This is a genomic window from Streptomyces novaecaesareae, assembly GCF_000716875.1.
Taxonomy (GTDB): Bacteria; Actinomycetota; Actinomycetes; order Streptomycetales; family Streptomycetaceae; genus Kitasatospora; species Kitasatospora novaecaesareae.
Window position 1 is genome coordinate 55,764 of sequence record NZ_JNWQ01000012.1, and the last position, 50,849, is coordinate 106,612.

The following is a 50,849-nucleotide window of genomic DNA, read 5'->3' on the forward strand; positions in this document are numbered from 1 at the left end:
GCACCGCGAGCCGGGCGGAGGTGCCGGAGCCGCAGGGCGAGCGGTCGATCTGCCCGTCCGCGAACACGGTGACGTTCCGCTGGTTCACCACCCCGTCCACCGGGGGCAGTTCGTCGTGGAGGATCACCCCGTACACCCCCGACAGCCGGGCGTCCGTCGGGTGCGCCACCGCCTCCGCGCCGACCAGTGCCGCCCTGATCTCCCGCCCCACCGCGGTGAGTTCGGGCAGCTGGGCCGGTTCCACGGCCAGCCCCAGCGCGGCGGCCGGCACGGAGGCGTAGCAGGCGCCGGAGTGCGCGACCGCGACCTCGACCGTCCCGCGCGAGGTCCGCACCGGCAGCTTCAGCGCGCTGACCCGGGTGGGCACGTTGCGGAAGGTCACCCCGGTGGTGCGTCCGCCGGCCCGGTGCACCAGCGCGGTGACCCGGCCGGAGGGCACGTCGATCCGTACCCGCGCCACGCCGTCCTCGGGGGCCGCCACCAGGCCGGACTCCACCGCCCAGGCGCCGAGCGCGATGGTGCCGTGCCCGCAGGCCGTCGAGTAGCCGTCCTTGTGCCAGAACAGCACGCCGAGGTGCGCCTCGTCGTCGTCCGGCGGCACCAGGAACCCGCCGTACATCCCGGCGTGTCCGCGCGGTTCCCGGGTGAGCAGCTGCCGGATCCGGTCGAGCGCGCTCGGCCGGGGCGCGGTGGCGCTGCCCCCGGCGCCGAGCGCGATGGCCCGCCGCTCGGCGACGGTGTCGCCGGGGATCGGGGGCGCGCCGTCGAGGACGATCCGGAACGGCTCGCCGGCCGTGTGGTAGTCGACCGTCCGCACGTACATCAGAGTGCGCCTCCGCCCGGCAGCACGCTGACGGTCCGGCTGACGGTGTAGAAGTCCAGTGCCGCCTGGCCCTGTTCGCGGTCGCCGTGGCTCGCGCCCTTGGCTCCGCCGAAGGGCAGGTGGAAGTCGACGCCGCTGGACGGGGCGTTGACCCGGATCATGCCCGCGTCCAGCCGGTCGGCGGCGGCCAGTGCCACGTCCAGGCTGCGGGTGTGCACCGAGGTGGCGAGGCTGTGCGGGGTGTCGTTGGCGAGCGCGATCGCCTCGTCCAGGTCGGCCGCGGCGTGCAGGACGGCGATCGGGCCGAAGAACTCCTCGCGTGCCAGCGGGTGTTCGGCCGGTACGTCGGCGAGCAGGGTCGGCTCGACGTACCAGCCGGCCCGCTCGGGCACGCCGCCGCCGGTGAGCACCGTCGCGCCGGCTTCCACGGCCGAGCCGACGGCGAGCGTCAGCCGGTCCCGGGCACCGGAGTTGACCACCGGGCCGCACACCGAGTCGTCCACCGCCGCGAGCGCCTCGACCAGGGCCTCGCGCAGCGGATCGTACGCGGCGCCGACCGCGATCACCCGGCTGGTGGCGGTGCACTTCTGCCCGGCGTACCCGGCGATGGCGGCGGCGATGTGTGCGGCGGCCAACCCCAGGTCGGCGTCCGGGAGCACCAACGCGGCGTTCAGGCCGCCGAGTTCGGCCTGCACCGGCACCCCGCGCCCGGTCGCCGCGCGCACCACGGCCCGGCCGACGCCGGTCGAGCCGGTGAAGGAGACCACGTCCGCCGTCTCGACCAGCGCGGCGCCCTCCTCCGCGCCGCCCGGCAGCACGGTGAACACGTCCTCCGGCAGCCCGGCCGCACGGGCCAGCTCCGCCAGCCGCAGCGCGCACGCCGTCGCCTCGGGCGCCGGCTTGAGGACGGCCGTGTTGCCCACCGCCAGGGCCGGCGCGGCCTTCCAACTGGGGATCGCCAGCGGGAAGTTCCAGGGCGCGATCAGCCCGGCCACCCCGTACGGGCGGCGCCGGGTGAGCAGCAGTCCGGGCCCGGCGGCGGTCTCGTGCACCGCCCCGGACGGCGTGTACGGCGCCTGCGCGTAGTAGCGCCAGATCGCCGCCGTCCGGGCGACCTCGCCCCGCGCCTCGGCGAGCGGCTTGCCGACCTCGCGCACGATCAGCGCGGCCAGCTCGTCCGCGTGCGCCTCGACGGCGTCCGCGATCCGGCCGAGCGCCGCCGACCGGGCGCCGGCCCCGGCGGCGAGCCAGCCGGTCTGCGCCGCCCGGGCCCGCCCGACGGCGGCCCGCACGGCCTCGGCGCCGGGCTCCTCGACGGCGAGCACGAGGTCGGTGGGGTCGGCGGGGTTGTACGAGGTGATGGTCACAACTACCAGCCCTTCAAAGGTGGTTCAGAAGGCAGGGGCGGAACGGTCGCCGCTTGCAGCAGAAACCCGGGCGGGGTGCTGCCCGCAGCAGGGCTCACAGCAGGAAGCCCGCCGGGAACGGGTCGCTCGGGTCGAGGAAGTACTGGGCGGTGCCGGTGACCCAGGCCCGCCCGGTGACGGTGGGCACCACGGCCGGCCGCCCGGCGACCTCGGTCTCCTCGACCAGCCGTCCGACGAAGGTCGTGCCGATGAAGGAGTCGTTGCGGAAGTCCCGTCCGAGCGGCAGCTCGCCGCGCGCGTGCAGCTGGGCCATCCGCGCGGAGGTGCCGGTGCCGCAGGGCGAGCGGTCGAACCAGCCGGGGTGGATGGCCATGGCGTGCCGGGAGTGCTCGGCGGTGGAGCCGGGCGCCAGCAGCTGGACGTGGTGGCAGCTGTGGATGGACGGGTTCTCCGGGTGCACCGGCCGGTCGGGGCCCGCGTTGATCGCGTCCATCAGGGCCAGGCCCGCGTCCAGGATCTCCTGCTTGCGCTCGCGCTCGAAGGGCAGCCCGAACTGGGCGAGCGGCAGGATGGCGTAGAAGTTGCCGCCGTACGCGAGGTCGTAGCTCACGGTGCCGTGGCCGGGCACCTCGATCTTGCGGTCCAGCGCGACCGAGTAGGACGGCACGTTGTGGATGGTCACCGCCTTGGCGGCGCCGTCCTCGACCTGCACCTCGGCGACCACCAGCCCGGCCGGGGTGTCCAGCCGTACGGTGGTGACCGGCTCGACCACCGGCACCATCCCGGTCTCGACCAGCACGGTGGCGACGCCGATGGTGCCGTGCCCGCACATCGGCAGCAGCCCGGAGACCTCGATGTAGAGCACCCCGAAGTCGGCGTCCGGCCGGGTCGGCGGCTGCAGGATGGCGCCGCTCATCGCCGCGTGGCCGCGCGGCTCGTACATCAGCAGGGTGCGGAAGTGGTCCAGGTGCTGCTGGAAGTGCACCCGGCGCTCGGCCATGGTGGCCCCGGGGATGATGCCGAAGCCGCCGGTGATCACCCGGGTCGGCATGCCCTCGGTGTGCGAGTCGACGGCGTGGAACACGTGACGGCTTCGCATGGGTCACAACTCCCGTACAGGTTCTGGTGGTTGATGGTGCCTGGCCGGCTGCCCCCGCAGCCGGCCGGGAAGTCCGGGGTGCCGGACGGAGGGGCAGCCTCAGGCGAGGCCCTCGGCCAGCGCCTTCTCGGTGGCGGCACGCACGGCCGCCTCGACCTCCGGGGTGAGCGGCTGGCGCGGCGCCCGGACCGGCCCGCCGGGGCGCCCGGCGATGTCCATGGAGAGCTTGATGGCCTGGACGAACTCGGTCTTGGAGTCCCAGCGCAGCAGCGAGTGCAGCGACTTGTACAGCGGCAGCGCGGTCTCCAGGTCGTGCTTGACCGCGGCGTCGTAGAGCGCCACCGAGGCCTCGGGCAGCGCGTTCGGGTAGCCGGCGATCCAGCCGACCGCGCCCGCCAGCGCCAGCTCCAGCAGCACGTCGTCGGCGCCGATCAGCAGGTCCAGCCCGGGGGCCAGCTCGGCGATCTCGTACGCTCGGCGGACGTCGCCGCTGAACTCCTTGACCGCGACGATCGAGCCCTCGGCGTGCAGCTGGGCGAGCAGCGCCGGGACGAGGTCCACCTTGGTGTCGATCGGGTTGTTGTACGCGACGATCGGCAGGCCCGCCTTGGCGACCTCGGCGTAGTGCGCCAGCACCGAGGCGTGGTCGGCCCGGTAGGCGTTCGGCGGCAGCAGCAGGACGGAGCCGGCGCCGGCCTCGGCCGCCTGCTCGGCCCAGCGGCGGGATTCGGCGCTGCCGTACGCGGCGACGCCGGGCATGACCCGGGAGCCGTCGCCGGCCGCCTCGATCGCCACCTCGACGACCCGGGTGCGCTCCTCGGCGGTGAGGGTCTGGTACTCGCCCAGCGAGCCGTTGGGGACGACGCCCTCGCAGCCGGAGTCGATCAGCCACCGGACGTGCTCGGCGTAGGCGTCGTAGTCGACGGAGTGGTCCGGGCGCAGCGGGATCGTGGTGGCGACCATGATCCCGCGCCAGGGACGGGAGGTGTCGTGCTGGGTGATGGACACGTGAAACTCCTTGGTGAGGTGTGACATTTTATAAGAGTGGACAGGCCGGAGACAAGGTCCCCGGCCGATCCTTCGACGACAGGCCGGCTAGGGCCGGTCGTCGAACTCCGCGGACGGCCCCGCCGCCAGCTGCGAGAGCGGCACCGGGCAGCCCAGCGGCCGCCGGTCCGGCCCCGACGCCACAACCGAGCCGGCCAGACAGGCCACGGCCGGACCGCACATCCGCCCCTGGCACCAGCCCATCCCGGCCCGGGTGAGCAGCTTGACGGTACGCGGATCGCCCGCGCCCAGCTCGTCCACGGCCTCGCGGACCGCCGAGACCGGCACCTCCTCGCACCGGCAGACGTCGGTGTCCGGGCGCAGCCACCCGGTCCAGCCGGGCCCGGGCCGGTGCGCGGCGGCCATCAGCTCGGCGAAGGCCCGCAGCCGGGCCCGGCGGCGCAGCAGCGGGGCCGTCGGCAGCGCCCCGGCCACCGCGTGCGCGGCCAGCTCGCCCTCGGCGAGCGCGAGGTCCGCGCCGCCGACGCCGTTGGTCTCCCCCGCCGACCAGAGGCCGGGGACGCTGGTGCGCAGCCGGGCGTCGACCTCCAGCGCGACCGCGCCGTCGGGCCCGGTGCGGGTCCGCGCCCCCAGCTCGGTGGCCAGGTCGATCTGCGGCAGCAGGCCGTGGCCGACGGCGAGCGCGTCGCAGTCGATCCGCCGCTCGGTGCCGGGCACCGGCCGCCAGTCGGCGTCCAGCCGGGCCACCGTGACGCCGGTGACCCGGTCCGTCCCGTGCGCCTCGACCACGGCGCTGCGCGGGCGCAGCCGTACGCCGTGCCGCAGCAGCGCGCCGCCGTGCCCGGCGCCCTCGACGAGCTTGCCGGGGACGCTCGCCAGCACGCCCGGGCGCCGCGCGTACCCGAGGTAGGCGGTGGCCTCGACCACCGCGGGCACCTCGGCCCCGGCGGTGACCAGCGAGGACGCCGCCGCGAGCAGCAGCGGCCCGCTCCCGGCGACCACGATCCGCCGCCCCGGCAGCACCAGCCCGGCCTTGAGCATCGCCTGCGCGCCGCCCGCGGTGACCACCCCGGGCAGGGTCCAGCCGGGGAACGGCAGCTGCCGCTCGTACGCGCCGGTGGCGAGCAGCACCGACCGGGCCCGGACGGTGGCCCGGTCGGTGCTCTCCGGCCCGCGCGTGACGTGCACCGCGAAGCCGTCTCCGGTGCGCTCCAGCGCCCAGACCTGGTGCCCGCCGCGGAAGGCGGCCCGCCCGGCCCCTTCGTGGGCGGCGAGCCGCTCGGCCAGGCCGGTATAGGCGGACCAGTGGTGGTGCAGCCGGTCCGGGCGGGCCGCGCCGAGGCCGGGCGCCGGGTGGCGGTAGTACTGACCGCCGGTGCTCGGCCCGCCGTCCAGCAGGACGCAGCGCAGCCCCAGGTCGGCGGCGGTGACGGCGGCGGCGAGCCCGGCCGGGCCGGCCCCGACCACCGCGAGGTCGAACGCCGAGGAGTCGTGGGCTTCAGACGGCGAGGTCGGCACGGCCGTGGCCCTCCTGGGTGGTGACGGTGGTCCCGGGCTCGGCGGGCAGCAGGCAGGTGCGCTGGTTGGGGCGGCCGTCCACGACGGCCAGGCAGTCGAAGCAGGCGCCGATCCCGCAGAACGCCCCGCGCGGCTTCCCGCCGACCCGGGTGGTGCGCCAGGCGAGCACGCCGTCGGCCCAGAGCGCGGCGGCGATGGACTGCCCGGGCAGCGCGGGGACGGCCCGCCCGTCGAACTCGATGTGGTGGGCGGGCCCGGGCTCGGCCTCGACCAGCCCGGCGGGGGTGCGGCGGCGCATCGGCGGCTTCTCCAATCCAGGACGGAATCTCATGCGGAACGGCGTCTCGTACGGAACGGCAGGCGGCGGCTCACCCGGCCGGGAACCGGTCCGCGCGGAACGGCGTGAGGTCCTGCTCCGGCTGCTTGCCGGTGAGCTGCTCGCTGATCAGCAGTCCGGTCGCCGGGGCCAGCCCGATGCCGGCCCCCTCGTGCCCGCAGGCGTGGTAGAGGCCGGCCACCCGGGGGTCCGCGCCGATCGCCGGCAGGTGGTCCGGCAGGTACGGGCGGAAGCCCCGGTAGACGCGCATCACGGCGACCTCGGCGAGCACCGGGAAGAGCTCCGCGGCCTGGACGGCGAGCCGGCGCAGCACCTCCTGGGAGAGCGTGCGGTCGAAGCCGACCCGCTCCCGGCTGGCGCCGATCAGCACCGGCCCGCCCGGGGTGCCCTCGATCACGGCGGAGGTCTCCAGCCCGGCCGAGCCGCTGGCCACGTTGGCCACGTAGTCGGCGGCGTAGACCTTGTGCCGGACGACCCGCGGCAGCGGTTCGGTGACCAGCACGAAGCCGCGCCGGGGCATCACCGGCAGGTGCACCCCGGCCAGCGCGGCCAGCTCGCCGCCCCAGGTGCCGGCCGCGTTCACCACGGCGGGTGCGGCCAGCCTGCGGCGGTCGGTCCGCACACCGCGGACGGCGCCGTCCGGCCCGCGGTCCACCGCGGTCACGGTCTCCCCGGTGATCAGCTCGGCGCCCATCCGGCGGGCCGCGCGCAGCAGGTGGGCGGCGGCGAGGGCAGGCTGGACCTGGGCGTCCTGGGGGTAGTGGAAGCCGCCGGCCAGGCCGGGGGCGAGGTGCGGCTCCAGTTCGCGCAGCCGCTCGCCGGGGACCTCCTCGGCGACCACCCCGACGGCGCGCTGGCCGGCGGCGAAGGCCCGCAGCGCCTCCTGCCCGGCGGCGGTGGAGGCGACCACCACGCCGCCCTTGGGCTCGTACTCGACGGCCGCGCCGAGGTCCCCGCCGAGGTCCTCGGCGAGCTCGCGCCAGAGCCGGGTGCTGAGCAGTGCGAGGTCGAGTTCGGGGCCGGGCTCCTTGTCGGAGACCAGCAGGTTGCCCTCGCCGGCGCCGGTGGTGCCGCCGGCCACCGGCCCGCGGTCCACCACGGCGACGGCGAGCCCGGCGCGGGCGGCGTAGTAGGCGCAGGCGGCGCCGACCACACCGGCGCCGACCACGACGAGGTCCAGGGGAGGTCTCTCGGTCTTCAGCACGCCAGTAATATGTCACATGCCATCCACCCTGCCAAGACCACCCGCCGAAACCCGGCAGAGCCCCCGACCAGCGAAAAGCCCCGGCCCGCCGCTCGGAGGCGACGGGCCGGGGCCCACGACGGTTCACCGGCTCACCGGCTCAGGTGATGTCGTCCATCTGCTCGTGGCGGGCGGCCGGCACCGGGGCGCTGCTCGCCGTCGGGGCCGCCGACGCCTGGACGCTCTCCGCACCGGCCACCGGCTGCACGGACAGGTCCAGGTGCGAGGCCTCCTCGTCGTCCAGCCCGGCGTCCGGGTTGCGGCGCGCCTTCCGCTTGTCGTTGAAGATCGCGATCGCCACCGCGATGAAGTACAGCGCCCAGATCGGCGCCGACAGCAGCAGCATGCTGACCGGGTCGGCGCCCGGGGTGGCGAACGCGGCGAACACGGTGATGGCCATGACCATCCCGCGCCACCAGCTGAGCAGCCGCTTGCCGGTCACGATGCCGACCAGGTTGAGCATCACCAGCAGCAGCGGGAACTCGAAGGCCAGACCGAACACCAGCACCATCCGGGTGGCGATGTCGAAGTAGTCCTCGGGCGGCAGGATCGGCACCGTGTCGGTCGGGGTGAACGAGATCAGCATCTCGACCATGGTCGGCATCACCATGATCGCGCAGCCCACACCCGCCAGGAACAGCGGGGCGCCGCAGACCATGAAGAGGACCGCGTACTTCTTCTCGTGCCGGTGCAGACCGGGCGCCACGAAGGCCCACACCTGGTACAGCCAGACCGGGACGGCCGCGACCACACCCGCCGTCAGCGCGACCTTCAGCATCCAGTTGAAGCCCGCGGTGAGACCGATGTTGGACACCTGGGCGCAGCGCCCGTGGTACTGGTCCGCGTCCACCTTGGTGTTGCACTGGGGCAACGGCTGGAGCAGGAAGTGCTCGATCTGCTTGTGGTAGATCGCCGCGATGACCGCGAACAACACGATCGCCAGGACCGACTTCACCACGCGGTTGCGCAGTTCCCGCAGGTGGTCGGCGAGGGCCATCCGCCCCTCAGGGTCCTTTGACGCCTTCGACGCCTTGGAGAGCTTGCTCAACCCCGGTCCTCAACTCGTGCGTCGAGGCCCGCCGGTCGACGGGCCTCCGTGGTCGCGTGCGCCGCGTGCGCCGCGCGCGGTACGTGCATCGCGTGCAGTGCGCGCGGTACGTACGTCACTGCGCCGCGCTCAGTGCGGGCGTTCGCCGTCGGCCGCGGACGGTCCCGCGGCGGGCTCGGTCACCGGACGGGCCGTGCCCGAGGCCCCCGGAGCGTTCTGGATGGTCCTGCCCGCGGGTGGCGCCGCTTCCTCCGGCTCCCCGTCCGAACGCATCGCCTTGGCCTCGCTCTTCAGGATCCGCAGCGACTGTCCCAGCGAACGCGCCACGTCCGGCAGCCGCTTGGCTCCGAACAGCACGATGGCGAGTACCACGATCACGACGATCGCGGTCATCGAGATGCGCATGGGCGACCACCTTCAGTCATGGCGGCCCGTCGGGCCGTCCGCTGCGGATGGTAACCGCTGCGGATGACGCCACGACGACGGCCGCCCGAACAGGACGGCGGCTCCCGGTCCACGGTTCACGGTTCACGGTTCGGGAGCCGACTGAGAGCGTAACCCGCCCTCACCCGCGCGCAGCAGCCCCGGTACCACCGACCGGCCGACCGTGCTGTCGCAGCGGAAAGCCGACGAGGCTCCCTAGGCCCGGCTCGGCACCGCGTCCGCCAGCTCCTCGGCCGCCGCGGCCAGCGCCCGCGAGGCCGTGTCCACGCCCTTGGCGAGCGCCCGCACGTCCTGCCAGAGCCGGATCGCGAGGACCCCCAGGACCAGCAGGCCCGCGGTGGCGAGCAGGACGGCGGCGACGAGCATCCAGGACATGCGCCCCAGCCTATACGGGCCCTACCCCTCGGCCGGGACGAGCCGCATGGTGCGGACCCCGGCCCCGGTGAGCGCCTCGACGATCTTCTCCCCGGCCGGCTTGCGCACCGCCGCCCCGCACCGCGGGCAGCCGAAGCTGTAGTGCGCCTGGGCCGGGGTGCGCCCCAGGGTCAGCCGGAACTCCTCGGCCGGGAGCTCCACCTTCTCCCGGCACTCCGAGCAGTACACCTTGAATCTGGTCCCGGGTTCCACCGCTCAGACCTGCCCCTCCCCGTAGGCCGCCAGCGCCTCGCGCGCGGCCGAGCGTGCCTGCTCGGCCGGCTCGGGCGGCGAGACGATCCGGCCGTCCCGGCCCAGTCGCAGCGCCAGCGGGCGCAGCTGGGAGGGGTCGGCGCTGCGCAGGGTGATCCGCAGCCCGCCGTCGGGCAGTTCCTCGGCCCGGTCGTGGGTGTAGTACTCGGCCACCCAGCGTCCGGCGGAGGTGACCTCGATGACCACCTCGGGGTCGTCGGCGGCCGGGTTGACCAGCCCGCCGCTGAGGTCGCGCGGCTCGCGCCGCGGCGGGTCGGCGGGGACGTCCAGGACGCGGATCTCGGCGACCCGGTCGAGCCGGAACATCCGGTGGTCCTCGGAGGTGCGGCACCAGGCTTCGAGGTAGGTGTGGCCCTCGGTGAGCAGCCGGATCGGGTCGACCTCGCGCTCGGTCATCCCGCCGCGCCCGTGCGAGTAGTAGCGCAGCCAGAGCCGGCGGCCCTCGCTGAGCGCGCGGTCGATGTCGGCGAAGACGTGGCTCTCCGCCTCGAAGGTCACGCCGACCCGGGCGCTGCCCTCGGCGCTCTCCCCCGCCGCATTCTCGATCTTGGCGACGGCCCGGGTGAGCGCCTCGCGGTCCCCGGCCCGCAGCCCGGGCAGCCCGGCCACCGCGCGGGCGGCCACCAGCAGCGCGGTCGCCTCGTCCGCGGCCAGCCGCAGCGGCTGGGCGACGTCGTCGACGTTGTGCCACCAGATCCGCTCGCCGTCGGTGTCGATGTCGAGCAGGTCGCCGCCGCGGAAGCTGGTGCCGCACATCGGCAGCACGTTGAGGTCCCCGATCAGCTCGCGCTCGCTGATCCCGAAGGCCCGGGCCACCTCGGCGACCTCGGCCCCGGGCCGCTCGCGCAGGTAGGTGACCAGCGACAGCATCCGTCGCGTCTGGTCGATTGCGTTACTCATGCCCGAACGTCCTCCGAGTCCAGCCCCGCGACCGCCCGCAGCCGGTCGACCACATCCGCCCGCAGCTCCTCCGGCCCGAGCACCAGCACGTCCGGCCCGAACTCCGCGAGGTCGGCGCCCAGTCCGTTGCCGTACGGGATCTCCAGCTCGTCCCAGACCTCGTCGACCCGGGTGCTGGCCAGCGCCTTCGTCCGCAGCGGGAAGCCCGCGCCCCGCCGGACCCGCACGGTGGCGGTGGCGGTGGCGCCCTCGCCGGCGAACTTCGCCACGGTGGCCCGGACGTCCACGTGCTCGGGCACGGTGCCGAGGAAGGCCCCGTTCTTCGCCCGCACCTTGCCGGTGATCCGGCTGAGCCGGAACACCCGGGCGTCGCCGCGGTCGCGGTCGTACCCGGCCAGGTACCAGTGCCCGCGCCAGCACTCCAGTGCCCACGGCTCGACGCTGCGCTGCTCGACGGCGGCGGCGCCGGCCTTGCGGTACTCGAAGGTGACCGGGCGGCGGTCCCGGGCGGCGGTGAGCAGCGGCTCGAACGCGGCCTCCCGGGCGGGGATGCGCGGCTCCAGGGCGGTGCGGCCCTCGGCCTCGGCGAACGGCACCCCGGCCGCGCGCAGCTTCTGCAGCGCGCCGCTGGCCGCGCCGGACATCTTGGCCTGCTGCCAGACCCGGGCCGCCAGGGTCAGCGCGGCCGCCTCCTCGGCGTCCAGCGCGATCTCGGGCAGCCGGTTGCGGTCGGCGCGGGCCAGGTAGCCCAGCTCGCCGTCCAGGGTGCTCTCGTCGACGTCGATCACCAGTCCGAGTTCGCGCAGGTCGTCCTTGTCCCGCTCGAACATCCGGTTGAAGGCGTCCTCGCTGCTGCTCTGCCAGGCCTCGCGGTACGCCTCGATGGATTCCCGCAGCTCCTTCTTGGAGAGCGGACGTCTGGTGTTCATCAGGCACAGGGCGAGATTCATCAGCCGCTCTGCCTTGGCGATCGCCATCGCTGACCCTTCCGGTGTGCCGCGCCGTGCGCGGGGTGCGCCAACCGGGCGATCTCGACCCGGCGGGACCGACCGTACCGGTAGCGGTACGCACTGCAAAAGCCGCGTCCCACGCCCGGTCCTCCGGTCGTGCCCTCCGGGCCCGGACACGCCCGTGGGCCGGGCCCCCGGAGGGGTCCGGCCCACGGCGCGAGCAGGCTCAGACAGCCAGCAGGTCGACCACGAAGATCAGGGTCGAGCCCTTCGGGATGGCCGGGGTCGGCGACTGGTCGCCGTACGCCAGGCGCGCCGGGATGGTCAGCTCGCGACGGCCGCCGACCTTCATGCCGACGACGCCCTGGTCCCAACCCTTGATGACGCGGCCGCCACCCAGCGGGAAGCGGAACTCGTTGGGGCTCCGGTTCCAGCTCGCGTCGAACTCCTCGCCGGTCTCGAAGGTCACACCGACGTAGCGGACGCTGACGTTCTGGCCCTTCTTGGCCTCCGCGCCGTCGCCCACGACGATGTCGCGGATCTGCAGCTCCGTCGGGGCGTCGCCGATCGGGAAGTCGATCTCGGGCTTCTCGTTGAGGTTGACGCTCACAGTCCCTCTTCTCACATTTCGCGTTGCTTACACGACCAAGCGGCGGACGCCCCGCACCCGGTCCACCCAGTGTGGGAAGACCACCGTACGGGCGCCCGCCGCCCGTCCGGGTCCGGCCACGCGGCCGGACCCGAAGGTCACACGCACACCATTGTCACCCGAAAGTGGATCAGCCCTGACCGGCGTCCAGGATGTCCACCACGAAGACCAGCGTCGCGCCGGGCGGGATGTCGCCCTGGCCCTTGTCGCCGTATCCCAGCGCGGCCGGGATCACCAGCTCGACCCGGCTGCCGACCGTCTGGCCCTCCAGGCCCTGGTCCCAACCCTGGATGACCTGGCCGCCGCCGACCGGGAAGGAGAACGCCTGGCCCTTGCTGAGCGAGGAGTCGAAGACCTTGCCGTCCTTGAACAGCGCGCCGGTGTACTGGACGACGACCTTCTCGCCCTTCTCCACCTTCGGCCCGGTGCCCTTGATCAGGACGTGCGACTTCAGCTCGGTCGGGTCCTTGGCGCCGGCCACCGGGGTGATCTCGGCCGGCTTCTTGCCGTTGTCCTTGACCTGCGGGAAGTCCGCCGGCGGCGGGGTGACCGTGCCGCTGACGACCGAGTCCGGCGCGTTGGCGTTGCGGATGTCGATCACGAAGATCAGGTCGTCCTTGGGCCCGATCGACATGTCGGCCTTGCCCTGGGCGCCGAACGCGGCGGCCGGCGGGGCCACCACCAGCACCCGGCTGCCGGCCTTCTTCCCGAGCACGGCCTGGTCCAGCGCCGGGATCAGCGAGTCCGTGCCGGCCTGGAAGATCTGCGGCTTGCCGTTGGCGTCGTACGAGCTCGGGATGTCCTTGCCGGTGTTCCAGTCCTTGGCGGTGTAGTCCACCGAGGTCCAGGAGTTCTTGTCCACCTTGGGGCCGGTGCCCTCGGAGAGCACCTTCACCACGAAGGAGCCGTCGGACTTGTCGCCCGGCACCTGGATGTCGGCCTTCTTGCCGAAGTCACCGGCGACGGTCGGCAGCACCTTGGCGCTGTCCTTGATCGGCGGCACCGGGTCGGCGGTCGGCGTGGGCGGCGCGGTCTTGGCCGCGTCCGGCTTGGCCGCCGCCGCGTCGTCCTTGGAACCGTCCTTGTTCACCATGTAGAGCGTCACGGCACTGCCCGCCAGCAGCACGGCCAGCACCGTGCCGAGGATCACACCGAGCCTGCCGACGCCCGGCGGGTTCTCGTCGTACCCGGCCTCGGAGGTGTCGCTCTTGCGCACGTTGGAGGCGAAGATCTGCGGAGCGTCGTCGGTCTTCGTCCCGCCCGCGGCACGCGGCGCGTCACCGGGCTGGGCCCAGCCGGCCTGCTGCTTCAGGATCGACGGAGGAACGACGATCGACTCGCCGTCCCCCGGAAGCGGGCCGCCGGGACGGGAGGCGGCCGGGTCACCCGCAGGGCTGTCGTTCGCCGCGGTGCCGGCCCCGCCCGGGCTCGGCGTCTTCTCAGTCATGACTCCCCATCCATCTCGCCACAGGTCTTCCAGGTCTGCGCCCGGCGTGCTGAGCGCCGGCCTGCCGTCGCACCGCCCGCCCGTACCTTGACGCCGGACGGCGCCTGCCACAGCGCGTGGGCAGTATGACAGCTCAGGATGAGGGCGGACGCTTCGTTGTACGAGCGTCCGCCCAAGCGTACGGAATCCCCCGGGTGACTTCCTAGACCGCTTCCAGAATGTCGATCACGAAGACCAGCGTGGAATTCGCCGGAACGGCGCCCTGGGCCTTGTCCTGGTACCCGAGCGCGGGCGGCACCACCAGCAGGACCCGGCTGCCGACGTTCTGCCCGACCAGGCCCTTGTCCCAGCCCTCGATCACGCTGCCGGTGCCGATCTGCACCGCCTGCGCGCCGCCGTGCGCCCAGGAGGCGTCGAACTGCTGGCCGTTGCTCCACAGCACCCCGGTGTACTGCACCACCAGCGTCTGCCCGCTCTTGACCTGCTTGCCCTCGCCCTTGATCAGCACCGCCTGCTGGAGGTCGGTGGGCGCGGCCTGCCCGGCCGGGATGGTGATCGTCACCGGCGCCTTGCCGTTGTCCTTGACCTGCGGCAGCGTCGCGGCCGGCTCGGTCATGGTCCCGGTGAGCGTGGAGTCCTGCGGCAGGCTCTCCACGATGTCGAGCACGAACACCACGGTGTCGCCCTTGTTGACGCCCAGCTGGCCGGAGCCCTGCTCGCCGAAGGCCGCCGACGGCGGGGCCACCACCAGCAGCCGGGTGCCGACCTTCTTCCCGATCACGCTCTGGTCCAGCGCGGGCACCAGCTGCCCGCTGCCGGCCTGGTAGAGCTGCGGCTTGCCGCTCGGGTCGTACGAACTGGGCAGGTCCTTGCCGGTGGTCCAGTCCTTCGCGGTGTAGTTGACCGTCACCCAGTCGCCCTTGTTGACGGTCGAGCGCTCGCCCTCGCTCACCGTGTTCACCACGAACTGACCGCTGGGCTGCTGGCCCTCGGGGATGGTGATGGTGGCCTTGCTGCCGAACCCGCCGCCCGAGAGGGTGGGCATCGGCGACGCCTCCCCGACCGGCGCGGGCACCGTCGGTGCGGCGCTCGCGGTGGACGGCGTCGCCGGACCGGCCGCCTTGGGCGAACTGCCGCAGGCGACCGCCAACAGCAGCGGCAGGGTGAGAAGCAAACCGGCGGTGCGGCGCACGGTGGTCCTAACTGTCGGTCGAAGTCGGCTCTCCTGACTCGACGGACAGCGTATGCCCGGCACGCGTCCGGCCCCGGTAGACACCACCGGGGCCGGTCACGACCTTGATCACATCGCCGCGGTCACGGCGGGCACGGGGGCTACATCCCCGCGATGAGCTTCTCCACCCGCTCGTCGACGGACCGGAACGGGTCCTTGCACAGCACCGTGCGCTGCGCCTGGTCGTTCAGCTTCAGGTGCACCCAGTCCACCGTGAAGTCCCGGCGCTGCTCCTGCGCCCGGCGGATGAAGTCCCCGCGCAGCCGGGCCCGGGTGGTCTGCGGCGGGATCGACTTGGCCTCGAAGGTCTTGAGGTCGGTGGTCACCCGCTGCGCCTGGTTCTTGGCCTGGAGCAGGTAGAACAGGCCGCGCCGACGGTGGATGTCGTGGTACGCGAGGTCGATCTGCGCGACCCGAGGGTTGGACATGCTCATCTGGTGCTTCTCGCGGTAGCGCTCGATGAGCTTGTACTTCATGATCCAGTCGATCTCGGTGGCCACCCCGTCCAGCCGCTCGGTGCGGACGGCCTCCAGGGTGCGGCCCCACAGGTCGAGGATCCGGCCGACGGTGCCGGTGTTGATGCCCTTGCGGTCGGCGAACTCCAGGGCCTTGGTGTAGTACTCCTCCTGGATGTCCAGCGCGCTGGCCTCGCGGCCGTTGGCGAGCCGCACCTGGTGGGTGCCGGTGAGGTCGTGGCTGACCTCGCGGATCGCCCGGATCGGGTTCTCCAGGGTGAGGTCGCGCATCACCACGCCGGCCTCGATCAGCCGCAGCACCAGGTCGGTGGCGCCGACCTTGAGCAGGGTGGTGGTCTCGGACATGTTGGAGTCGCCGACGATCACGTGCAGCCGGCGGTAGCGCTCGGCGTCCGCGTGCGGCTCGTCCCTGGTGTTGATGATCGGCCGCGAGCGGGTGGTGGCGGAGCTGACGCCCTCCCAGATGTGCTCGGCCCGCTGGCTCACGCAGAACACCGCGCCGCGCGGGGTCTGCAGCACCTTGCCCGCCCCGCAGATCAGCTGCCGGGTGACGAGGAACGGGATCAGCACGTCGGCCAGCCGGGAGAACTCGCCGTGCCGGGCCACGCAGTAGTTCTCGTGGCAGCCGTAGGAGTTGCCGGCCGAGTCGGTGTTGTTCTTGAAGAGGTAGACGTCCCCGGCGATGCCCTCCTCGTGCAGCCGCCGCTCGGCGTCCACCAGGAGGCCTTCGAGGATGCGCTCGCCCGCCTTGTCGTGCGTGACCAGCTCGACCACGTCGTCGCACTCGGGGGTGGCGTACTCGGGGTGGGAGCCGACGTCGAGGTAGAGCCGGGCGCCGTTGCGCAGGAAGACGTTGCTGCTGCGCCCCCAGGAGACGACCCGGCGGAACAGGTACCGCGCGACCTCGTCCGGCGACAGCCGCCGCTGCCCGCGGAACGTGCAGGTCACGCCGTACTCGTTCTCCAGCCCGAAAATCCGGCGGTCCATGAGCACTCCATTCTGGTCGGAGCTGTCCGAAACCGCCTCCACGACGGCCGGGCCGCCGCAGGGGCACCGGAGCCCCGCACGGCGATCACGTCGCCGCACGGGACCCCGAAGGCACTACTCGTCCGACGGCGGGGTGGCCGCCGGCTTCTCCTCGTCGTCCGACTCGGCGGACTGGTCCCCGTCGAGCAGGCGGCCGAGCTGGTTGCCCAGGATCCGCTTGAACTTGCGCTGCTGGAACCGCTGGCGGTCCAGGACCGCGACCTCCAGCTGTTCCGGGGTGAGGCTGCGCGGGCTGCCGCCGTTGGGGTCGCGGGCGAGCGAGTCCACCGCGACCTTCACCGCCTCGGTGAGGCTCAGGCCGGCGCGGTGGCGCTGGCCCAGGTAGTTGCCGATCGAGTCGGCGTTGCCGCCGACCACCACGTAGTTCTTCTCGTCGACGACCGAGCCGTCCGGCGTGAGCCGGTAGATCTGGTCGTTGTCGGCGGCGCGGCCGACCTCGGCCACGATCAGCTCGACCTCGTACGGCTTCTCGCCGACCGAGGAGAAGATGGTGCCCAGCGTCTGGGCGTAGACGTTGGCCAGGCCCCGGGCGGTGACGTCGGCCCGGTCGTAGGAGTAGCCGCGCAGGTCGGCGTAGCGGACGCCGCCGATGCGCAGGTTCTCGAACTCGTTGTAGCGCCCGACCGCCGCGAAGGCGATCTTGTCGTAGATCTCGGAGACCTTGTGGAGCGCCCTGGAGGTGTTCTCGGCGACGAAGACGATGCCGTCGGCGTAGGTGAGCACGACCACGCTGCGGCCGCGCGCGATGCCCTTGCGGGCGTACTCCGCGCGGTCCGCCATGGCCTGCTGGGGCGAGACGTAGAACGGTGTCGACACCGGCGGTCGTCCCTTTCCTGTGAGGTGGTGGCTAGAGCAGCGGGGCCTGCGGGCCGTTGGGGTGGACGAGCCGCTCGTCGGTGATCGAGACGGCGATCTCGGCGACCTCCGCGTCGGTGAGGCGGCGGAAGCCGTCCTCGGTGATCAGCGAGACGAGCGGGAAGATCTTGCGGGTGAGGTCGGGGCCGCCGGTGGCGGAGTCGTCGTCCGCCGCGTCGTAGAGCGCCTGGACGACCAGGGTCGAGGCCTGCTCGGCCGTCAGGCCCTCGCGGTAGAGCTTCTTCATCGAGCCGCGGGCGTAGACCGAGCCCGAGCCGGTGGCGGCGAAGCCGCGCTCCTCGGAACGCCCGCCGGTGACGTCGTAGTTGAAGATCCGGCCGCGGCCGAGGTCCAGGTCGTAGCCGGCGAACATCGGCACCACCGCGAGGCCCTGCATCGCCATGCCCAGGTTGCCCCGGATCATGGTGGTGAGGCGGTTCGCCTTGCCCTCCAGGGAGAGCACGGTGCCCTCGATCTTCTCGTAGTGCTCCAGCTCCAGTTGGAACAGCCGGACCATCTCGACCGCGAGGCCGGCGGTGCCGGCGATGCCGACCGCGCTGTACTCGTCGGCCGGGAACACCTTCTCCATGTCGCGCTGGGCGATCACGTTGCCCATCGTCGCCCGGCGGTCACCCGCGATCACCACGCCGCCGTCGAAGACCGCGGCCACGATGGTGGTCCCGTGCGGGGCCTCGACCACGACCCCCTCGGGAAGCCCTCTGAGGCCGGGGATCAGCTCCGGCTTGTGCTCGGCGAGGAAGTCGAGGAACGAGGACGACCCCGGGGTCAGGAAGGCAGCCGGTAGACGCCCGGTGCCACGAGTGTTGGCTTCCACACGATTCCTTCCAGGTAGCTTGAAGCGCGCATTGCCCGCACCCTACCCGCCCGACGATCACTGTCCACGCGTGGAGCGGAGGTGCCGAGCGGCCGGGCGGCAGACGCCGCCCGACCGCCCTCGACGGTCTCGATCGCGAAATTCCCGATGACCGGGGAGGGGCTATTGCCCGCCCTTCTGCACGAATCCCCGGACGAAATCCTCGGCGTTCGACTCGAGGACTTCGTCGATTTCGTCCAGTACCGCGTCGACGTCGTCGCTCAGCTTTTCCTGACGCTCCTTGAGGTCGTCGGAATTCTGGGATTCCGCAACCTGCTCCTCGACCTCCTCGGAGGAGCGGTTCGCCCGCTGCTGGCCGCCGCCGGTGTCCTTGCTCGCCATTTCCCTCACCCCGCTCGATTCGTCTGGCACGGTTGGGTCACTGCTTGCTGCACCGACCCTATACACAAGGTGCGACTACCGCTCCCGGTTTGCCGGTGGCGCTTCCTGTCCAACACCCGCTGCCACCCCGGATGATTCCCATTCGGCGGACGTTCACCCGTGGTGATCGAAAAGTTACCCGCCGGACAGGACCCGCAGCAGGTCCTCCGCCGTACGGCAGCGGTCCAGCAGTTCCTTGACGTGGTTGCGGGTGCCGCGCAGCGGCTCCAGCGTGGGCACCCGCTGCAACGAGTCCCGGCCCGGCAGGTCGAAGATCACCGAGTCCCAGGAGGCCGCCGCGACGTGCTCCGCGTACTGCTCCAGGCAGCGCCCGCGGAAGTACGCCCTGGTGTCCTCCGGGGGCTTGGAGACGGCCCGCTCGACCTCGTCCTCGGTCAGCAGCCGCTCGAACCGCCCGCGGGCCACCAGACGGTTGTAGAGGCCCTTCTCGGGCCGCACGTCGCTGTACTGGAGGTCGACCAGGTGCAGCCGCGGGTTGGACCACTCCAGGGCGTCCCGGCTGCGGTAGCCCTCCAGGATCTCCCGCTTGGCGATCCAGTCCAGCTGCCTGGACAGCGACATCGGGTCGCGCTCCAGCCGGCCCAGCACGTCCTCCCAGCGGACCAGCACGTCGACGGTCTGCTCGTCCGCGTCGTTGCCGAAGCGGTCCTCGACGTACTTGCGGGCCAGCTCGAAGTACTCGAGCTGGAGCTGGACGGCGGTGAGCTTGCGCCCGTTGCGCAGGGTGATCAGGTGCTTGAGCGTCGGGTCGTGGGAGACCCGGTGCAGGGTGCGCACCGGCTGGTCGACGGCGAGGTCGGAGGCGATGAAGGAGTCCTCGATCATCGACAGGACCAGCGCGGTGGTGCCCAGCTTGAGGTAGGTGGAGATCTCGGAGAGGTTGGCGTCCCCGATGATCACGTGCAGCCGGCGGTACTTCTCGGCGTCGGCGTGCGGCTCGTCCCTGGTGTTGATGATCGGCCGCTTGAGCGTCGTCTCCAGGCCGACCTCGACCTCGAAGTAGTCCGCCCGCTGGCTGATCTGGAAGCCGTGCGCGGAGCCGTCCTGGCCGATCCCGACCCGGCCGGCGCCGGTGACCACCTGGCGGGAGACGAAGAACGGGGTGAGGTGGCGGACGATGTCGGCGAACGGTGTCGCCCGCTTCATCAGGTAGTTCTCGTGGGTGCCGTAGGAGGCGCCCTTGTTGTCGGTGTTGTTCTTGTACAGGTGGATGTTCTGCCCGTTGGGCAGTTCCAGCGCGCGCTGGGCGGCTGCCGCCATGATCCGCTCGCCGGCCTTGTCCCACAGCACGGCGTCGCGCGGGTTGGTCACCTCGGGCGAGCTGTACTCGGGGTGCGCGTGGTCCACGTAGAACCGGGCCCCGTTGGTGAGGATGACGTTGGCGAGGCCGATGTCCTCGTCGGTCAGCTGGCTGGCGTCCGCCACCTCCCGCGCGAGGTCGAAGCCCCGGGCGTCGCGCAGCGGGTTCTCCTCCTCGAAGTCCCAGCGGGCCCGCCGTGCCCGGTGCATCGCCGCCGCGTACGCGTTGACGATCTGGGACGAGGTGAGCATGGCGTTGGCGTTGGGGTGCCCGGGCACGGAGATCCCGTACTCGGTCTCGATGCCCATCACGCGCCGTACGGTCATGCGGCCCTCCTTGCCCGGTGCCCCGCCCCCGACGGGCGGGACACGCTGACGTACCGCTGAACAACACCGGCGCCGGCGATCTGCCCGCGAACGGTGGGTCGAGCCTAGAACCCGGTGCCGGATGGCGGGCCCCGAGACGCGCCGTCCGGCTGCGGGGCCGCGAGGCGCCACAGCCGGACGGTGTGCGTACAGCTCCGGGGACCGCTGCCGGCCCGGGTAACCGTGTGCTTACAGGTACTGCCCCGTGTTGGCGACGGTGTCGATCGAGCGGCCGGACTCGGCGCCCTGCTTGCCGGTGACCAGCGTGCGGATGAAGACGATCCGCTCGCCCTTCTTGCCGGAGATGCGGGCCCAGTCGTCCGGGTTGGTGGTGTTCGGGAGGTCCTCGTTCTCCTTGAACTCGTCCACGCAGGCGGCGAGCAGGTGGGAGACGCGCAGACCGCGCTGACCGTGGTCGAGGAAGTCCTTGATGGCCATCTTCTTCGCGCGGTCGACGATGTTCTGGATCATCGCGCCGGAGTTGAAGTCCTTGAAGTACAGGACCTCCTTGTCACCGTTGGCGTAGGTGACCTCCAGGAAGCGGTTCTCCTCGGTCTCGGAGTACATCCGCTCCACGACCGACTGGATCATCGCGGCCACGGTGGCCTCGACGGAGCTGTCGTGCTCCTTGAGGTCGTCCGGGTGGAAGGGCAGCGACTCCTTGAGGTACTTGGAGAAGATGTCCTTCGCGGCCTCGGCGTCCGGGCGCTCGATCTTGATCTTGACGTCCAGGCGGCCGGGCCGCAGGATCGCCGGGTCGATCATGTCCTCGCGGTTCGAGGCGCCGATGACGATGACGTTCTCCAGGCCCTCCACGCCGTCGATCTCGGCGAGCAGCTGGGGGACGATGGTGTTCTCCACGTCCGAGCTGACGCCGGAACCGCGGGTGCGGAACAGCGACTCCATCTCGTCGAAGAAGACGATGACGGGCGTGCCCTCGCCCGCCTTCTCCCGGGCCCGCTGGAAGACCAGGCGGATCTGCCGCTCGGTCTCGCCGACGTACTTGTTGAGCAGCTCGGGGCCCTTGATGTTGAGGAAGTAGCTCTTCCCCTGGGGGCGGCCGGTGACCTCGGCGACCTTCTTGGCCAGCGAGTTGGCCACCGCCTTGGCGATCAGCGTCTTCCCGCAGCCGGGCGGGCCGTAGAGCAGGACGCCCTTGGGCGGGCGCAGCTCGTACTCCTTGAAGAGGTCGGCGTGCAGGTACGGCAGCTCGACCGCGTCGCGGATCTGCTCAATCTGGTTGCTCAGGCCGCCGATCTGGCGGTAGTCGATGTCCGGGACCTCTTCGAGGACCAGCTCCTCGACCTCGGCCTTCGGCACGACCTCGTACACGTAGCCGGAGCGGGGCTCCAGCAGCAGGGCGTCCCCCGCCCGGATGGTGAGCTCGCGCAGCGGTTCGGCGAGGCGCACCACCCGCTCCTCGTCGGTGTGGCCGAGAACCAGGGCGCGCTCGCCGTCCTCCAGGACTTCCTTGAGGGTGACGATCTCGCCGATGCGCTCGAAGGCCATCGCGTCCACGATGTTGAGGGCCTCGTTGAGCATCACTTCCTGGCCGCGCCGCAGTTCGTCGAGGGCGACGTTGGGGCTGACGTTCACGCGGAGCTTGCGCCCCCCGGTGAAGATGTCCGCGGTACCGTCCTCGTTCGCTTCGAGGAAGGTGCCGAAGCCGGCCGGGGGCTGTGCCAGCCGGTCCACTTCCTCCTTGAGGGCCACGATCTGGTCGCGGGCCTCGCGCAGGGTGGAGGCGAGCCGTTCGTTCTGGGCGGTCACGCCCGCCAGGTTGGTCTGGAGCTCGACGATCCGCTCTTCGAGGATCCTCGAATTGCGCGGCGAGTCGGCGAGCTTGCGGCGCAACACGGCGATTTCCTGCTCAAGGTACGAGACCTGAGCGGCCTCGTCGGAACCACGAGCGGGCCTGCCGGTGCTGCGGTTGTAGTCGTCATCGTGGGCTGCCACGGTCCTCACCTCCTCCGGGGAGCTGGACGCTTCCAGACCCTACCTGGGACCAGGGGTCCGTAAACCCCTAGATCAAGAAAGATGGAACGGGCGTGTCCGATCTTCGCCCCAGCGTGCTTCCCCTCTGCATAGGAGATACCCAGCGCGCACCACCCAAAGCGGACCAGATGTATCGTCGAGCGAAGTGATATCCGATCGCGACCACCACTTCAGGTCCGATCGTTGTACGAATGGCGGGATTGCTCCAGGAATAGGGCGACCCGGGACAGAAACGGCAGGGGACCATGTCGGTGACCGAGCAGACGGCTGCGGCGACCGAGGCGCTGGAGGTGTGGATCGACCAGGATCTGTGCACCGGCGACGGAATCTGCGTCCAGTACGCACCGGAGGTCTTCGAGCTGGACATCGACGGCCTCGCCTACGTGAAGGGGCCGGACGACGAGCTGCGCCAGCAGCCCGGGGAGAGCGCCCCGGTGCCGCTGACGCTCCTTCAGGACGTGGTGGACTCGGCGAAGGACTGCCCCGGCGACTGCATCCACGTGCGCCGGGCGTCCGACCGGGTCGAGGTGTACGGGCCGGACGCCGAGTAGCCGTCAGGTCCGGCTGACCGGGGCGGCGGTCTGGGAGCGTTCCCAGCCGCCGCCCCTGTGCGTCCAGGTGAGGTCGAGTGAGATGTCGGGCTGGAAGCGCGGCACGTCCTCGCTCGAATACCCCTGCGCGTGGCCGGTGATGGCGCCGTCGGAGCGCACCGCGAGCCGGTTCACGGTGAGGTTCTCGCGCTCGGTGAGCAGGGTGGCCACCACCGCCGGGCGGCCGTCGGGGCCGAAGCCGAGCAGGAGGACGGCGTCCGGCGGGGTGCCGGTCTCGGCGCCGCAGTGTGCGGCGACCACCGTGCCGGGGCGGCCGTCGCCGAGCTCGGCGGGCACGCTGAGCACCGTCTTCACCGGGAACGGGCCGCAGTCCAGCGGTAGTTGGACCTTGGCCGGGTCGGGGGCGGCGCTCGCGGCGAGGGCCTTGGGGGTGCCGCGGGCGGGCACCGGGGTGCCGGTCGCCGGAGATGCGGCGAGGGCGACGGCCACCACCGCGCCGCAGCCGGCCAGGCCGAGGGCCCAGTGCCAGGGCGCGGTGCGCGCGTGCCCGGGCCGGGTGCGGCCCTGCGGTGTCTGCTGTCCAGCCGTCACTGTCGTCCCGACCGCGGTCTCCACCAGGCGTCCCCTCCAGAGCTCCAGGAGCTGTCCGTGTGAGCGAGCATCGTCCCACACCCGGTCGACGGAAATGCCAAGGGGTGGCACGAGCTTGCTCGTGCCACCCCCGTGTGGTGTGCGGACTCAGCCCAGGTCGGGCTGGTCGGTCTCGCCGGTGCGGGCGGCCTTGCGGGCCGCGGCGCGCTCCTGCAGGGACGGCTCGGGCGCCCCGCTGTCGTAGTCCTCGCCGTACGCGCCCTTGGCCGGGCGGCGGCGGCGCAGCGGCGGCTCGACGCCGTCCGCCAGGCGGCGGGCGGTGAGCAGGAAGCCGGTGTGGCCGATCATCCGGTGGTCGGGGCGGACGGCCAGACCCTCCAGGTGCCAGGTGCGGACCATGGTCTCCCAGGCCTGCGGCTCGGTGAAGGTGCCGTGGTCGCGCAGCGCCTCGACGGTCTTGGACATCTGCGTGGTGGTGGCCACGTAGCAGCAGATGAGGCCGCCGGGGACGAGCGCCTTGGAGGCGACGTCCAGGCACTCCCAGGGGGCCAGCATGTCCAGGATGACGCGGTCGACGTCGGACTCGACCAGGTTGTCCTGGAGGTCGCCGACGGTGAGCTTCCACGCCGGGTGCGGCCCGCCGAAGTAGCGCTCGACGTTGCTCTGGGCGATGTCGGCGAAGTCCTGCCGGCGCTCGTAGGAGGCCAGCATGCCGTGCTCGCCGACGGCGCGCAGCAGGTACGTGCTGAGCGCGCCCGAGCCGACTCCGGCCTCGACCACGCGGGCGCCGGCGAAGATGTCGGCCATGGCCAGGATCTGCCCCGCGTCCTTGGGGTAGATCACGGCGGCGCCGCGAGGCATGGACAGGACGTAGTCGGGGAGCAGGGGGCGCAGCGCGAGGTACGGGACGTTCCCCGTGGTGCGCACGACCGTGCCTTCGGGGGCGCCGATCAGCTCGTCGTGCGGGAACGCACCCTTGTGGGTGTGGAACTGGTTCCCGGCCTGGAGCGTGAACGTGTAGTGGCGACCCTTGGGGTCGGTCAGCTGGACCTGGTCCCCGACCTGGAAGGGCCCGCGTCGGCGGGCGGCACCGGTCGGTTCGGACATGCGGCCAATCCTAAGGGAAGCGTGCGCTCCGGCCGACCACGGTGATCACCGCCCGGCGCTCACCGCCCGGCGACGGCGGCGGTCAGGCGCTGCTCGATGTCGGTGAGCGCGGCGACGCCGTACACCCGGCCGTCCGCCTCGACCACCAGGTACTCGCCCGCGGGGGTGGCCTGGACGGCCCGCAGCAGGTCCTCGCCGCGCAGGTCGGCGTCCAGCCTCAGCCCGGGTTCGAGGTCGCGGGCGAGCGGGCCGACGGCCACCCAGGGGCGGCGGTGCTCCGGTACGGCCCGGACCGCGGACTCGCGGACGATGGCGATCGGCTCGCCCCGGCCGTCCACCACGACCACCGCGCCGGCCTCGGCCTCGCGGGCGCGGCGCATCGCCTCGCCGAGCGGGGTGTCGGCGGTGACCTCGACGGCCCGGCGGGCGAGGTCGCGCAGCCGCAGGCCGGGCAGCGCCTCCTTGAGCCGGGCGTTGCGCACGCTGCCGGTGGCGCCGTTCCAGATGATCGCGGCGAGCACGGCGGCCAGCACCGCGTCCACCAGGGTGTCGGTGGTGGTGCGCTCCGTCCCGCGGGCGGCGCTGACCAGGGGCAGGCCGAACAGCACGGCGACCGCGAGCGCCCGGCCGACCCAGGCGGCGACGACCGTGCCGGTCATCGGCCTGCCGGTGACCGCCCAGACGACGGCGCGCAGCATCCGCCCGCCGTCCAGCGGCAGGCCGGGCAGCAGGTTGAAGGCGGCGACCACCACGTTGGAGACCATCAGGCCGGTCAGCAGCACCCCGGGCACGGTGGAGAGTTCCACGGCCCGCACGGCGAGGTAGAACAGACCGCCGAGCACCAGCGACAGCAGTGGGCCGACGAAGGCCAGCCAGAACTCGCGCCAGGGGGTGGTGGCCTCGTTCTCGATCTCGGAGACGCCGCCGAAGAACTGCAGCTGGATCCGCCGCACCCCGAGCTTGTAACGCAGCGCGACCAGGGTGTGGGCGAGCTCGTGCACCAGGACGGAGGCGTAGAAGGCGACCGCGAAGGAGAACGCGACCAGGTAGCGGGCGGCGCCGAGGTCGGGCAGCACGTCGCCCAGCTGCCCGCCGAACACCCAGGTGATCAGCGCGGCGATGACGAACCAGGACGGGGTCACGTAGACGGGCACGCCGAAGGGCCGGCCCATCAGGAGGCCACCGCCGCGCTCCGGCGGCTTCCCGCCCGGGCGGCCGCCGTCGTCCTGCGGTGGCTGGTCGAAGGACTGCTGCCCCCTGCTGTCGCTCACCGTGATCCCTTCGGTCGTCTCCCCCGTCGTACCCCGGTGCGCCCACGCTACGTGATCACGGCACTCCGGCGCCGCGCGCCCCTCTTTCTGCCTTCATACCCATTGCGCGGGCCGCGGTGGCAGCCCGGTGGCAGTCAGATGACAGCGAAGGGCAATAGGGTCGTAGCCATGCAGCAGACCGACACCACCAGTGCCGCCGGGGCCCCGGTGCGCCCGGCGGCGCCTCCGACCGGCCTGTCCCCGTCCCGGGCGGGGGACTTCCTCACCTGTCCCCTGCTGTACCGGCTGCGGGTGATCGACCGGCTGCCCGAGCCGCCGAGCGCGGCGGCGACCAGGGGCACGCTGGTGCACGCGGTGCTGGAGCGGCTGTTCGACAGCCCGGCGGCCGAGCGGACGCCGGAGCAGGCGCTGGGCCTGCTGCGCCCCCAGTGGGAGCGGCTGCTGGGGGAACGGCCGGAGCTGGGGTCGTTGTTCCCGGACGACCCGGACGGCGCGGCGCTCACCCGCTGGCTGTCGGACGCCGAGAAGCTGGTCGGCCAGTGGTTCCGGCTGGAGGACCCGACCCGGCTGCACCCGGTGGAGCGGGAGCTGTACGTGGAGACGGCCCTGGACTCGGGGCTGCTGCTGCGCGGCTACATCGACCGGGTGGACGTCGCCCCGACCGGCGAGGTCCGGCTGGTGGACTACAAGACCGGCCGGGCGCCCTCGCGGGACTTCGAGGGCAAGGCGATGTTCCAGATGAAGTTCTACGCACTGGTGGTGTGGCGGTGGAAGGGCGTGATCCCCAAGCGCCTCCAGCTGGTCTACCTGGGCGGCGGCGGGGACGTGGTCAGCTACGACCCGGACGAGGCCGACCTGCTCGCGGTGGAGCGCAAGCTGAAGGCGCTGTGGGAGCGGATCGGCCACGCGGTGGCCACCGGGGACTTCCCGGCCACCCGCAACCGCCTCTGCGACTGGTGCGACCACCGGGCCAGCTGCCCGGAGTTCGGCGGCACCCCGCCGCCGTATCCCCTTCCGCTGGCCCGTACGTCTGATGAAGACGATCCCAACGGGGGATCCAATGATCAAGGAGTGTCCTAGGTGACGATCCGAGTGCTGCTGGTCGACGACCAGCCGCTGCTGCGCACCGGTTTCCGGATGATCCTGGAGGCCGAGTCCGACCTGGTGGTGGTCGGTGAGGCCGGCGACGGTCAGCAGGCGCTGGACCAGGTGCGGGCGCTGCAGCCCGACGTGGTGCTGATGGACATCCGGATGCCCAGGATGGACGGCGTCGAGGCGACCCGCCGGATCGCCGGCCCGGGGCGGGACGGCCCGGCCAAGGTGCTGGTGCTGACCACCTTCGACCTGGACGAGTACGTGGTGGAGGCGCTGCGCGCGGGTGCCAGCGGCTTCCTGTTGAAGGACGTCCCGGCCGAGGAGCTGGTGCAGGCGATCCGGGTGGTCGCGGACGGCGCGGCGATGCTGGCGCCGAGCATCACCCGCCGACTGCTGGACATGTACGCCACCAAGCTGCCCTCGGGCGACGAGGCGCCGCCGCAGGCGCTGGGCGCGCTGACCGAGCGCGAGCTGGAGGTGCTGAAGCTGGTGGCGCGCGGGCTGTCGAACGCGGAGATCGCGGCCGAGCTGTTCGTCAGCGAGACCACGGTGAAGACCCACGTCGGCCATGTGCTGACCAAGCTCCAGCTGCGTGACCGGGTGCAGGCGGCGGTGTACGCCTACGAGAGCGGGCTGGTGCGCCCGGGCACCCTGTAGCGGGCCCCTGCGGCCCCGTCTACGGCCCGCAGTGGCCCGCAGAAACGTGACGGCGGCCCGTCCGCTCCCCCGTGGCGACGAGGGGAGCGGACGGGCCGCCGTCGTGGTGGCGCTACTTGTTGGTCCGGCTGATCTCCCAGAAGCGGAAGAAGCCGGTGGTGTCGACGGTGGTCTCGACGCCGGTGACGTACGAACGGGCCGCGTAGAAGGCCTTGTTCTGGTACAGCGGGATCAGCGGCGCGTTCTCGGCCTCGATCTGCTGGATCTGCGCGTAGCCGGCCGAGGCGGCGCTGCGGTCGGCCTGCTTGAGGCCGTCCGGCACGAGCTTCCCGCTGATCCGGGGGTCGTCCCAACCGTGGTGGTAGGCACCGCCGTTGACCAGCAGCGGGGCGATGTAGTTGTCCGGGTCCGGGTAGTCGGCGAACCAACCGATGACGTACGCCTGGTACTTGCCCTCGGCCCAGCCCTTCTTGAAGCCCTCCCAGTCCGGCTCCTGCTGGACGGTGACCTGGAAGAGGCCGCCGGCCTCCAGCTGCTTCTTCAGCGTGTCGGCCTCGTTGCTGCCGGCCCGCGAGCGGGACCACGTGAGGGTGAGCTTGACCGGGGTCTGGACCTTGGCGTCGGTGAGGATCTTCTTGGCCTTGGCCGCGTCCTGGTCGCCGTAGCGGTCGAAGAACGGGGTGGTGTGGCCGGTGACGCCGGCCGGGACCATCGCGTACAGCGGCTGGACGGTCCGGGCGAAGACGTCGCGGGCGAGCGCCTTGCGGTCCACCAGCTGCGCGGCGGCCTGGCGGACGGCGACGTTGCCGCCGACCGCGTCCTTGGTGTTGAAGACCAGCGAGCGGGTGTCGTTGCTGTCGCCCTCGGTCACCTGCAGGTCGGTCTTGCCGCCCTGCTGGTCGGAGCGGATCTGGGCCGCGGTGTTCGGCTCCAGGCTGTTGTCGGTGAGGTCGACGTCGCCCTTGTCGAGCGCGGCCTTCAGGTCCTCGGCCTTGTCGAAGTACCGCACGGTGAACTTGGTGTTGCGCAGCTTGGCGTCGCCGCCGTACTTGTCGTTGGGCGACAGCGTGACCTTGCCCAGCTGCTTGCCCGCCATCTCGACCGAGTCGACGCGGTACGGGCCGGAGCCGACCTGCTTGTCGTTGGGCAGCGCCTTGTCGGCCGGGTAGACCTGGTGGTCCACGATGGCGCCGGCCGGGGTGGCCAGCTTGGCCGGCAGGGTGGCGTCGGGCGCGGTGAGGTGGAAGAGCACCTCGGTGTCGCCCTTGGCCTCGACGGACTTGATCGAGGAGAGCAGCGAGACCGGGCCGTTGTCGTCGTTGATCTTCCGGGTGCGCTCGATCGAGAAGACCACGTCCGCGGCGGTCAGCGGGTGGCCGTTCGAGAACTTCAGCCCGGGCCGCAGGGTGCAGTGGTACTCGGTGGCCTCACTGCTGGTGAACTCGCAGGACTGCGCGGCGTCCGGGCTGGGCGCGCTGGCGGCCGCCGGGAAGGTGAGCAGCGACTGGAAGGTGTTGCGGATGATCAGCCAGGAGCCGGAGTCGTAGGACATCGCCGGGTCCAGCGTGCCGCTCAGCTGGGCGGTGCCCATGGTGATCGACTTGCCGCTGTCCCCCTTGACGGCGTCGGTCACCGATCCGCAGCCGGCCACCGTCACGGCGACCAGACCGGCACAGCCGAGTACTGCGAGGCGTTCAGCTGAAGTCTTCACGGGGCGCGTCCTTATCGGTGGCACGAAACCCGAGTAGCGTGCCATATCGAACACGCACGACCGATACCCCCGCAGATGACGTTTGGGACACGGTGGTTCGGGGCAGCGCGGCAGCGACCGACGAGATGTCAGCCAATGCCCTTTTTCTCCCCCGATCTCCCCTGATCGGAGCCCCTCGGCATCCCGTACCGGCCAGTAGGGCCGGGCCGCAATGAGAGGACAATCACACTCGCGAGGCGACCAGCGAGCGCAGCAGATCGAGATCGACCTGCTCCAGCGAGGGCAGCACCAGCCGCCCGGGGGCCGGCTCGATCGCCGCCACCGAGGGCACCGCGATGACCGGGCAGCCGGCCGCCTCGCCCGCGCTCACCCCGGTCGGGGTGTCCTCGACCACCACGCAGCGGGCCGGCTCCGCGCCCAGCCGGCGGGCCGCCTCCAGGTACGGGTCCGGGAAGGGCTTGGTGTGCGGCACCTCGTCCCCGCCGATGGTGAAGGCGAAGTGGTGGGCGCCCAGCGAGCGCAGCACGATGTCGATCACGTGCCGGTGCGAGGCGGACACCATGGCCGCCGGGATCCCGTGCGCAGCAAGGGTGTTGAGGAGGCGTTCGGCGCCCGGCATGAGCGGCACGCCGCCGGCCAGCAGGTCCACGAAGCGCTGGTTGACCAGCACGCCCAGGTCGGTCGGCGCGATGTCCACGCCGGTCCGGGCGACCAGGTAGTCCATCACCCGGGTCATCGGGCCGCCGACCACGTGCGCGCGGTCCGCCTCGTCCAGCTCGTGGCCCAGCTCGGCGAAGAGCGAGACCTCGGCCTGCCACCAGAAGTCCTCGGTGTCCACCAGCGTGCCGTCCATGTCCAGCAGAACCGCCTGCAGACCGCGGTCGTCCCCGTGGTCGAGGACGCGGGTGGCGGTGGGGCTGGTGGTCATGGCGGACGTCCTTCCGACAGACCCCGGGCGGCCCCGGGGATGGCACAGGCCGGCCCGCTGGTGAGCGGACCGGCCCGTTCAGGATCATCCAGGATACGCCCGCTTCGTCCGGAAAGAGCGAACGGAGCAGAACGGGAGGATTACCGGGCGTTGAAGTACTTCGCCTCCGGGTGGTGGATCACGATCGCGTCGGTGGACTGCTCCGGGTGCAGCTGGAACTCCTCGGAAAGCACCACGCCGATCCGCTCGGGCTTCAGCAGCTCGGCGATCTTGGCGCGGTCCTCCAGCTCGGGGCAGGCCCCGTAGCCGAGCGAGAAGCGGGCGCCCCGGTACTTGAGCGCGAACATGTCCTTGACGTCCTGCGGGTCCTCGCCGGAGAAGCCCAGCTCGTAGCGGACCCGAGCGTGCCAGAACTCGGCCAGCGCCTCGGCCAGTTGGACCGAGAGGCCGTGCAGCTCCAGGTAGTCGCGGTAGGAGTTCCCGGCGAACAGCTCGTTGGCCGCCTCCGAGATCCGGTTGCCCATGGTGACCACCTGCAGGCCGACGACGTCCCGCACGCCGGACTCCTCCGGGCGGAAGAAGTCGGCCAGGCAGAGCCGGCGCCCGCGGCGCTGGCGCGGGAAGGTGAAGCGGGTGCGCTCGGTGCCGTCCTCGCGGAAGACGATCAGGTCGTCGCCCTTGGAGTTGGCCGGGTAGTAGCCGTAGACCACGGCCGCCTCCAGCCAGCCCTCGGTCTGCAGCCGGTCCAGCCAGGCCCGCAGCCGCGGCCGGCCCTCGGTCTCCACCAGCTCCTCGTACGACGGCCCCTCGCCGGTGCGCGCCGCCTTCAGGCCCCACTGCCCCTTGAACAGCGCGTCCTCGTCCAGCCAGGAGGCGTAGTCGGCGAACGGGATGCCCTTGACGATCCGGTCGCCCCAGAACGGCGGAGTGGGCACGGTGTTGTCGACGGTGACGTCGGAGCGGATCTGGCCGAGGTTCACCTCCGGCTCCGGCTCCTCCACCTCGACCCGGGCGTGCCGGCGCTGCTTGAGCTCCGGCAGGGTCGCGCCGGGCACGCCGCGCTTGACCGCGATCAGCGCGTCCATCAGCCGCAGGCCCTCGAAGGCGTCCCGGGCGTAGCGGACCTCGCCCTCGTAGATCTCGTGCAGGTCCTGCTCGACGTAGGCGCGGGTGAGCGCGGCGCCGCCGAGGATCACCGGGAAGCTGGCGGCCAGCTTGCGCTGGTTGAGCTCCTCCAGGTTCTCCTTCATGATCACGGTCGACTTGACCAGCAGGCCGGACATCCCGATCACGTCCGCGTTGTGCTCCTGCGCGGCGTCCAGGATCGCCGAGACCGGCTGCTTGATGCCCAGGTTGACCACGTTGTAGCCGTTGTTGGACAGGATGATGTCGACCAGGTTCTTGCCGATGTCGTGGACGTCGCCCTTGACGGTGGCCAGCACGATGGTGCCCTTGCCCTCGTCGTCGGACTTCTCCATGTGCGGCTCCAGGTGGGCCACCGCGGTCTTCATCACCTCGGCGGACTGGAGCACGAACGGCAGCTGCATCTGGCCGGAGCCGAACAGCTCGCCGACCACCTTCATGCCGGCCAGCAGCGTGCTGTTGACGATCTCCAGCGCCGGGCGCCCGGTCAGCGCCTCGTCCAGGTCGGCCTCCAGGCCGTTGCGCTCGCCGTCGATGATCCGGCGCTGCAGCCGCTCCTCCAGCGGGAGCGCGGCCAGTTCCTCCGCCTTTGAGGCCTTGACCGAGGCCGAGGAGACGCCCTCGAACAGCTGGAGCAGCTTCTGCAGCGGGTCGTAGCCCTCGCTGCGGCGGTCGTAGACCAGGTCCAGGGCGACCTCGCGCTGGTCCTCGGGGATCCGGGCCATCGGGAGGATCTTGGAGGCGTGCACGATCGCCGAGTCCAGGCCGGCCTCGACGCACTCGTTCAGGAAGACCGAGTTGATCACCATGCGGGCGGCCGGGCTGAGGCCGAAGGAGATGTTGGACAGGCCGAGCGTGGTCTGCACCTTCGGGTGGCGGCGCTTGAGCTCGCGGATCGCCTCGATGGTCTCGATGCCGTCCCGGCGGGACTCCTCCTGGCCGGTGCCCAGGGTGAAGGCGAGGCAGTCGACCAGGATCGAGCCCTCGTCGATGCCGTACTCGGTGGTGAGCTGCGCGATCAGCCGCTCGGCGATGGCCACCTTGGTCTCGGCGGTGCGGGCCTGGCCCTGCTCGTCGATGGTCAGCGCGATCAGGCCGGCGCCGTGCTCGCGGGCCAGCGAGGCGATCCGGCCGAACCGGGTGTCCGGGCCGTCGCCGTCCTCGTAGTTGACCGAGTTGAGCACCGCGCGGCCGCCCAAGGCCTCCAGGCCGGCCCGCAGCACGTCCGGCTCGGTGGAGTCCAGCACGATCGGCAGGGTGGAGGCGGTGGCCAGGCGGCCGGCGATCTCCTTCATGTCGGCGACGCCGTCGCGGCCGACGTAGTCCACGCAGAGGTCCAGCAGGTGGGAGCCGTCCCGGATCTGGTCGCGGGCGATCTCCACGCAGGCCTGCCAGTCGCCGGCCAGCATCGACTCGCGGAACTTCTTGGAGCCGTTGGCGTTGGTGCGCTCGCCGATCGCCAGGTACGAGGTGTCCTGGCGGAACGGCACCGCCTGGTACAGCGAGGCCGCCGAGGGCTCGGGCTGCGGGGTGCGCGGGGCGATCTCGCGGCCCTGGACGCGCTCGACCACCTGGCGCAGGTGCTCGGGCGTGGTGCCGCAGCAGCCGCCGACCAGCGAGAGGCCGTACTCGCGGGTGAACACGTCGTGCGCGTCGGCCAGTTCGGCCGGGCTGAGCGGGTAGTGGGCGCCGTCCTTGCCGAGCACCGGCAGGCCCGCGTTCGGCATGCAGGACAGGCCGATCCGGGCGTTCTTGGCCAGGTAGCGCAGGTGCTCGCTCATCTCGGCCGGGCCGGTGGCGCAGTTCAGGCCGATGTAGTCCACGCCGAGCGGCTCCAGCGCGGTGAGCGCGGCGCCGATCTCGGAGCCGAGCAGCATGGTGCCGGTGGTCTCCACCGTCACCTGGACCAGGACCGGCAGGTCCAGCCCGGCCTCGGCCAGGGCGCGCTTGGAGCCCAGGATCGCGGCCTTGGTCTGCAGCAGGTCCTGGCTGGTCTCGACCAGCAGCGCGTCGGCGCCGCCGGCGATCAGGCCGGCCGCGTTCCGCTGGAAGCCGTCGCGCAGCGTCTCGTACGGGGCGTGCCCGAGGGTGGGCAGCTTGGTGCCGGGGCCGATCGAGCCGAGCACCCAGCGGGTGCGGCCGTCCCCGGCGGTGTGGGCGTCGGCCACCTCGCGGGCGATCCGGGCACCGGCCTCGGACAGCTCGAAGATGCGCTCGGGGATCTCGTACTCGCCGAGTGCGGAGAAGTTGGCGCCGAAGGTGTTGGTCTCCACGCAGTCCACGCCCACGCCGAAGTAGGCCTCGTGGACGGAGCGGACGATGTCGGGCCGGGTGATGTTGAGGACCTCGTTGCAGCCTTCGAGGTTCTGGAAGTCCTCCAGCGTCGGGTCCTGCGCCTGGAGCATGGTGCCCATCGCACCATCGGCGACCACCACCCGGGTGGCGAGCGCTTCACGCAGCGCGTTCGCGCGGCTCTGCGGAGTGACGGACGGACTGGCTGCAGTGGCCATGGGGCTTCTCCCTGGTGCGACGGCTGTCGGCTTTGCACACCCGCTTGGTCGGGCACGCACGTGGTCAGGGTATCCGGCCGACGGGTCGGCCTGCGGGCCCATTCCGTATCCTGAGCGTTCGACCAAACGGGGGGAGCGACCGCGTGGCCCGATTCCGGACCCGCGCGCGGCGGATCGGCGGGGCCCTGGCGGCCCCGTTCCGGGCGCTGCGCGACCGCTGGCGAGGCTGGTCCTGGTGGCGCAGGACACTGCTGGTCCTGGTGCTGGCGGCGGCCGTGCCCGCCACCGCGCTCGGCTCGGTGTTCGTCACGATCCGACTGCACTACACGGGTGAGCCCTCGGCCGAGGCGCGCACCAGGGGCCGCGACGCGCTCTGGCTCGGCCACGCCTGGGTGGACGGCCGCAAGACCGAGAACGACGTGACCGGGCTGGTCCGGCAGCTGGCCGGCACCGGCATCCGGGACCTGTACGTGCACACCGGCCCACTGGAGCACGACGGCACCCTGCCGCCCGCCGTCCACCCCCGGGCCCGCTGGTTCACCGACACCGTGCACCGGGAGCTGCCGGGCGTGCGGGTGCAGGGCTGGCTGGGCGACGAGGTCAAGCCGGAGAAGGACGCCATGGACCTGGAGGACGCCCCGACCAGGGACCGGGTCACCGACTCCGCCCGCCAGGTGCTGGACCTCGGCTTCGACGGCGTGCACTTCGACATGGAGCCGATCCGCCCCGGTTCGGCCGGCTGGCTGGCACTGCTCGACCAGGTCCGCCCGCTCACCGCGGCCCGCGGCGCCAAGCTCTCGGTGGCCGCCCCGCAGATCGACCCCGTCCCGGGCCTGCACACGGCCGGCATCCTGCTCACCGACCACGGCAAGTGGTGGGACCAGGCGTACTTCGCCGCGACCGCCCGCCGGGTCGACCAGGTCGCCGTGATGACCTACGACACCTCGATGCCGACCGCGCCGCTGTACGGCGGCTACGTCGCCCAGCAGACCGAGCTCGCCCTGCAGGCCACCCCGGCCGACGTGGACCTGCTGATCGGCCTGCCGTTCTACTGGGACGACAAGTGGGGCCACTGGGGCGACGCCGAGACCGTCCAGGCGGCCGTCCGCGGCGTCCGGCTGGGCCTGGGCCGGGAGGACCTGCGGCGGGCGAACTTCGGCGTCGCGCTGTACGTGGACTTCGCCGCGACGCCCGAGAACTGGGCGGACTACCGGAACGGCTGGGTCGACGTCCGGTAGGGCGGGATGCTCTTAGGCGGCCATCCGGTGGGCCAGGGCGCCCAGGTAGCGGTGGATGGTGCTGTCCTCGCCGACCACGTAGTGCGAGACGGCCCGGTAGAGCGGCCGGCGGACCTCGCCGCGCTCGGTGACGGTCAGCGAGCAGCCGGGACCGGCCGGGGTGAGCACGTACGTCCAGGTGCCGCCGTAGGGCAGGTCCGGGTCGGCGATTCCGGTGACCAGGCGGTGCGGGGCCTCGCTCGCCACCACCTCGTACGTGGTGTGCCCGTGCCGGTCGTACTCGCGCCAGCGCTCCCGGCCGCCGGCCGCGGCGGGCAGCCGCTCGACGTGGGTCAGGCCCGGGCGCCAGGCCGGATAGAGGTCGATGTCGGTCAGCACGTCCCAGACGGCGCCGGGCGACTGGGCGAGCTCCAGGCCGCCCTCGGTGACGTGCTCCACCGGCAGCCGGCGCCCGGCGCGGTCCGCCGCCACCAGTGCGGCACCGGCCAGCGCGACGGCTCCCGTGCCCGCGCCGATCCACAGCCATCGGTTCATCGGTCCGGCCCCTTCCGCCCGGCCCCCGCCCGTTCATCATCGCGCCGTCCCGCCGTGGCGGCACGCCGTCGGGCCGGGCCGGGGGCCGGAGGCGGTCCGCATCCGGCCGGCGGACTGACGCCCCGTCGGGCCGGGCCGCCCCGATATCCGCTGGATCGGGGCGCCCGGCTCCCCCAGACTGTCCCGGTGCCCGGCCGCGGTGCGCATCAAAGCCCGTAGGCTGGGCAGGTAGGGACCATGGGGCGAGGCGTTCCATGGGTGACGAGAGGTTCGACAGTCGGCAGCCGGCCCGTCGGCGCCCCGGCAAGCCGGCCGAGGCGGTGCCGGCCCGACCGCCGACCGGAGGGAGACGCTGGGTGATCGAGCTGGAAGATGTTCCCGAGTTGATCGACCCGGTCATGGTCTGCGCCTTCGAGGGCTGGAACGACGCGGGCGACGCCGCCTCCGCGGCTCTGGCGCATCTGGACGAGACCTGGGGCGGCAAGGTGTTCGCGGCCCTCGACGCGGAGGACTACTACGACTTCCAGGTCAACCGGCCCACGGTCTGGCTGGACGGCGGCATCCGCCGGATCACCTGGCCGACCACCCGGCTCTCGGTGATCCGGGTCACCGAGCCGACCACCAGGGACGTCGTGCTGGTCCGCGGCATCGAGCCCAGCATGCGCTGGCGCTCGTTCTGCAACGAGCTGCTGGGCTTCGCGCACGAGCTGGGCATCGAGCTGGTGGTGATCCTGGGCGCGTTGCTCGGCGACACCCCGCACAGCCGCCCGGTGCCGGTCAGCGGCGTGACCTCCGACCCCGAGCTGGCCCGCCGGCTCGATCTGGAGGAGAGCCGCTACGAGGGCCCGACCGGCATCGTCGGCGTGCTCCAGGAGGCCTGCACGCACGCCGGGGTGCCGGCCGTGACGCTCTGGGCGGCGGTGCCGCACTACGTCTCGCAGCCGCCGAACCCCAAGGCCACGCTGGCGCTGATCAACAAGTTGGAGGACCTGCTGGACCTGCGCATCCCGCCGGGCGAGCTCGGCGAGGACGCCCGGGCCTGGCAGCTGGGCGTGGACCAGCTGGCCGCCGAGGACAGCGAGGTCTCCGAGTACGTCCAGCAGCTGGAGGAGGCGCAGGACACCGCGGAGCTGCCGGAGGCCTCCGGGGACGCCATCGCCCGCGAGTTCGAGCGCTACCTGCGCCGCCGGGAGAACGTCGGGCCGACCGGCGAGAAGCCGGTGTCCGGGCACGCCACCGCGGAGCGGCCGGCCGAGCCGGAGCCCCCGGGCCCGGCCCGGGAGAGCCCGGACAACGCCGAGGAGGAGTAGCCCCCCTCGGCGCCGGAACGCCGAAGGGGCGTCAGGACACTGGTCCTGACGCCCCTTTCGGCGTTCCGGTACGGGAGCGGGACTACAGCGCGACGCCCAGCAGGGCGTCCACGGTGCGGGTCACCAGGCCGGGGGCGCCGATGTCGGTGCCGCCCTCGGTCTCCTGAAGCTCCGCCCAGCGGTCGACGGCGGCCAGTGCGGCCGGCGCGTCCAGGTCGTTCGCGAGCGCCGTACGGACCTCGGCGAGCAGCTGCTCGGCCGCGGGGCCGTCCGGGCGGGAGACCGCGGCGCGCCAGCGGGCGAGGCGCTCGACGGCCTCGTCCAGGACGCTCTTGGTCCACTCCCAGTCGGCGCGGTAGTGGTGCGAGAGCAACGCCAGGCGGATCGCCGCCGGATCAACGCCCTCGCGGCGCAGCGCCGAGACGAAGACCAGGTTGCCGCGGGACTTGGACATCTTCTGGCCGTCCAGGGCGACCATGCCGGCGTGCACGTACGCCTTGGCGTACGGGTGGGTGCCGGTGGCGACCTGGGCGTGCGCGGCGCCCATCTCGTGGTGCGGGAAGGAGAGGTCGCTGCCGCCGCCCTGGATGTCGAAGGACATGCCGAGGTACTGCAGTGCGATGGCGACGCACTCGATGTGCCAGCCGGGACGGCCGTGGCCGAGCTCGGTGTCCCAGGCGGGTTCGCCCGGGCGGGCGGCCAGCCAGAGCAGGGCGTCCAGCGGGTTGCGCTTGCCGGGGCGGTCCGGGTCTCCGCCGCGCTCGGCGAAGACGGGGCGCATGGCCTCGCGGGTGAGGCCGGAGACCTCGCCGAAGTGCGGGTCCGCGTCGACCGAGAAGTAGATGTCGCCGTCCACCCGGTAGGCCGCGCCGGAGGCCAGCAGCTTCTGGACGATCGGGACGATCCACGGGATCGACTCGACGGCGCCGATGTAGTGGGCCGGGGGGAGCAGGCGCAGCGCGGTCATGTCCTCGCGGAACAGGGCCGTCTCGCGCTCGGCCAGGGCGGTCCAGTCCTGGCCGGTCTCGACGGCGCGCTGCAGCAGCGGGTCGTCGACGTCGGTGACGTTCTGGATGTACAGGACGTCGTGGCCGGCGTCCTTCCAGACGCGCTGGACCAGGTCGAACGCGTTGTAGGTGGCGGCGTGGCCCATGTGGGTCGCGTCGTAGGGGGTGATGCCGCAGACGTAGATCCGGGCGGTGCCGTCCTGCGGCACGACCTCCCGGACCGTGCCCGCTGCGGTGTCGTGGATACGGAGGGGGAGCCCCTGACCAGGCAGGGCGGGAACCTCGGAGGCGGGCCAGGCATGCATGGCAACAACTTTAACCTTGCGAACATTTGAAAGCCTAACCAGTAAGCAAGATCGACTGGATTCGCTTCCTGTCGTTGCCTGACCGCTTCCCGACTGGTAATGCACCGAGATCGACCAGGAAGTCCTCGTTGCGTGCGACCTGCTCCGAGGACCGGTCCAGACCACCAACTCCCTTACGGGAAAGCGGTTTCGGGGGTCTACACCGGCGGCCAGGGGATCGCCGGCCAGTCCTCGGAGGGCAGCGGGTGGCGGCCTGAGCCGCGCAGCCCGGCCACCCGGGCCCGGGTGGCCTCCAGCTCGGCCGGCGTCAGGTGCGGGGCGAGGCGCTCGGCCAGCTCGCCGTCCAACTGCTCGGCCAGCCGGGCCAGTACCTCCAGCGCCTCGGTGGGCAGCGGATCGCCGGCCCAGCCCCAGAGCAGGGTGCGCAGCTTGCCCTCGGTGTTGAAGGTGACGCCGTGGTCGATGCCGTACACCCGCCCGTCGGCGGCCGGGATCAGGTGGCCGCCCTTGCGGTCGGCGTTGTTGAGCACCGCGTCCAGCACCGCGAGCCGGCGCAGCCGCCGGTCGTCGTGGTGCACCAGCAGCGCGGTACGCCCGCCCTCGACCTCGGCCTGGATGATCGGCAGCCAGCCGTCCTCCGGGCCGCGCGGGTCCTGGAGCGCGAGCAGCGGCTCGGCCTGCGGGTCCGGTTCGACCCACAGCTGCACCATGCCGGGCCCGTGCGGCCCCTCGCGCAGCACGGTCGGCGGGATCAGCGCCCAGCCCGTCGCCGCGGACAGCTCGTACGCGGCGACCTCGCGGCCGGCCAGCGTGCCGTCCGGGAAGTCCCAGAGCGGGCGCTCGCCGGCCACCGGCTTGTAGACGGCCTGCGCGCTCAGCGAGCCGTGCGCGACCGTGCAGTACAGCGCGGCGTTGGAGGCGTCGGTCAGGCGGCCGTGCACGGTGAGCTCGCCCTGGCGCAGCAGCGCGAGGGCGGTGGGCACGTCGGCGGCCAGCGCGGCCGCCGTCGCCGGGTCGGCCTGCGGCGGGGTCTCGGTGTTCAGCGCCGGTAGCCGTTCGCGCGCGGGCACAGGTGGCCCTCCGGGTCGAGCGGCAGGTTGCAGAACGGGCAGGGCTTGCGGCCGGCCGCGACCAGGTCCAGCGCACGCTTGGCGAACACCCGGGCCATCGCGCCGGACAGCCGCACCCGCAGCATGTCCGGGCCGGTGTCGTCGTCGGTGAAGACCGGCTCGGCCCCCTCCTCTTCTTCCTCCTCCTCGACCAGCGCCTGCGCCTCGACCACCAGGCAGCCGTCGACGCTGTCCCAGGCCAGGGCCATCGTGCCGACCCGGAACTCCTGCTCCAGCGGCAGATCGAGCGGCGCGGTGTCGAGCAGGTCCTTCGGGGCGGTGGCCGGGATGGAGGTGTCGCCGCCGCTGCGCCGCAGCGCCTCGTCCAGGACCTCCTCGATGCGCTCGGCGAGCGCCGCGACCTGGGTCTTCTCCAGCAGCACACTGGTGATCCGGCCCCGGGCGCTGGCCTGCAGGTAGAACGCCCTGGCGCCGGGCTGGCCGACGGTACCGGCCACGAACCGTTCGGGCTGGTCGTAGAAGAAGACCTGACGGGGCACGCTCTCGCTCCGGATCGTGTCGGTCGGCGCGGATCCGCCGTGGGGGATCGCGGGTATCGGGACTCGTTAGTCACCCTACGACCTCCGGGCTCCGGCCGGGGAGCCGAGCCGACGGCCGGGGCGGGATGGCACCCGGGGTCTCGGGTGGTGGTGCTCGGGCGGGAGGCCGCAGGGGCGCTACCGGTTCAGGCAGGGCCTGTTCAAGTGCTGCCCGTTCAGGCAGTGCCTGTTCCAGCGGTGCCCGTTCAAGCGGCGCCTGTTCAGGCGGTGCCGCCGACCACCGCGTCGCCGGCCGGGGCGGCCGGGGCCGCCCCGGTCCTCGGCGCCAGCGAGGAGAGGTCGCCGGTGTCGCCCATTCTCAGCACGAAGGGCCGCTGCGGGGTGTACCGGATCGCGGTGACCGAACAGGGCTCGACGCTGATCCGCTGGAAGTGGTCCAGGTGCAGGCCGAGCGCGTCGGCCACCACCGCCTTGATCACGTCACCGTGCGAACAGGCGACCCAGACCGCGTCCTCGCCGTGCTCGGCGGCGATCTTCCCGTTCCACTCGCGCACCGCGCTCACCGTGCGGTGGCTCAGCTCGCGCAGCGACTCCCCGCCGGGGAAGGCCGCGGCGGCGGCGTGGTCCTGCACCGTGCGCCACAGCGGCTCCTTGGCCAGCTCGGCCAACGAACGGCCGGTCCACTCGCCGTAGTGGCACTCCCCCAGCCGCTCGTCCTCGGCCGGCCCGCCCAGCTCGGGCCGGGCGGCCAGCAACGGCTCCAGCGTCTGGCGGCAGCGCTCCAGGGGGCTGCTGACGACCTGCACCAGCGGGATGCCGTCCAGCCGGTCGGCCAGCGCGGCGGCCTGCCCGCGCCCGGTGTCGTCGAGGTCGATGCCGGGGGTCCAACCGGCCAGGATTCCGGCGGTGTTCGCGGTGGAGCGGCCGTGACGGACGAGCAGCAGGGTGGGCATGGGGCTTAGCCTACGACCTCCGGGCCCGGCGGTGGGGGCGGGTTACCGTCCGGTTATCTGACCGGACGCCCGGCCCGGTCACGGCCTCCGGTCCCGCCCGACGGGCCCGTACCGCACCGGGTTCCGCACCCGTTCCGTGCCGGTACCGCGCTCGTACGCCACCGGTTCCGCGCCCGTTTCGTGCCTTTGGGCCGCGTTCGGGTGACAATGGCGCATGATCGTGCACTGCGCCGCCTACTCCGACGGCCGCCGGATCGAGGCCCCCGAGGACTTGGCCGGCGCGCTCACCGCCGCCCGCGCGGCCGGTCCGGACGGCTTCGTCTGGATAGGCCTCTTCGAGCCCACCGCCGAGGAACTCGACCAGGTCGGCAAGGAGTTCGCGCTGCACCCGCTGGCCGTCGAGGACGCCGTCAGCGCCCACCAGCGCCCCAAGGTCGAGGCCTACCAGGGCTCGCTGTTCGTCACCCTGAAGACCCTCGGCTACGCCCCCGGCGCTCACGTCGTCACCGTCGGCGAGGTGATGGTCTTCCTCGGGCCCGACTTCGTGATGACCGTCCGGCACGGCGAGGACTCCCCGCTCGGCGGCCTGCGGGCCCGCCTGGAGCAGGAGCCCGAGCTGCTCCGCTTCGGGCCCAGCTCGGTGCTGCACTCGGTCGCCGACACCATCGTTGACGGCTACGTCGAGGTGGCCGCTGCGCTGCAGAGCGACCTGGACGACCTGGAGGCGGACATCTTCACCCCCACCCGGGTAGGCCGCGACACCGCCGGGCGGATCTACGGCTACAAGCGCCAGGTGATGTCCGTACGCCGCGCCACCGGCCCGCTGCTGGAGCCGATGCTGACGCTGGAGCGCGGCGCCCGTTTCGTCCGCCCCGAGACGGCGCCCTACCTGCGGGACGTCGCCGACCACCTGGCCCGGGTGAACGACCAGGTGGACGGCATGGACCGGCTGCTGTCCGACATCCTCAACGCCAACCTGGCGCAGGTCAGCGTGCAGCAGAACAACGACATGCGGAAGATCTCGGCCTGGGCGGCGCTGGCCGCCGTGCCGACGATGATCGCCGGCATCTACGGGATGAACTTCGACGACATGCCCGAACTGCACCAGCCCTGGGGGTACCCGGCGGTGCTGGCGCTGATGGCCGGGGTCTGCGTGGTGCTGCACCGGGTGTTCAAGCGGCACGACTGGCTGTAGTACCGCTCGCCGACCCGTCCGTTCGCCGACGCCGCCGCGCGAGCTACGCGAGCCCGGCGCGCTCCAGGGCCTCGACTCCCGTGCGCAGCGCCTGGATCCGCTCGTCCAGGGTGAACCCGGCCGGGGCCAGGGTGAGCGTGGTGACGCCCGCGTCGGCGTAGGCCTGCATCCGGTCGGCGATCCGGGCGGTGTCGCCGATCAGCGAGGTGGCGTCGACCAGGTCGTGCGGGACGGCGGCCGCGGCGCCCGCGTAGTCCCTGGCCAGGTACTTCTCCTGGATCTCGTCGGCGGCCTGCTCGTATCCCATCCGCCGGGTGAGCTGGTTGTAGAAGTTCTTCTCCTTGCTGCCCATGCCGCCGATGTACAGCGCGGCGTACGAGCGCAGGGCGTCGACCCCGGCCTTGATGTCCTCGCCGACGGCGAGGTTCACGGTCGGGCAGAGGTCGAAGCCGTCCAGCGTCCGGCCGGCCTTGGCGCGGCCGGCGGTCAGCGGGTCGAGGGAGAGCGCGGAGTGCTCGGGCGAGAAGAAGATGCCGAGCCAGCCGTCGGCGATCTCGCCGGTGAGCTCCAGGTTCTTCGGGCCGATCGCGGCGATGTACAGCGGGATGTGCTCGCGCACCGGGTGCACGGTGAGCTTGATCGGCTTGCCCGGGCCGCCGGGCAGCGGCAGCGTCCAGTGCGCGCCCTCGTGGACCAGCCGCTCGCGGGACATCGCCTTGCGGATGATCTCCACGTACTCGCGGGTGCGGGCGAGCGGCTTGTCGAACTTCACGCCGTACCAGCCCTCGGAGACCTGCGGGCCGGAGACGCCGAGGCCGAGGCGGAACCGGCCGCCGGAGAGGGTGTCCAGGGTCGCCGCGGTCATCGCGGTCATCGCCGGGGTACGGGCCGGGATCTGGAAGATGGCCGAGCCGACGTCGATCCGCTCGGTCTTCGCGGCCACGTAGCTGAGCACGGTCGCGGCGTCCGAGCCGTACGCCTCCGCCGCCCAGCAGACCGCGTAGCCGAGCCGGTCCGCCTCCTGGGCCACGGCGATGTTGTCGGCGTCCATGCCGAGTCCCCAGTAGCCGAGGTTGATACCGAGTCGCATCTGCCGCACCTTCCAGTGGGTTGGGGTTGGTGGCGAGGGTAACCGCGCCCGCGCCGGACATGCTACTGACGGGTAGTGGTGGGTTGGGTCACACCCGCACCACCGCCTCCGGCGGTGAGCGTTCTGCGGGTCTGCACACCTGCCCGTACCCCGGCCGCTACGCTCAGCCGACGTGGAGAGCACTCTCCCCACCTGCGCTTTCACAGGGCCACCGGGGCGCCCGGGGCCACCGGCCAGTGGAGGGCCCGTCCGATGGAGAAACGTCACCTGGGCCGTACCGGTCTGCAGGTCTCCCGCCTCGGCCTCGGCACCATGACCTGGGGCCGCGACACCGACGAGCACGAGGCCGCCGAGCAGCTCAAGGAGTTCGTCGACGCCGGCGGCAACCTGATCGACACCGCCGACGTGTACGCCGACGGCGGCGCGGAGTACCTGATCTCCCGGCTCACCGACAGCCTGATCCCCCGCTCCGACCTCGTCATCGCCACCAAGGCCGGCAGCGTCCCCGAGTCCGCCCGCCGCTTCGACGCCTCGCGCGGCCACCTGCTCGCCGCCCTGGACGCCTCGCTGCGCCGCCTCGGCACCGACTACGTCGACCTCTGGCAGGTGCACTCCTTCGACCCGACGACCCCGGTCGAGGAGACGCTCAGCGCCCTCGACATCGCCGTCACCTCCGGGCGCGCCCGCTACGTCGGGGTCTGCGACTTCAGCGGCTGGCAGCTCGCCAAGGCCGCCACCTGGCAGCACGCCCACCACGGGCGGGTGCCGCTCGCGGGGGCGCAGCTGGAGTACTCGCTGCTGCAACGCGGCATCGAACGCGAGGCGCTGCCCGCCGCGCTGGACGACGGGATCGGGGTGCTGGCCGGCTCGCCGCTCGGGCGCGGGGTGCTCACCGGCAAGTACCGGCACGGCGTCCCGCAGGACTCGCGCGGCGCCTCGCCGCACCTGACCGGGTTCGTCCAGCCGTACCTCGGAGAGCGCTCGCGGCGGATCGTGGACGCCCTCGCCACCGCCGCCGACGGGCTCGCCAGCAGCCCGCTGGCGGTCGCACTGGCCTGGGTCCGGGACCGCCCGGGGGTGGCCAGCGCGCTGCTCGGGGCGCGGACGGTGACCCAGCTGCAGGCGGCGTTGTCGGTGGAGGCGCTTACGCTTCCGGGTGAGATCCGTAGTGCGCTGGACGACGTGTCGTCCCCGGTGCACCGCTACCCGGACCAGGGGTGGACCGAGCTGTGACCAGCCGGTCGGGTCGTCGAGCAGAACGCGCAGTGGAGTGACCTTTGGAGCGGACGACGATGAGTGACACGGGGAACGGCGCTCCGGAGGAGACCTCGGCGACTCCGGCCGACAAGGCCGCGGCGATCGCGGAGCTGGCGGCGCGGATCCGCAGCATCGCGCCGCAGGGGTCGGGGCCGGGTGCTTCGGGGGCCTCGGTTCCGAAGACTCCGGCCGACCGACCGGCGGCGGAGCCGGAGGCAGCGGCGGGTGCTCCGGAGTCGGGCGGGCAGGGCGCTCCGGTGTCCACCCCGGCCGCCCCCGTTGCCCCGGCTTCCGTGGTGCCCGACGGGCCGCGCGGCGACGCGCTCCAGCAGACCACCGCGGTGCTGGCCGCGGGCGGCGCCCCCGCCGAGCTGGCGGCCGCCGCCGTGGCCGAGTTCGGCGACGACGCCGCCGAGCGGCTGCGCGAGGACCCGTGGGCGGTGCTGGGCCTGCCCGGCGTCCGGCCCGAGCACGCCGACCGCTTCGCCCGCGAGCTGCTCGGCCCCGGGGCCGAGCCGGGGGATCCACGCCGCGCCCAGGCGCTGGTGCTGTGGCTGCTGGAGCAGGCAGCACTGCGCGGGCACTCGGCCCTGGAACTCGCCGAAGTGACCGCCGGGCTCGACCGGCTCCGGATGCCGGACCCGGTCGCCGCCGTCCAGGCCGCCGTCGAGGACGGCCGGGTGCTGCCCGCCCAGGAGGAGCTGGCCGGGGCCGAGGCGCACGCGGCGGGCGGCGAGGACGACGACGAGCCGCCGACCCGGACGCTGCTCGCGCTGGAGCGGCTGGCGATGGCGGAGACCACCCTCGCCGAGGGTCTGCTCCAGCTGATGGCGACCTTCGTACCGGGCGAGGACGTCGAGGAGGAGGCCGAGTCCACGGACCTCGACTCGGACCCCTCCTCGGACACGTCTTCGGACGGCTCTCCGGAGGTCGACCCGGCGGGCGAGGAGTCGGGTGGCACGGCGGAGGCCGAGGACGGCGGCGAGGCGGACGCCACCGCCCCCGCGGCCCCCGCCGCTCCCGGCCCGGCCGCGTGGGCGGCCGCCGCCGAGGCCGCGCCGTCCTCCTCCGCGACCGCCCTGATCCAGGCGGTCGCCGACAGCGCCCTCGTACTGCACACCGGCGGCGAGGCGGCCCGCGCCGAGCCGGCCGCGCTGCTCACCGCCGCCCGGGGCCTCGGGCTGCGGGCCTGGGCCGCCACCTGGACCGACCAGGGCCGGACGTCCTTCGCCGCGCTCGCCGGAGCCGGAACCGGAACCCAGACCGACGCCGGGGCCCCCGTGGTCACCCTCGCCGAGCTGCTCGCCGGCACCGCCGGCCCGGGCCGCGCGCCGGACGGCATGCTCGCCCTGGACCTGCTGGTCGTCCTGGACGCCCCGCTGCTGGACGTCGAACTGGCCGCGACCGTCGTGGAGTCGCTCGCCGACGGCACCCGGCTGGTGCTCAGCGGCGACCCTGGCCAGCTCTGGTCGGCCGGGCCCGGCCGGTTCTTCGCCGACCTGCTGGCCGCCAAGGCCTGCCCGGCGGTCGCCTCCCGCACCCCGGACTTCGGCCCGATCGGCGAGCTGGTCTCCGGCGTCGGCATCGGCGAGCTCCAGCCGGTCGACGCGCCGGACAAGGAGGTGGTCATCCTGACCGCCAAGGACGCCGGCGAGGCCGTCCACCGCGCCATCCAGCTGCTCACCGACTCCATCCCGCGGGCCCTGGGCATCCCCGCCGAGCAGGTGGTGCTGCTCACCCCGGGCCACGGCGGCGCGGCCGGCACCCGGGTGCTGAACGCCGCCGCCAAGGCCCGGCTCAACCCCGGCCCGGGCCGGTTCGGCGGGTTCGACCCGGGTGACCGGGTGGTCGACTCCCCCGCGCCCGGCATCGCCCGCCCGGCCCGGGTGCTGGACGGCGACGCCACCGGCCTGCACCTGGAGTACGCGGACGGCTCCCGCCGCACCGTCCCGCCCGCCGAGGCCGCCCGGCTGCGGCACGGCTGGGCGCTGACCGTCCACCAGGCGCTCGGCCGCCGCTGGCCGGGCGCGGTGGTCGTGCTGCCGGAGGACGCCGCCCCGGCGCTCACCCGGCAGTGGGTCTACACCGCCTTCGGGCGGGGCGAGCGGCACCTGTCCGTGGTGCACGCGGCGGGCCCGGCGCTCGTCCAGGCCGTCGCCGAGCGCCCGGCGCAGCCGCGTACCACCCGGCTGCGGGCGATCCTCGCCGAGAACGCCGCCCCGGCGTACTGAGCCGCACGGCGTGCCGACGGGCGGGCCCCGCTGTCCTGGGCCCGCCCGTCGTCGCGTCGTTCAGTCGTCGCCGTTCAGTCGTCCGAGTCCTCGTCGTCGTAGACCTCGCTGACGTCGAACCGGCAGATCAGCAGCTGCGGATCGGCGTGCTCGAAGGGCTCCGGCAGCCACTCCCCCGGCTCGGTCGGCTCGGCCGCCGCGACCCAGAGCGTCGAGTCCGCCTCCTCCAGCCCGAACTCCTCGCTGCGGGCGGCGATCTCGTCCGGCTCGTACTCGCCGAACAGCACCCCGATCGCGGCGTTGACCTCGCCCGCGCCGGCGCCGCCCGGGGTCAGCGACTCGTCCAGCCGCTCGGCCTGGGCGCGCAACCGCTTGGGGTCGACGACGTGGTAGTCACGGCGGATCAACACGCTGATCGCCTCGGGCTCTTCGGGGCCGTGGTACCCGCCGGGGCCCTCGTCCCCGGGGATCTCGAAGGGCGTGACCTCGTCGTAGGCCTCGTACAGGAGCTGGTCGTAGGCGATGGCCGCCGTCGCCAGCTGCTCGTAGGCGGCGGACACGGCGGGATCATCGGCTGCGTTGGGGCTTGACACCGCTTCCAGATGACGGTCGATGGCGGCCTTGACCGCCTCAGCGGCGGCGCGTACCTCGGCAATGGTGGGCTGCGCGGCATCAGACATGGTGCAGACGCTATCTCCCCGCGGTGTCGGTACGCACAGCGGTTGTCACCTACACCCGCGATTTCACCGCAACTTCCCCCCTGATGTCCGATCTGTACACGTACGTCCCCCTGCGGAACCGGCGCGAGACGGGCCCGGAGGGCGCGCGGCGGGCCCGGCGGGGCCGTCCGGGTACCGCATCACGCGCCGGGATCGGGGTATCCCCTCCACAGGAGCAACGGAACTGATGCACTGTCAGCCGACTGCCCGGGGTGCGGCCCCCCGGGCTGCCGTTCCCGCACGGGAGGACGGCCGGAAATACCCGGGCCGACTGTCCGGGGCAGGCCGTAGGCTTGCCCGAAGGTGATCCTCAGGAGGAGCGTTTTGACCCCACGGAATCCGGTCCGGCAGCCGGAGTACGAGTACCAGTCGCTGCGCATGCCGCGCGGCACCACGCGAAACGCGGCGCGCCAACTGCTCACCGAGCACGCCGAGTACGGCCACTGGGAGCTCGACCGACTGCGGCTGTTCCCCGACGGCAGCCGGACGGTCCGGCTGAAGCGGAGGATCATCCGCCAGGTCCGGAACTGGTGACGGGCGGGGCGCTCCGCCCGACGCGGAGCCTCGCACACGACGTTCACGCACCCGCACCCGCGGCCGCCGGTCGATCCGGCAGCCGCGGGTGCGTCGTTTCCGCGGTGGGTGCGCTACCTCAGCGGGCCCCGGCGCGGGCGCGACGGTAGAGCACGCCGCCGCCGAGCAGCAGCGCGAGCCCGGCCGCGCCGAGCAGCTCGACACCGCCGGCCCCGGTGGAGGCCAGCTGGCTGTCCGCGGCCGGGGCGGCGGCCGGGACGGCCTGGGTGCTCGGGCTCGCGCTGTTGACGACCGGCGCGGCGGGCGCCGCGGGGGACGGGCCGCCGGTGCGCGGGAGGCCCGGGTTCTCCTCGCCGCCGTTGTGCGGCGGGGTCGGGTGGCTGGGCTCCGGGCAGTCGTCGCCCGGCTTCGGGGCGGGCGTGTGCACGGGCGCGGGCGGCTGTGCCACGTTGCCGCACTCGTTGCCGAAGGCCGGGTTGGCGACGCCGACCACGTTGACGGAGTTGCCGCAGGCGTTGATCGGGACGTGCACCGGGGCCTGGACGCTGTTGCCGGACGCCACCCCGGCCGAGTTGGCGGCGGTGCCGGAGGCGGAGGAGCCCGAGGCGGTGGTGCCCTGGCTCCCGCCGGTGCCGGAACTCGCGGTGTCGCCGTTGCCCGTGTGGCCACCCTGCCCGCCCTGCCCGCCCTGCCCGCCCTGCCCGGGCGTGGGCGCCGCATGGCGGCCGTCGCTGACGTTGGCACAGTGGTTGCCGTAGGCCGGGTTCAGCAGGCCGATCACGTCGACCGTGTTGCCACAGGCGTTGATCGGCACCTCGACCGGCACCTGCACCGAGTTCCCCGAGGCGACGCCCGGCGAACCGGCGGCACCTCCCTGTGCCTCGGCGCCCGCGTAGGCGTAGCCGGCGGTCGAGGCCAGCACACTGCCGGTGGCCACGGCCGTGAGGATGCCCTTCTTGGCTACATTCCTCATGTTTTCCCCTGACGTTTCGAGACGACGTGTCGACCTTGACATGAACCTTATGAAAGTCGGAATTTCCGTATATCCGTAAATCACGCAGGGTCTTTGGCTGCACAGGATTTAACGACAGGCCGACGGGGAGGTTAGGCCGAACGAAGCAGCTTCACCCGATCGAGCGATCGTGCCGTACTCGGGTCTCCGGGGACGCGAAGACCCCCGGTGCGGCGCGTCCGCCGCCCGGGGGCCGGGTCGAGTCCGCTCAACGGGCCTCAGCGGCCCGGAGGTCGACTCAGACGTTGGCGCAGTGGTTGCCGAACGCCGGGTTCAGCACGCCGATCACGCTGATGGTGTTGCCGCAGGCGTTGACCGGGACGTGCACCGGAACCTGGACCAGGTTGCCCGAAGCGATACCCGGGGAAGCCACGGCCGCGCCCTCGGCACCGGCACCGCCGTGAGCGGATGCGACACCGGCGGCGGCGAGCACCAGGCCACCGGTGGCGGCGGCGACAGCGGCGATCTTCTTGACCTTCATCATTCCTCCTGTACGGACAACGCAACCCGTTCGGCGGGCTGCACAGGGAAGAACGACGCTGCGGCAAACGGGGTACGGAACAGATTTCCCATTCACCCGCAACGGTGAGGTCTCGCACATATGGTCGGCGCCGAATTCTCGGCAGAACCGCTTCTGTTGATCTCCTTCGACCCGTCCCACAATCATCAGCTCGGACAATGCGGTCGGCCCGCCCCCGGCACCCCGGGAGCGGGCCGACCCAGTCGCCTGATCAGTGCCCGGTGCGCGCGGTCAGCAGGCGTCGATGAAGCGGTCCAGGACCCGGACGCCGAACTTCAGGCCGTCCACCGGCACCCGCTCGTCCACGCCGTGGAACATCCCGGCGAAGTCCAGCTCCGGCGGCAGCTGCAGCGGCGCGAAGCCGAAGCAGCGGATCCCCAGGTCCTGGAAGGACTTGGCGTCCGTCCCGCCCGACAGGCAGTACGGCACCGCCCGGGCGATCGGGTCCTCGGCGCGCAGCGCGGTCTGCATCGCCTCGACCAGGGCGCCGTCGAAGCCGGTCTCGATCGCCTTGTCCGAGTGCAGGCTCTCGCGCTTCACGCGCGGGCCGAGCACGCTGTCCAGCTCGGCCAGGAACTCCTCCTCGTAGCCGGGCAGGAAACGCCCGTCCACGTGCGCGGTGGCCTGACCGGGGATCACGTTCACCTTGTACCCGGCGCCGAGCATCGTCGGCTGGGCGGTGTTGCGCAGCGTGGTGCCGATCATCTTGGCGATGCCGCCGAGGACGCGCAGCGTCTCGTCCATGTTCTCCGGGTCCAGCTCGACCCCGAGCGCGTCCGAGAGCTCGTCCAGGAAGGCCCGGACGGTCTTGGTGATCCGCAGCGGGAACTGGTGCCGGCCGAGCCGGGCGACCGCCTCGCACAGCTCGGTGATCGCGTTGTCGTCGTTCTCCATCGAGCCGTGCCCGGCCCGGCCCTCGACCGTCAGGCGCATCCAGTGCATGCCCTTCTCGGCCGTCTCCACCAGGTAGAGGCGGACCTGGTCGTTGACCGTGAAGGAGAAGCCGCCGACCTCGCCGATCGCCTCGGTCACGCCCTCGAACAGCCCCGGGTGCTTGTCCACCAGGAAGCGCGCCCCGTAGGTGCCGCCCGCCTCCTCGTCGGCGAGGAAGGCCAGCACGATGTCGCGCGGGGGCTTGCGCCCGGTGCGCAGCCGGTCGCGGATGACGGCCAGCGTCATCGCGTCCATGTCCTTCATGTCGACCGCGCCGCGCCCCCAGACGCAGCCGTCGGCGATCTCGCCGCCGAACGGGTCGTACGTCCAGTCCGCGGCGTTGGCCGGCACCACGTCGGTGTGGCCGTGGATCAGCAGGCCCGGGCGGGAACGGTCCTCGCCCTCGATCCGCACCACCGTCGAGGCCCGGCCCTTGGCCGACTCGAAGATCTTCGGTTCGAGCCCGAACTCGGCGAGCTGCTCGGCCACGTACTCGGCCGCCTTGCGCTCGCCCGGGCCGGAACCGTCACCGTAGTTGCTGGTGTCGATCCGGATCAGATCGCGACAGATCCCGGCGACCTCCGACTCAGCAGTCACCTTCGACGCCGCCGACTCGCTCCGCTCGCTCACGGTCACTCCTCGTCTCTGGCCCGCACCGACGCACCAGCGCGCCACCCCCAGGACCTGCACCCGGGCCGTACGAGCACGTCCGTCCATCCTCCCCCAGCCCCCGACCCGGATCCAGCCCCCGCACGCCCTCGAAACCCCCTGGT

Annotated in this window: 47 protein-coding genes (1 of these 47 only partly in view); 9 read left to right on the plus strand and 38 right to left on the minus strand. The window is 72.6% G+C overall.

Features of this window, described 5'->3' with window-relative positions; all coding sequences use genetic code 11:
• The 22 genes from OP86_RS06885 to arc form a co-directional block, all read right to left on the minus strand.
• Positions 1-823: the 5' portion of a proline racemase family protein gene (locus OP86_RS06885; RefSeq protein ID WP_030055606.1), read on the minus strand. The gene continues 206 nt to the left of window position 1, outside the view; 823 of the gene's 1,029 nt are visible here — the first part of the coding sequence; its start codon is at positions 821-823; its stop codon lies off the left edge, out of view.
• Complete coding sequence (locus tag OP86_RS06890) at positions 823-2,190, minus strand: aldehyde dehydrogenase family protein (protein ID WP_078588544.1); 1,368 nt, start codon at positions 2,188-2,190, stop codon at positions 823-825. The genes OP86_RS06885 and OP86_RS06890 overlap by 1 nt, the downstream gene beginning before the upstream one ends.
• A 94-nt stretch (positions 2,191-2,284) precedes the next feature.
• Complete coding sequence (locus OP86_RS06895) at positions 2,285-3,289, minus strand: proline racemase family protein (RefSeq protein WP_030055604.1); 1,005 nt, start codon at positions 3,287-3,289, stop codon at positions 2,285-2,287.
• 99 nt (positions 3,290-3,388) lie between these two features.
• Positions 3,389-4,252, minus strand: coding sequence for a dihydrodipicolinate synthase family protein (locus OP86_RS06900; protein ID WP_418952589.1), 864 nt, complete (start codon positions 4,250-4,252; stop codon positions 3,389-3,391).
• Between the two features lie 132 nt (positions 4,253-4,384).
• Positions 4,385-5,815 carry an FAD/NAD(P)-dependent oxidoreductase gene (locus OP86_RS06905; RefSeq protein ID WP_030256263.1) on the minus strand — a complete coding sequence of 477 codons (1,431 nt, stop codon included), beginning with the start codon at positions 5,813-5,815 and terminating at the stop codon, positions 4,385-4,387.
• Positions 5,796-6,113, minus strand: coding sequence for a (2Fe-2S)-binding protein (locus OP86_RS06910; RefSeq protein ID WP_030055602.1), 318 nt, complete (start codon positions 6,111-6,113; stop codon positions 5,796-5,798). Before OP86_RS06910 ends, OP86_RS06905 begins: the two co-directional genes overlap by 20 nt.
• A gap of 70 nt (positions 6,114-6,183) precedes the next feature.
• Positions 6,184-7,356 (minus strand): NAD(P)/FAD-dependent oxidoreductase, encoded by a 1,173-nt coding sequence (locus tag OP86_RS06915; RefSeq protein WP_234434855.1) that lies wholly within the window; start codon positions 7,354-7,356, stop codon positions 6,184-6,186.
• A 139-nt stretch (positions 7,357-7,495) separates the two neighbouring features.
• Entirely contained in the window at positions 7,496-8,392 is an 897-nt protein-coding gene (gene tatC, locus OP86_RS06920; protein ID WP_051829776.1) for a twin-arginine translocase subunit TatC, read from the minus strand.
• A gap of 180 nt (positions 8,393-8,572) precedes the next feature.
• Positions 8,573-8,848, minus strand: coding sequence for a Sec-independent protein translocase subunit TatA (tatA, locus tag OP86_RS06925; RefSeq protein ID WP_051829777.1), 276 nt, complete (start codon positions 8,846-8,848; stop codon positions 8,573-8,575).
• A 234-nt stretch (positions 8,849-9,082) separates the two neighbouring features.
• Positions 9,083-9,262: a hypothetical protein gene (locus OP86_RS06930; protein WP_030055599.1), complete on the minus strand. Its 180-nt coding sequence runs from the start codon at positions 9,260-9,262 to the stop codon at positions 9,083-9,085.
• Positions 9,263-9,283: 21 nt separating this feature from the next.
• A complete protein-coding gene (locus tag OP86_RS06935; protein ID WP_030055598.1) occupies positions 9,284-9,514 on the minus strand; it encodes a hypothetical protein in 231 nt (76 codons plus the stop codon).
• Positions 9,515-9,517: 3 nt separating this feature from the next.
• Positions 9,518-10,474 (minus strand): helix-turn-helix transcriptional regulator, encoded by a 957-nt coding sequence (locus OP86_RS06940; protein WP_030256269.1) that lies wholly within the window; start codon positions 10,472-10,474, stop codon positions 9,518-9,520.
• Positions 10,471-11,451 (minus strand): helix-turn-helix transcriptional regulator, encoded by a 981-nt coding sequence (locus OP86_RS06945; RefSeq protein WP_030055595.1) that lies wholly within the window; start codon positions 11,449-11,451, stop codon positions 10,471-10,473. Before OP86_RS06945 ends, OP86_RS06940 begins: the two co-directional genes overlap by 4 nt.
• Positions 11,452-11,650: 199 nt before the next feature.
• A complete protein-coding gene (locus OP86_RS06950) occupies positions 11,651-12,034 on the minus strand; it encodes an FKBP-type peptidyl-prolyl cis-trans isomerase (protein WP_030055594.1) in 384 nt (127 codons plus the stop codon).
• 169 nt (positions 12,035-12,203) lie between these two features.
• Positions 12,204-13,520, minus strand: coding sequence for an FKBP-type peptidyl-prolyl cis-trans isomerase (locus OP86_RS06955; RefSeq protein WP_051829778.1), 1,317 nt, complete (start codon positions 13,518-13,520; stop codon positions 12,204-12,206).
• 202 nt (positions 13,521-13,722) lie between these two features.
• Complete coding sequence (locus OP86_RS06960) at positions 13,723-14,712, minus strand: FKBP-type peptidyl-prolyl cis-trans isomerase (protein ID WP_030055592.1); 990 nt, start codon at positions 14,710-14,712, stop codon at positions 13,723-13,725.
• Between the two features lie 140 nt (positions 14,713-14,852).
• Positions 14,853-16,214, minus strand: a complete 1,362-nt coding sequence (gene pafA / locus OP86_RS06965) for a Pup--protein ligase (protein ID WP_030055591.1) — start codon at positions 16,212-16,214, stop codon at positions 14,853-14,855.
• 114 nt (positions 16,215-16,328) lie between these two features.
• Positions 16,329-17,090, minus strand: coding sequence for a proteasome subunit alpha (prcA, locus tag OP86_RS06970; protein ID WP_030055590.1), 762 nt, complete (start codon positions 17,088-17,090; stop codon positions 16,329-16,331).
• A 31-nt stretch (positions 17,091-17,121) separates the two neighbouring features.
• On the minus strand, positions 17,122-17,964 hold the full coding sequence (gene prcB, locus OP86_RS06975; protein WP_030055589.1) for a proteasome subunit beta: 843 nt from the start codon (positions 17,962-17,964) through the stop codon (positions 17,122-17,124).
• A gap of 162 nt (positions 17,965-18,126) precedes the next feature.
• Entirely contained in the window at positions 18,127-18,345 is a 219-nt protein-coding gene (locus OP86_RS06980; protein WP_030055588.1) for a ubiquitin-like protein Pup, read from the minus strand.
• Between the two features lie 174 nt (positions 18,346-18,519).
• Positions 18,520-20,031: a depupylase/deamidase Dop gene (dop, locus tag OP86_RS06985; RefSeq protein ID WP_030055587.1), complete on the minus strand. Its 1,512-nt coding sequence runs from the start codon at positions 20,029-20,031 to the stop codon at positions 18,520-18,522.
• A gap of 228 nt (positions 20,032-20,259) precedes the next feature.
• A complete protein-coding gene (gene arc / locus OP86_RS06990; RefSeq protein ID WP_030055586.1) occupies positions 20,260-22,026 on the minus strand; it encodes a proteasome ATPase in 1,767 nt (588 codons plus the stop codon).
• Positions 22,027-22,310: 284 nt separating this feature from the next.
• Here arc and OP86_RS06995 point away from each other — a divergent pair, with 284 nt between their 5' ends.
• Positions 22,311-22,616 (plus strand): ferredoxin, encoded by a 306-nt coding sequence (locus OP86_RS06995; protein WP_030055585.1) that lies wholly within the window; start codon positions 22,311-22,313, stop codon positions 22,614-22,616.
• A 3-nt stretch (positions 22,617-22,619) separates the two neighbouring features.
• Here OP86_RS06995 and OP86_RS07000 read toward each other — a convergent pair whose 3' ends face one another.
• The 3 genes from OP86_RS07000 to OP86_RS07010 all read right to left on the minus strand — a co-directional run bounded on the left by OP86_RS07000 (position 22,620) and on the right by OP86_RS07010 (position 25,585).
• Positions 22,620-23,231, minus strand: a complete 612-nt coding sequence (locus OP86_RS07000; protein WP_051829779.1) for a hypothetical protein — start codon at positions 23,229-23,231, stop codon at positions 22,620-22,622.
• 123 nt (positions 23,232-23,354) lie between these two features.
• Positions 23,355-24,314, minus strand: coding sequence for a tRNA (adenine-N1)-methyltransferase (locus tag OP86_RS07005; RefSeq protein WP_030055583.1), 960 nt, complete (start codon positions 24,312-24,314; stop codon positions 23,355-23,357).
• 59 nt (positions 24,315-24,373) lie between these two features.
• The gene (locus OP86_RS07010) at positions 24,374-25,585 is read right to left on the minus strand and encodes a site-2 protease family protein (RefSeq protein WP_030256277.1); all 1,212 of its coding nucleotides are present in this window, start codon (positions 25,583-25,585) and stop codon (positions 24,374-24,376) included.
• 168 nt (positions 25,586-25,753) lie between these two features.
• On the opposite strand from OP86_RS07010, the gene OP86_RS07015 reads away from it, so the two are divergent.
• Entirely contained in the window at positions 25,754-26,665 is a 912-nt protein-coding gene (locus tag OP86_RS07015; RefSeq protein ID WP_051829780.1) for a RecB family exonuclease, read from the plus strand.
• Complete coding sequence (locus OP86_RS07020) at positions 26,666-27,337, plus strand: response regulator (protein ID WP_030055581.1); 672 nt, start codon at positions 26,666-26,668, stop codon at positions 27,335-27,337.
• Positions 27,338-27,449: 112 nt separating this feature from the next.
• Here the strand turns inward: OP86_RS07020 and OP86_RS07025 are convergent, their stop codons facing one another.
• The 3 genes from OP86_RS07025 to metH form a co-directional block, all read right to left on the minus strand.
• Positions 27,450-29,048, minus strand: a complete 1,599-nt coding sequence (locus tag OP86_RS07025; protein WP_030055580.1) for an ABC transporter substrate-binding protein — start codon at positions 29,046-29,048, stop codon at positions 27,450-27,452.
• A gap of 223 nt (positions 29,049-29,271) precedes the next feature.
• Entirely contained in the window at positions 29,272-29,976 is a 705-nt protein-coding gene (locus OP86_RS07030) for an HAD family hydrolase (protein WP_030055579.1), read from the minus strand.
• A gap of 140 nt (positions 29,977-30,116) precedes the next feature.
• The gene (gene metH / locus OP86_RS07035) at positions 30,117-33,629 is read right to left on the minus strand and encodes a methionine synthase (RefSeq protein ID WP_030055578.1); all 3,513 of its coding nucleotides are present in this window, start codon (positions 33,627-33,629) and stop codon (positions 30,117-30,119) included.
• Between the two features lie 143 nt (positions 33,630-33,772).
• Between metH and OP86_RS07040 the strand changes: the two genes are divergently transcribed.
• Entirely contained in the window at positions 33,773-34,867 is a 1,095-nt protein-coding gene (locus OP86_RS07040; RefSeq protein ID WP_234434856.1) for a glycoside hydrolase family 18 protein, read from the plus strand.
• Positions 34,868-34,879: 12 nt separating this feature from the next.
• On the opposite strand, the gene OP86_RS33375 is transcribed toward OP86_RS07040, so the two are convergent.
• Complete coding sequence (locus OP86_RS33375; RefSeq protein WP_030055576.1) at positions 34,880-35,401, minus strand: SRPBCC family protein; 522 nt, start codon at positions 35,399-35,401, stop codon at positions 34,880-34,882.
• A gap of 356 nt (positions 35,402-35,757) precedes the next feature.
• Between OP86_RS33375 and OP86_RS07050 the strand changes: the two genes are divergently transcribed.
• On the plus strand, positions 35,758-36,711 hold the full coding sequence (locus OP86_RS07050; protein ID WP_030055575.1) for a PAC2 family protein: 954 nt from the start codon (positions 35,758-35,760) through the stop codon (positions 36,709-36,711).
• Positions 36,712-36,793: 82 nt separating this feature from the next.
• Here the strand turns inward: OP86_RS07050 and mshC are convergent, their stop codons facing one another.
• The 4 genes from mshC to OP86_RS07070 all read right to left on the minus strand — a co-directional run bounded on the left by mshC (position 36,794) and on the right by OP86_RS07070 (position 40,585).
• Positions 36,794-38,023 carry a cysteine--1-D-myo-inosityl 2-amino-2-deoxy-alpha-D-glucopyranoside ligase gene (mshC, locus tag OP86_RS07055; protein WP_030055574.1) on the minus strand — a complete coding sequence of 410 codons (1,230 nt, stop codon included), beginning with the start codon at positions 38,021-38,023 and terminating at the stop codon, positions 36,794-36,796.
• A gap of 197 nt (positions 38,024-38,220) precedes the next feature.
• Complete coding sequence (locus tag OP86_RS07060) at positions 38,221-39,018, minus strand: SCO1664 family protein (RefSeq protein WP_030256287.1); 798 nt, start codon at positions 39,016-39,018, stop codon at positions 38,221-38,223.
• A 44-nt stretch (positions 39,019-39,062) separates the two neighbouring features.
• A complete protein-coding gene (locus OP86_RS07065; RefSeq protein WP_030256289.1) occupies positions 39,063-39,632 on the minus strand; it encodes a DUF3090 domain-containing protein in 570 nt (189 codons plus the stop codon).
• A 260-nt stretch (positions 39,633-39,892) separates the two neighbouring features.
• Entirely contained in the window at positions 39,893-40,585 is a 693-nt protein-coding gene (locus OP86_RS07070) for a histidine phosphatase family protein (RefSeq protein ID WP_030055572.1), read from the minus strand.
• A 214-nt stretch (positions 40,586-40,799) separates the two neighbouring features.
• Between OP86_RS07070 and OP86_RS07075 the strand changes: the two genes are divergently transcribed.
• A complete protein-coding gene (locus tag OP86_RS07075) occupies positions 40,800-41,780 on the plus strand; it encodes a magnesium and cobalt transport protein CorA (RefSeq protein ID WP_030055571.1) in 981 nt (326 codons plus the stop codon).
• 43 nt (positions 41,781-41,823) lie between these two features.
• Here the strand turns inward: OP86_RS07075 and OP86_RS07080 are convergent, their stop codons facing one another.
• Entirely contained in the window at positions 41,824-42,870 is a 1,047-nt protein-coding gene (locus tag OP86_RS07080; RefSeq protein ID WP_030256292.1) for an LLM class F420-dependent oxidoreductase, read from the minus strand.
• 252 nt (positions 42,871-43,122) lie between these two features.
• Between OP86_RS07080 and OP86_RS07085 the strand changes: the two genes are divergently transcribed.
• Together OP86_RS07085 and OP86_RS38670 are read left to right on the plus strand one after the other, a co-directional pair.
• Positions 43,123-44,103, plus strand: a complete 981-nt coding sequence (locus tag OP86_RS07085; protein WP_030055568.1) for an aldo/keto reductase — start codon at positions 43,123-43,125, stop codon at positions 44,101-44,103.
• Between the two features lie 59 nt (positions 44,104-44,162).
• Positions 44,163-46,358, plus strand: coding sequence for a helix-hairpin-helix domain-containing protein (locus OP86_RS38670; protein WP_051829782.1), 2,196 nt, complete (start codon positions 44,163-44,165; stop codon positions 46,356-46,358).
• 74 nt (positions 46,359-46,432) lie between these two features.
• Here the strand turns inward: OP86_RS38670 and OP86_RS07095 are convergent, their stop codons facing one another.
• Entirely contained in the window at positions 46,433-47,038 is a 606-nt protein-coding gene (locus tag OP86_RS07095; RefSeq protein ID WP_030256296.1) for a hypothetical protein, read from the minus strand.
• A gap of 363 nt (positions 47,039-47,401) precedes the next feature.
• Between OP86_RS07095 and OP86_RS07100 the strand changes: the two genes are divergently transcribed.
• The gene (locus tag OP86_RS07100) at positions 47,402-47,611 is read left to right on the plus strand and encodes a DUF5703 family protein (RefSeq protein WP_033331193.1); all 210 of its coding nucleotides are present in this window, start codon (positions 47,402-47,404) and stop codon (positions 47,609-47,611) included.
• A 118-nt stretch (positions 47,612-47,729) separates the two neighbouring features.
• Here the strand turns inward: OP86_RS07100 and OP86_RS07105 are convergent, their stop codons facing one another.
• From OP86_RS07105 to OP86_RS07115, 3 genes are all read right to left on the minus strand, one after another.
• Positions 47,730-48,584, minus strand: a complete 855-nt coding sequence (locus OP86_RS07105) for a chaplin (RefSeq protein WP_030055563.1) — start codon at positions 48,582-48,584, stop codon at positions 47,730-47,732.
• 277 nt (positions 48,585-48,861) lie between these two features.
• Positions 48,862-49,107, minus strand: a complete 246-nt coding sequence (locus tag OP86_RS07110) for a chaplin (protein WP_030055562.1) — start codon at positions 49,105-49,107, stop codon at positions 48,862-48,864.
• A 267-nt stretch (positions 49,108-49,374) separates the two neighbouring features.
• Positions 49,375-50,706, minus strand: coding sequence for a M20/M25/M40 family metallo-hydrolase (locus OP86_RS07115; protein ID WP_030055561.1), 1,332 nt, complete (start codon positions 50,704-50,706; stop codon positions 49,375-49,377).
• Positions 50,707-50,849: the final 143 nt, after the last annotated feature.

Coding starts and splice junctions, on each gene's coding strand:
- mshC (WP_030055574.1), bottom strand. CDS start 38,023: ATGCATGCCTGGCCCGCCTCCGAGGTTCCCGCCCTGCCTGGTCAGGGG.
- OP86_RS07030 (WP_030055579.1), bottom strand. CDS start 29,976: ATGACCACCAGCCCCACCGCCACCCGCGTCCTCGACCACGGGGACGAC.
- OP86_RS06940 (WP_030256269.1), bottom strand. CDS start 10,474: ATGAGTAACGCAATCGACCAGACGCGACGGATGCTGTCGCTGGTCACC.
- OP86_RS07015 (WP_051829780.1), top strand. CDS start 25,754: ATGCAGCAGACCGACACCACCAGTGCCGCCGGGGCCCCGGTGCGCCCG.
- OP86_RS07085 (WP_030055568.1), top strand. CDS start 43,123: ATGGAGAAACGTCACCTGGGCCGTACCGGTCTGCAGGTCTCCCGCCTC.
- OP86_RS07080 (WP_030256292.1), bottom strand. CDS start 42,870: ATGCGACTCGGTATCAACCTCGGCTACTGGGGACTCGGCATGGACGCC.
- pafA (WP_030055591.1), bottom strand. CDS start 16,214: ATGGACCGCCGGATTTTCGGGCTGGAGAACGAGTACGGCGTGACCTGC.
- OP86_RS07070 (WP_030055572.1), bottom strand. CDS start 40,585: ATGCCCACCCTGCTGCTCGTCCGTCACGGCCGCTCCACCGCGAACACC.
- OP86_RS06930 (WP_030055599.1), bottom strand. CDS start 9,262: ATGTCCTGGATGCTCGTCGCCGCCGTCCTGCTCGCCACCGCGGGCCTG.
- OP86_RS07110 (WP_030055562.1), bottom strand. CDS start 49,107: ATGATGAAGGTCAAGAAGATCGCCGCTGTCGCCGCCGCCACCGGTGGC.
- tatA (WP_051829777.1), bottom strand. CDS start 8,848: ATGCGCATCTCGATGACCGCGATCGTCGTGATCGTGGTACTCGCCATC.
- metH (WP_030055578.1), bottom strand. CDS start 33,629: ATGGCCACTGCAGCCAGTCCGTCCGTCACTCCGCAGAGCCGCGCGAAC.
- OP86_RS06895 (WP_030055604.1), bottom strand. CDS start 3,289: ATGCGAAGCCGTCACGTGTTCCACGCCGTCGACTCGCACACCGAGGGC.
- OP86_RS07075 (WP_030055571.1), top strand. CDS start 40,800: ATGATCGTGCACTGCGCCGCCTACTCCGACGGCCGCCGGATCGAGGCC.
- tatC (WP_051829776.1), bottom strand. CDS start 8,392: ATGGCCCTCGCCGACCACCTGCGGGAACTGCGCAACCGCGTGGTGAAG.
- OP86_RS07105 (WP_030055563.1), bottom strand. CDS start 48,584: ATGAGGAATGTAGCCAAGAAGGGCATCCTCACGGCCGTGGCCACCGGC.
- OP86_RS06945 (WP_030055595.1), bottom strand. CDS start 11,451: ATGGCGATCGCCAAGGCAGAGCGGCTGATGAATCTCGCCCTGTGCCTG.
- OP86_RS33375 (WP_030055576.1), bottom strand. CDS start 35,401: ATGAACCGATGGCTGTGGATCGGCGCGGGCACGGGAGCCGTCGCGCTG.
- dop (WP_030055587.1), bottom strand. CDS start 20,031: ATGACCGTACGGCGCGTGATGGGCATCGAGACCGAGTACGGGATCTCC.
- OP86_RS07005 (WP_030055583.1), bottom strand. CDS start 24,314: ATGTCCGAACCGACCGGTGCCGCCCGCCGACGCGGGCCCTTCCAGGTC.
- OP86_RS06955 (WP_051829778.1), bottom strand. CDS start 13,520: ATGACTGAGAAGACGCCGAGCCCGGGCGGGGCCGGCACCGCGGCGAAC.
- OP86_RS06980 (WP_030055588.1), bottom strand. CDS start 18,345: ATGGCGAGCAAGGACACCGGCGGCGGCCAGCAGCGGGCGAACCGCTCC.
- OP86_RS06910 (WP_030055602.1), bottom strand. CDS start 6,113: ATGCGCCGCCGCACCCCCGCCGGGCTGGTCGAGGCCGAGCCCGGGCCC.
- OP86_RS38670 (WP_051829782.1), top strand. CDS start 44,163: ATGAGTGACACGGGGAACGGCGCTCCGGAGGAGACCTCGGCGACTCCG.
- OP86_RS06995 (WP_030055585.1), top strand. CDS start 22,311: ATGTCGGTGACCGAGCAGACGGCTGCGGCGACCGAGGCGCTGGAGGTG.
- OP86_RS07095 (WP_030256296.1), bottom strand. CDS start 47,038: ATGTCTGATGCCGCGCAGCCCACCATTGCCGAGGTACGCGCCGCCGCT.
- OP86_RS06900 (WP_418952589.1), bottom strand. CDS start 4,252: ATGGTCGCCACCACGATCCCGCTGCGCCCGGACCACTCCGTCGACTAC.